The sequence below is a fragment of the Arcicella sp. genome (genome assembly GCF_964672035.1).
Genome location: NZ_CBABQS010000029.1, coordinates 1 through 49,545 on the forward strand (window position 1 = coordinate 1; position 49,545 = coordinate 49,545).

The 49,545-nt window shown below is 35.2% G+C and carries 39 protein-coding genes; 25 read left to right on the forward strand and 14 right to left on the reverse strand.

Annotated elements, in window-relative coordinates; genetic code table 11:
• On the reverse strand, positions 1-830 hold an 830-nt coding region (locus tag AC1W31_RS10035), incomplete at its 3' end, for a diacylglycerol/lipid kinase family protein (protein WP_481734301.1).
• A 171-nt stretch (positions 831-1,001) separates the two neighbouring features.
• Between AC1W31_RS10035 and AC1W31_RS10040 the strand changes: the two genes are divergently transcribed.
• Positions 1,002-1,430, forward strand: a complete 429-nt coding sequence (locus AC1W31_RS10040; RefSeq protein ID WP_481734302.1) for a YybH family protein — start codon at positions 1,002-1,004, stop codon at positions 1,428-1,430.
• 110 nt (positions 1,431-1,540) lie between these two features.
• On the opposite strand, the gene hisB is transcribed toward AC1W31_RS10040, so the two are convergent.
• Positions 1,541-2,662, reverse strand: a complete 1,122-nt coding sequence (gene hisB, locus AC1W31_RS10045; protein ID WP_481734303.1) for a bifunctional histidinol-phosphatase/imidazoleglycerol-phosphate dehydratase HisB — start codon at positions 2,660-2,662, stop codon at positions 1,541-1,543.
• 176 nt (positions 2,663-2,838) lie between these two features.
• Between hisB and AC1W31_RS10050 the strand changes: the two genes are divergently transcribed.
• Entirely contained in the window at positions 2,839-4,215 is a 1,377-nt protein-coding gene (locus AC1W31_RS10050) for an OmpA family protein (protein ID WP_481734304.1), read from the forward strand.
• Between the two features lie 76 nt (positions 4,216-4,291).
• On the opposite strand, the gene AC1W31_RS10055 is transcribed toward AC1W31_RS10050, so the two are convergent.
• Together AC1W31_RS10055 and AC1W31_RS10060 are read right to left on the reverse strand one after the other, a co-directional pair.
• Positions 4,292-4,474, reverse strand: a complete 183-nt coding sequence (locus tag AC1W31_RS10055) for a histone H1 (protein ID WP_481734305.1) — start codon at positions 4,472-4,474, stop codon at positions 4,292-4,294.
• A 151-nt stretch (positions 4,475-4,625) separates the two neighbouring features.
• Entirely contained in the window at positions 4,626-5,912 is a 1,287-nt protein-coding gene (locus AC1W31_RS10060) for an aminotransferase class I/II-fold pyridoxal phosphate-dependent enzyme (protein WP_481734306.1), read from the reverse strand.
• Between the two features lie 353 nt (positions 5,913-6,265).
• Between AC1W31_RS10060 and AC1W31_RS10065 the strand changes: the two genes are divergently transcribed.
• The 3 genes from AC1W31_RS10065 to AC1W31_RS10075 are packed head-to-tail and all read left to right on the forward strand — an operon-like array spanning position 6,266 to position 8,626.
• A complete protein-coding gene (locus AC1W31_RS10065) occupies positions 6,266-6,634 on the forward strand; it encodes a hypothetical protein (protein WP_481734307.1) in 369 nt (122 codons plus the stop codon).
• A 37-nt stretch (positions 6,635-6,671) separates the two neighbouring features.
• On the forward strand, positions 6,672-8,180 hold the full coding sequence (locus tag AC1W31_RS10070; RefSeq protein WP_481734308.1) for an acetyl-CoA carboxylase biotin carboxylase subunit: 1,509 nt from the start codon (positions 6,672-6,674) through the stop codon (positions 8,178-8,180).
• 26 nt (positions 8,181-8,206) lie between these two features.
• Positions 8,207-8,626 carry a hypothetical protein gene (locus AC1W31_RS10075; protein WP_481734309.1) on the forward strand — a complete coding sequence of 140 codons (420 nt, stop codon included), beginning with the start codon at positions 8,207-8,209 and terminating at the stop codon, positions 8,624-8,626.
• 178 nt (positions 8,627-8,804) lie between these two features.
• On the opposite strand, the gene mdh is transcribed toward AC1W31_RS10075, so the two are convergent.
• A complete protein-coding gene (mdh, locus tag AC1W31_RS10080; protein WP_481734310.1) occupies positions 8,805-9,743 on the reverse strand; it encodes a malate dehydrogenase in 939 nt (312 codons plus the stop codon).
• 233 nt (positions 9,744-9,976) lie between these two features.
• Between mdh and AC1W31_RS10085 the strand changes: the two genes are divergently transcribed.
• The 13 genes from AC1W31_RS10085 (at position 9,977) to AC1W31_RS10145 (ending at position 29,211) form a co-directional block, all read left to right on the forward strand.
• Positions 9,977-10,405 carry a YkvA family protein gene (locus AC1W31_RS10085; protein WP_481734311.1) on the forward strand — a complete coding sequence of 143 codons (429 nt, stop codon included), beginning with the start codon at positions 9,977-9,979 and terminating at the stop codon, positions 10,403-10,405.
• A 59-nt stretch (positions 10,406-10,464) separates the two neighbouring features.
• Positions 10,465-10,674, forward strand: a complete 210-nt coding sequence (locus AC1W31_RS10090; protein ID WP_481734312.1) for a Sec-independent protein translocase subunit TatA/TatB — start codon at positions 10,465-10,467, stop codon at positions 10,672-10,674.
• A 151-nt stretch (positions 10,675-10,825) separates the two neighbouring features.
• Positions 10,826-12,247 (forward strand): Asp-tRNA(Asn)/Glu-tRNA(Gln) amidotransferase subunit GatA, encoded by a 1,422-nt coding sequence (gene gatA / locus AC1W31_RS10095; protein WP_481734339.1) that lies wholly within the window; start codon positions 10,826-10,828, stop codon positions 12,245-12,247.
• 310 nt (positions 12,248-12,557) lie between these two features.
• A complete protein-coding gene (locus tag AC1W31_RS10100; RefSeq protein ID WP_481734313.1) occupies positions 12,558-14,108 on the forward strand; it encodes a lytic transglycosylase domain-containing protein in 1,551 nt (516 codons plus the stop codon).
• A gap of 168 nt (positions 14,109-14,276) precedes the next feature.
• Entirely contained in the window at positions 14,277-14,876 is a 600-nt protein-coding gene (gene ruvA / locus AC1W31_RS10105; RefSeq protein ID WP_481734314.1) for a Holliday junction branch migration protein RuvA, read from the forward strand.
• A 337-nt stretch (positions 14,877-15,213) separates the two neighbouring features.
• Positions 15,214-22,566, forward strand: a complete 7,353-nt coding sequence (gene sov, locus AC1W31_RS10110) for a T9SS outer membrane translocon Sov/SprA (protein ID WP_481734315.1) — start codon at positions 15,214-15,216, stop codon at positions 22,564-22,566.
• 169 nt (positions 22,567-22,735) lie between these two features.
• Positions 22,736-23,116 (forward strand): glycine cleavage system protein GcvH, encoded by a 381-nt coding sequence (gcvH, locus tag AC1W31_RS10115; RefSeq protein ID WP_481734316.1) that lies wholly within the window; start codon positions 22,736-22,738, stop codon positions 23,114-23,116.
• A 171-nt stretch (positions 23,117-23,287) separates the two neighbouring features.
• A complete protein-coding gene (locus AC1W31_RS10120; protein ID WP_481734317.1) occupies positions 23,288-24,556 on the forward strand; it encodes a dihydroorotase in 1,269 nt (422 codons plus the stop codon).
• A 56-nt stretch (positions 24,557-24,612) separates the two neighbouring features.
• The gene (locus tag AC1W31_RS10125) at positions 24,613-25,152 is read left to right on the forward strand and encodes a DUF4199 domain-containing protein (RefSeq protein WP_481734318.1); all 540 of its coding nucleotides are present in this window, start codon (positions 24,613-24,615) and stop codon (positions 25,150-25,152) included.
• 19 nt (positions 25,153-25,171) lie between these two features.
• The gene (locus tag AC1W31_RS10130; RefSeq protein ID WP_481734319.1) at positions 25,172-25,687 is read left to right on the forward strand and encodes a DUF4199 domain-containing protein; all 516 of its coding nucleotides are present in this window, start codon (positions 25,172-25,174) and stop codon (positions 25,685-25,687) included.
• A gap of 49 nt (positions 25,688-25,736) precedes the next feature.
• Positions 25,737-26,459 (forward strand): gliding motility-associated ABC transporter permease subunit GldF, encoded by a 723-nt coding sequence (gene gldF, locus AC1W31_RS10135; protein WP_481734320.1) that lies wholly within the window; start codon positions 25,737-25,739, stop codon positions 26,457-26,459.
• Positions 26,460-26,679: 220 nt separating this feature from the next.
• Positions 26,680-28,833 carry a WG repeat-containing protein gene (locus AC1W31_RS10140; RefSeq protein WP_481734321.1) on the forward strand — a complete coding sequence of 718 codons (2,154 nt, stop codon included), beginning with the start codon at positions 26,680-26,682 and terminating at the stop codon, positions 28,831-28,833.
• Between the two features lie 75 nt (positions 28,834-28,908).
• Positions 28,909-29,211, forward strand: a complete 303-nt coding sequence (locus AC1W31_RS10145) for a DUF4286 family protein (RefSeq protein WP_481734322.1) — start codon at positions 28,909-28,911, stop codon at positions 29,209-29,211.
• Positions 29,212-29,285: 74 nt separating this feature from the next.
• Here AC1W31_RS10145 and AC1W31_RS10150 read toward each other — a convergent pair whose 3' ends face one another.
• The 6 genes from AC1W31_RS10150 to dnaA form a co-directional block, all read right to left on the reverse strand.
• The gene (locus AC1W31_RS10150; RefSeq protein WP_481734323.1) at positions 29,286-30,734 is read right to left on the reverse strand and encodes a TlpA family protein disulfide reductase; all 1,449 of its coding nucleotides are present in this window, start codon (positions 30,732-30,734) and stop codon (positions 29,286-29,288) included.
• 79 nt (positions 30,735-30,813) lie between these two features.
• A complete protein-coding gene (locus AC1W31_RS10155) occupies positions 30,814-31,470 on the reverse strand; it encodes a GDSL-type esterase/lipase family protein (RefSeq protein ID WP_481734324.1) in 657 nt (218 codons plus the stop codon).
• A gap of 5 nt (positions 31,471-31,475) precedes the next feature.
• Positions 31,476-32,141 carry a uracil-DNA glycosylase gene (ung, locus tag AC1W31_RS10160; RefSeq protein WP_481734325.1) on the reverse strand — a complete coding sequence of 222 codons (666 nt, stop codon included), beginning with the start codon at positions 32,139-32,141 and terminating at the stop codon, positions 31,476-31,478.
• 66 nt (positions 32,142-32,207) lie between these two features.
• Complete coding sequence (locus AC1W31_RS10165; RefSeq protein ID WP_481734326.1) at positions 32,208-32,390, reverse strand: hypothetical protein; 183 nt, start codon at positions 32,388-32,390, stop codon at positions 32,208-32,210.
• A gap of 726 nt (positions 32,391-33,116) precedes the next feature.
• The gene (locus AC1W31_RS10170) at positions 33,117-33,344 is read right to left on the reverse strand and encodes a hypothetical protein (protein WP_481734327.1); all 228 of its coding nucleotides are present in this window, start codon (positions 33,342-33,344) and stop codon (positions 33,117-33,119) included.
• A gap of 224 nt (positions 33,345-33,568) precedes the next feature.
• Complete coding sequence (gene dnaA, locus AC1W31_RS10175; protein ID WP_481734328.1) at positions 33,569-35,011, reverse strand: chromosomal replication initiator protein DnaA; 1,443 nt, start codon at positions 35,009-35,011, stop codon at positions 33,569-33,571.
• Positions 35,012-35,329: 318 nt separating this feature from the next.
• Between dnaA and AC1W31_RS10180 the strand changes: the two genes are divergently transcribed.
• The 4 genes from AC1W31_RS10180 to AC1W31_RS10195 all read left to right on the forward strand — a co-directional run bounded on the left by AC1W31_RS10180 (position 35,330) and on the right by AC1W31_RS10195 (position 42,978).
• On the forward strand, positions 35,330-36,724 hold the full coding sequence (locus AC1W31_RS10180; protein WP_481734329.1) for a methylmalonyl-CoA mutase family protein: 1,395 nt from the start codon (positions 35,330-35,332) through the stop codon (positions 36,722-36,724).
• 3 nt (positions 36,725-36,727) lie between these two features.
• Positions 36,728-38,854 (forward strand): methylmalonyl-CoA mutase, encoded by a 2,127-nt coding sequence (gene scpA / locus AC1W31_RS10185; protein WP_481734330.1) that lies wholly within the window; start codon positions 36,728-36,730, stop codon positions 38,852-38,854.
• Between the two features lie 162 nt (positions 38,855-39,016).
• Positions 39,017-42,490, forward strand: coding sequence for a DUF7948 domain-containing protein (locus tag AC1W31_RS10190; RefSeq protein WP_481734331.1), 3,474 nt, complete (start codon positions 39,017-39,019; stop codon positions 42,488-42,490).
• A 44-nt stretch (positions 42,491-42,534) separates the two neighbouring features.
• Complete coding sequence (locus tag AC1W31_RS10195; RefSeq protein ID WP_481734332.1) at positions 42,535-42,978, forward strand: DUF4920 domain-containing protein; 444 nt, start codon at positions 42,535-42,537, stop codon at positions 42,976-42,978.
• 92 nt (positions 42,979-43,070) lie between these two features.
• On the opposite strand, the gene AC1W31_RS10200 is transcribed toward AC1W31_RS10195, so the two are convergent.
• Positions 43,071-43,841 (reverse strand): O-methyltransferase, encoded by a 771-nt coding sequence (locus AC1W31_RS10200; protein ID WP_481734333.1) that lies wholly within the window; start codon positions 43,839-43,841, stop codon positions 43,071-43,073.
• A gap of 152 nt (positions 43,842-43,993) precedes the next feature.
• Positions 43,994-44,380 carry a Co2+/Mg2+ efflux protein ApaG gene (gene apaG / locus AC1W31_RS10205; protein ID WP_481734334.1) on the reverse strand — a complete coding sequence of 129 codons (387 nt, stop codon included), beginning with the start codon at positions 44,378-44,380 and terminating at the stop codon, positions 43,994-43,996.
• Between the two features lie 305 nt (positions 44,381-44,685).
• On the opposite strand from apaG, the gene AC1W31_RS10210 reads away from it, so the two are divergent.
• Positions 44,686-46,308: an NADP-dependent glyceraldehyde-3-phosphate dehydrogenase gene (locus AC1W31_RS10210; RefSeq protein ID WP_481734335.1), complete on the forward strand. Its 1,623-nt coding sequence runs from the start codon at positions 44,686-44,688 to the stop codon at positions 46,306-46,308.
• A gap of 65 nt (positions 46,309-46,373) precedes the next feature.
• On the opposite strand, the gene AC1W31_RS10215 is transcribed toward AC1W31_RS10210, so the two are convergent.
• Positions 46,374-47,495 (reverse strand): hypothetical protein, encoded by a 1,122-nt coding sequence (locus AC1W31_RS10215; RefSeq protein ID WP_481734336.1) that lies wholly within the window; start codon positions 47,493-47,495, stop codon positions 46,374-46,376.
• Positions 47,496-47,572: 77 nt separating this feature from the next.
• On the opposite strand from AC1W31_RS10215, the gene recA reads away from it, so the two are divergent.
• Both recA and AC1W31_RS10225 read left to right on the forward strand, forming a co-directional pair.
• A complete protein-coding gene (gene recA, locus AC1W31_RS10220) occupies positions 47,573-48,649 on the forward strand; it encodes a recombinase RecA (RefSeq protein ID WP_481734337.1) in 1,077 nt (358 codons plus the stop codon).
• Between the two features lie 207 nt (positions 48,650-48,856).
• A partial coding sequence (locus tag AC1W31_RS10225) for a DUF3667 domain-containing protein (RefSeq protein ID WP_481734338.1) occupies positions 48,857-49,545 on the forward strand: 689 nt, incomplete at its 3' end.

Below are 49,545 nucleotides of genomic sequence, written 5' to 3' on the forward strand. Positions count from 1 at the left end.
ATTACTTTTAATGATTGTTTTTTGATAGTAACGTTGATTTCATTTGTATTCAATTGCAAAGGCTCGCCGTCGTAATGTATCAAAAATTCTTTCGCTGACTTTAATGAAAATTCTTCTGCCGATTGCATTTCAATATATCTTGAATTGGGCAAAGTTCCTCGAAAAAGTCGTACGCCAATAATGGGAGCTGCGCCAAAAGGAAATGGTTTCAACACAACCATCTCAATTAGTCCATCATCAATTTTTGATTTTGGTGAAATCAGGGCATTATTTCCGTATTGCGTGGCATTTGCGAATGTGATGGCAAAAGCAGTTTTATCTTCCTGATTATCAAAATGATAACTTTCTGGTTTGAAACTTCGGAATGATTTTAACGCTATTTTTGCGTAGGTTTTCAGCCCTCTGGATTGATGTTTCGCAAATTCATTGGCAACTTCCGCATCAAAACCCACACCAGCGGTACAGAAAAATGGAATTTCATTCAAAAAGCATACGTCAATATTAGAAAATGGTTGATTTATGGCAAATTGAATGGCTTTTTCTGTTTTCAACGGAATTTTTAAATGACGAGCCAAACCATTTCCAGAACCAATTGGGATGATTCCCAAAGCAGTTTCAGAACCAATTAACCCTTTTCCAACTTCATTTACCGTTCCATCCCCACCAATGGCAACCACTTTTTGAATACCTTCAGCAACTGCTTTTTGGGCAATTTCTGTGGCATGACCTACGTATTCGGTAAATATCAATTCACAATCAGGCAACTTTGAAATTAAAGCCTTAATTTTATTTTTCTTTGCGGGTGTAGTTGTTCCCGACTTTAAGTTCATCACAAACCAAACCATCAGCTAAAAAAGATAAATAGAAATACTAAGACTAAAATAAACGACAAGTACATAAGACCATCAACTAAATAATAATCTTTATATTTTTCAAAATAATCTTTCAATTTCATATATATTATTGTTAAAACGTAACTCAAATTTACGCAAAAATAACCCATGAAAAAACTCCTACTTTTATTATTCTCCTTTTGTTCTTTGGTTGTCAGCGCCCAAACCAGTAGTGATAAACAACAAATACTCAGTATTTTAGACCGGCAAACAAAGGCTTGGAATGACGGAAATGTTAATGATTTTATGTACGGATACTGGGAATCGGACTCACTGATGTACATTGGGAAGTCTGGAGTTACCTACGGATATAAATCCACGTTAGCGAGATACAAGAAAAATTATCCTGATAAATCAACGATGGGAACGTTGAAGTTTGATATCATTAAGGTTAATTTTATGGCTAAAGATGCCTGTTTTGTGGTGGGGAAATGGCATTTAACTCGCCCAGAAAAAGGCGATGTAAGAGGACATTATACATTGCTTTGGCGTAAAATGAAAGGTCAATGGGTGATTGTGGCTGACCATTCTTCGTAGTAAATAATGGTAATTTTCAATGCTCAATTTTTAAATAAAAAAGAACAGATGTAAGTTATCTGTTTGCTAATTAATTGAATATTAAACATAGAAAATTACCTTCTAAAATTTTATAATACTCCTTTTGTTGAAGGCAAAATATCTAAATCTTTTATCTCTCTTTTGGTTGCCATTTTTATTGCTTTGGCAAATGCTTTAAAAATAGCTTCAATTTTATGATGCTCATTATCAGCTTCTGCTTTAATATTTAAGTTACATTTGGCAGTATCTGTAAAAGATTTAAAGAAGTGGAAAAACATTTCTGTCGGCATTTCGCCAATTTTTTCACGACTGAATTTTGCATCCCAAACCATCCAATTTCTGCCCGAAAAATCAATCGCTGCGTGAACTAATGCTTCATCCATTGGGAGAATGTTAAATCCGTATCTGGCAATGCCTTTCTTGTCTCCGAGAGCCGTCAAATATGCCTCACCCAACGCCAGAGCCGTATCTTCGATGGTATGATGCTCATCAATATGCAAATCTCCCTCAACTTTTACAATCAAATCTGCCCCCGAATGTTTGGCTAATTGATCAAGCATGTGATCGAAAAAACCCAATCCCGTTTCAATTTTAGACTGTCCTTTTCCGTCTAAATTTAATTCTACCCAAATTTTGGTTTCCTTCGTAATTCTTTCAACTTTGGCTTTACGTTCAGGCAGACGGATAAACTGATAGATTTCATCCCAATTATTTGATATCAAAGCAGTTGCCGATTCTTGTTCCTGGTTCTCGAATGGTTTTTCGCCCAAATAAATGGCTTTTGAACCCAAATTTATCGCCAATTGTACATCGGTCAGTCTATCGCCCAATACAAACGAGTTTTTTAAATCATATTGCGTTTCATCAAAATATTTTTCCAACATTCCCGTTTTGGGTTTACGAGTTGGCGCATTTTCATGTTCAAAAGTACGGTCAATGTGAATGTCAGCAAAGTGAATGTTTTCACCTTCCAATATTTCCATCATCTTATTTTGAGGCAACCAAAATGTTTCTTCTGGAAATGAAACTGTGCCTAATCCATCTTGGTTTGTTACCATAACGAATTCAAAATTAGCTTCTTCAGCTATTTTGCGAAGATTAGAAATTGCTTTTGGAAGGAAGGAAAGTTTTTCAAGCGAATCAACTTGAAAATCAATGGGTGGCTCGACAATAATAGTACCGTCACGGTCAATAAATAATATTTTTTTCATATTTTATTAAATCTGTGTTTAAGCAGAAATATACCACAAAATTAGTATCTGGTTTGTAAAATATAACTTTTTAATCAGAAATTTAACCAGTGATTTTTTATTGAAACTATTTTATTGACCGATATTAAAGGAATTGATTGTAATTTTGTTTCAGAATCTGTTAAAAAAAATTGAACATGAATTTATTTGAAGAATTAAGAGAATTATTAGTAAGTGAAGTTGCAAGCAAGGCAGCAATACTAATAGGAGAGAAAGAAGATAAAGTAAAAATCGCTCTTGAAGGTTTAGTACCAACGTTTGTTGGAGGGTTGATGAAAAGAGCTTCTAATGAAGCTGGAGCAACCACGTTGATGAATGTGGTTAAAAAAGCAAGTGCCAATGGTAGTATTATTGAAAAATTAGATGACTTATTAAAAAATAAAGAAAGTTTTGCGGGGTTTGTCGAAAAAGGTAATAGTGTTGTAAGTATGCTTTTACCCGACAAAAAAAGCTCAATTGCTACCATGATTTCGCAGTTTGCGGGGGTCAGAAATTCATCCGCCACCGCTCTATTGTCGGTAGTTGCTCCTTTAGTGGTGGATAAATTGGGTAGCTTAGTTTCTTCTCAAGGATTAGACAAAACGGGTTTAGCGAATGTAATTTTAGACCAAAGAAGTATTCTTTTGGATGAAACACCTGAAAGTTTACAACCCAAAATGATCGATGTTTTGGGATTGGCAACTTTCATGAGTGAGGAGATAAAGCCTGTTCAATTTGCCACAGGAACAATTAAATCTAATACTACCCAAACAATTACGCCCAAGAAACCCGTTGAAAATAGACCCGTTACTTATTCTGATAAAGATTATGATAGCGAACAAAGTGCCAGCATGACCGTACCCAAATGGTTATTGCCTACAGTTCTAATTGCCGTTGCTCTGGGAGGAATTGGATATTTCGCTGCTACGTATGATTGGAGTAAGTTGAGTAGTAATTCAACGATTGAAACGGATACGTCTCAAACTGAGCAAGTAACAAATGCTCAAATTGATACCACTAACCTTCCACAAGATACGGCTACTGCAAAAGTAGATTCAACGGCTTTGCCTGCCACATCTACTACCAAAACGATGGGAGTTAATTTACCTAATGGTCAGAAATTAGATTTAGCGGAAGGAACTTTCAATTATAAATTTGCCAAGTATTTAACGGATTCATCGGCGAAAGTTAACCAATCTTTTACCTTTGATAACTTGAATTTTGAATCAAATACGCCAAATTTAGTAGTAGGTTCGGATAAAACCATTCAGGATTTAGCCAAAATTATGGCTGCTTATCCTCGTGTTCAAGTTAAACTTACGGCTTATACTGACAACACAGGAGATTCTCTTCAAAATAGAAGACTGTCTTTGAAACGTGCTTTTGTCGTAAAGAATTTATTGATGGCCAATGGCATTAAAGACTTAAGAATTGATTTCACTGGAAAAGGTTCTTCTAATCCCGTGGCAAGTAACGCTACTGAAGAAGGAAAAGCTAAAAACCGCAGAATTGAAGTAAAAGTTGTCAAAAAATAATGATGTATTTTCTTAATCCAACAAAAAAGGCTCAGATAAATTCTGAGCCTTTTTTACGGATAGTAAATCGAAAATTTTATTTCTCCTCACTATTTTTCATTTCTTGTACTTGAGTACGAATGTCCTGAGCAAGTGTCTTCAATTGTTGCATTCCGCCTCTTACACGAGTACCGGCTGCTTGATTTTTTTTGTCATAAAACTTGTCAAAATCTCCTTCTAATGACATAATTAAATCTTTCACTTCTGCAAATCTGTTCATAATGGAAACTTGGATTTAGGATGGATAAATAGTTGAAAAAAGCCTTAAAATACGCCGTAGCGTATCTTTCTGGTCGAAATATAGCTATTTTATTACATCTTCCAAATCCAAATTATAAAAAATCAACAAAAACTTTAAAAAAACATGGAAATTAGACTAATTCAAGCTGTTTTGTCTGTTCTTCGATGAATTTCTCGGCTATTTGACGATAAACACCACCTGTTAATTTATCCTGTACAATTTTGAAACAATTCATTGTATATTCAACGTCTTCAAGCGTGTGTGAGGCTGTTGGAATGATTCTCAACATGATTTGTCCCTTAGGTACAACTGGGTAAGTTACGATTGAACAAAACACGCCCATATTTTCTCTCAAATCCTGTACTAAACCAACTACGTGAGTCAATTCATAATCACCGTGCAAGAAAACTGGCGTTACTGGCGAAGTAGTTTCTCCAATATCAAAACCTCTTTCTCTTAAACCTTGTTGCAAGGCACGAACATTCTCCCACAATTTTTCACGAAACTCTGGATGCTTTTTGATTAACTCCAAACGTTTCATGCCGCCTACCACAAAAGGCATTGGTAAAGCCTTCGCATAAATCTGCGAACGCATATTATATTTCAAATACATGACAATATCTTTATCAGCGGCTATGAAAGCACCAATTGAAGCCATTGACTTGGCAAAGGTTGAGAAATACAAATCAATCCCATCCATACAGTTTAACATTTCAGGAACACCTGCCCCTGTGTCTCCCATGGTTCCAAATCCGTGGGCATCATCACAAAGAATACGGAAATTGAAATCTTCTTTCATTTTTACGATTTCATCCAATGAACCAACTTTTCCAGACATTCCAAAAACGCCTTCGGTAATGACTAAAATACCTCCACCCGTTTCAGCAACTTTTTTAGTAGCACGTTCCAAATTCTTACGCAACGAACCCATGTCGTTATGATTGTATTTGTAATAATCGCCCATTTTGGCTTTGTGCAAACGAATCCCGTCAATCAAACAAGCATGCGCTTCGGCATCATAAACGATAATGTCATTTCTATCGCACATACATTCGATAACGGACATAACGCCTTGGTATCCAAAATTCAAAAGAAACGAATCTTCCTTCCCTACGAATTCAGCTAATTGAGCCTCAAACTCTTCGTGTAATAAAGAATTACCCGACATCATTCTTGCTCCCATAGGTGCCGCCAATCCGTACTGTGCAGTTGCTTGTGCATCTGATTCACGAACTTCAGGATGGTTTGCCAAACCCAAATAATTGTTCAATGACCAGTTTAACATTTCTTTACCCATGAAGGTCATTCTTGGGCCTATTTCCCCCGTGAGCATTGGGAAGGTAAAATAGTGATGAGAATAGTGAGCATGGGCTCCGATGGGTCCAAGACCTTTACCAACTTTATCGAAAATATCCACTTTATTTTATGATTATGATTTTACAAAAATTTAGAATTTAAAACCTCAAAATTATCGGAGATAGGGATTTGAAATCTTAGTAATGTTATATACTTTGGGTTTTAATCCTGTATTTAACTTGAAATATTCACAAAGTTAAAATATTATTTCATTATATACAAAATGTCAGAGACTTTGTATTAAATCAAGTTTATTAACCCAATTGTTTTAAGTTTTATGGTAATATTTCAAGAACTTTTAAATATCGTTTTAAATTATGATTTAGGTTTGCTATATTGTTAATGAAATACCATTTAGAGTACGATTTTTGATTAATTTTTAAACTGTATCACAGCAAAGAATGCAATCTCGTTATGACAAATTTACACAGTGTTTCGTTCGCCGATGAAGAAGTTGATATCATTGACTTTTTGGTAGATAATAATGCCATGATTAAAGATTTTTCAAGAAGTCAATTAATTTGGTTTTTTGTGGAAGAAAATTTTCATGTTGTTCTATTTTTAACAGAAGGTGAAAGAACTCGATTTGAAAGGTATGTCGTTGAGCATTTTTCCGAAAATATGAATGACATGATTGCCCTTTGGAATAATTTTGATCAAAGAATTCAAGCCAGTCAAGAAGTAAGAATAATGAAACTGGCCAAAAATAAAGTGCATGATTTAATTGCGATGTCTGAAACTTTCAGGGCCTTATTTGGGCGGAGGGATTTTGAGGAGGAATAAACTAATGAAACAAAACAAAAGAATTATATAAAAACTTATGCAAAAGATTAACAAAATCCTCATCGCCAATCGTGGTGAAATTTCCTTGCGTGTAATGCGTACCGCTCGTGAAATGGGGATTCAAACCGTTGCCATATTTTCGGAGGCTGATAGAAATTCGCCCCATGTGCGTTTTGCCGATGAAGCCGTTTGTGTGGGACCTCCGCCTTCCAATCAATCGTACCTTTTGGGCGATAAAATTATTCAGATTTGTAAAGATTTAGACGTAGATGCCATTCATCCAGGTTACGGCTTTTTATCTGAAAATGCTAATTTTTCGAGAAAAGTATCGGAGGCAGGATTGATTTTTATTGGACCTTCGCCAGAGAGTATTGAGTTGATGGGGGACAAATTAACTTCCAAACATACCGTTGCCAAATATAATATTCCCATGGTGCCAGGCACGCCCGATGCCGTGACGGATAGAGTAGAAGCCAAGCAGAAATCTAAAGAAATTGGGTATCCCGTGTTGATTAAAGCCTCCGCCGGTGGTGGTGGAAAAGGGATGCGAGTAGTAGAAAACGAAGCAGATTTTGATGAACAGATGGACAGAGCCGTTTCTGAAGCAATTACGTCATTTGGCAATGGTGCGGTTTTCATTGAAAAATATATTACGGCACCAAAACACATTGAAATTCAAGTACTTGGCGATAAACACGGCAACGTTGTTCATCTTTTTGAAAGAGAATGTTCTATTCAAAGACGACACCAAAAAGTGGTAGAAGAAGCTCCTTCGGCCGTACTAACACCCGAAATTCGGGAAGCCATGGGGCAATGTGCTGTAATGGTGGCAAAGGCTTGTAATTATTACGGAGCAGGAACGGTTGAGTTTATTGTGGACGAAAATTTAGATTTCTTTTTCTTAGAAATGAACACTCGTCTGCAAGTAGAACATCCTGTTACTGAGCAAATTACGGGTGTAGATTTAGTAAAAGAAATGATTTGGATTGCCGAAGGGAAACCGCTTTCTTTCAAACAAGAAGATTTAAAAATTAATGGCCATGCCATGGAAATTCGGGTTTGTGCCGAAGATCCACGGAATAACTTCTTGCCTGATGTCGGAACACTTGATACCTACGTACGTCCGCAAGGCAATGGCGTTCGAGTAGATGATGGTTTTGAGCAAGGTATGGACATTCCGATCTATTATGACCCGATGATTGCCAAATTAATTACTTACGGAAAAGACCGAAATGAGGCAATTGATAAAATGATTCGGGCCATTGATGAATTTAAAATCTCGGGTATCGAAACAACTTTGCAATTCTGTAAATTCGTAATGAAACATGAGGCTTTTCTTTCGGGAAATTTCGATACCCGATTTATTGGACTTTATTTTACGCCTGAAAAATTGGATGAAATGGAAAATAAAGAGGAGGAAATAGTTGCGGCAGTTTTAGCAAGCTATTTACTAAACCATAAAAAAATGGTAAATTCGTCCGCATCAACGGTTGGCGTGGCTTTGCAGGAAAGTTCTTGGAAAGCAAATCGATTGAATTATAGATAGATATTTCTCAAATAAAAACAAAAACAATGGCTTTCAACGACCAACTAAATTCAGTAAAACATTCAACGATGGGTTTTTTTAGAAAATTATTTATCGGACTTCTGGTTATTGCCTTAATAGGAGTGGCTTTGGCATTTTTATCAACCCAAATGGCTTATTCTGAAGGAGATAGAGCGGGTGTTGTTTCTAAATTATCGAAGAAAGGATATGTCTTCAAAACCCATGAAGGAGAATTAAACGTTGGAGCGCAAGGACAAGTCGGTAATATGTCGAATAATTTATGGCAATTCACGATCGCAGGTGGTGATGAAAAATTATCGAAAGATATTGAGGATGCAATGACAACTGGAAAACGAGTAAAACTTCATTACGAACAACGTTACATGAAATTTTCTTGGATGGGTGATACAGAGTATTTTGTAACTAAGGTAGAAGCGGCACAATAGTTTATTTGTGATTTAGTGATTTGTGAGTTGTGATTTTTGTAGTACGAAACTCACAAATTACTCAATACACTATTTAATTAGTTATTTCAACTTCCCGAAAGTTTAAAACTTTCGGGAAGTTCCCCAATCAAAGATTTTAGGGTGAAAATTATTAAACAATGTACTCAATCACAAATACCTACAAAGATAAAGTCGAAAGAACACTATTCATGTTTCTAACCGCATCCGCAGATTTTGCAAAAAGTGCTTGCTCTTCTTCGTTCAATTTATAATCAATAATTTTTTCCCAACCAGTTCTTCCTAAAACAACTGGAACGCCCATACAAATATCAGATTGACCATATTCGCCTTCTAATAATACCGAACAAGGAATTACTCTTTTCTCATCACGGATAATTGATTCAACTACTGCCATTGTTGCTGCACCTGGAGCATACCAAGCAGAAGTTCCCAATAAACCAGTTAATGTTGCCCCACCAACCATTGTATCAGCCGCAACTTTTTTCAACGTATCAGCATCTGCATAATTAGTAACAGGTGTACCATTCCAAGTAGCTAAACGAGTCAAAGGAATCATCGTCGTATCTCCGTGTCCACCAATTACAGTTGCGTGTAAATCGTTTGGAGAAACATTCATCGCTAATGATAAATAACATTTAAAACGAGCTGAATCTAAAGCACCACCCATACCGATAATGCGGTTTTTAGGTAATCCAGAAGCTTTCAACGCTAAATAAGTCATTGTATCCATTGGATTAGAAACAATCACAAAAATAGCATCAGGAGAATATTTTAAGATATTTTCAACAACACTTTTCACGATACCAGCATTTACCCCGATAAGCTCTTCACGAGTCATACCTGGTTTACGTGGAAGACCAGAAGTAATCACAACTACGTCTGAATTTGCCGTTTTTGAATAATCATTTGTTACACCCGTAAAAGTGGTATCCCAACCTAAAATAGCAGCAGTTTGGAACATATCCAAGGCTTTTCCTTCGGCAAAACCTTCTCTAATATCAAGGATTACTACTTCGTCAGCTAATTCTTTTCTTACAATATTATCGGCAGTAGTAGCTCCAACAGCCCCTGCACCTACAACAGTTATTTTTGACATAATTGAAATTGAATTTATTTTTAATGAAATATGTTTATTCTTCGACACAAAAGTAAGTCATTTGTAAATTCAGAAAACATTTTTTTATGGATTTATAGAAAATAGATAAAGAAATATTGGTAAATTGAAATATCAAAGCCATTTGTTTAGTTATAAAATAAATCAGTTTTGTAAAATCTGTAAACCAGAATTCAACGTAAATTAAACTATACCCCCAAAAAGAATATCAAATAATGAAGAAAGAAGATTTAGTTGCTAAAATTTTAAAATCATTTTTTTTTAAAACAGCTACTCAAAAGGCTGGGAAATATGCGGGTGGAGGATTAGCCATTTTGGAGTTGCTTAAAGAAGCACTCACGAAGGCAAAAGAGGTAGCAGGTAATGAAAATAAGGGTGCTGGTCAAATATTATTAGAAAAAATTACCACATTAAGTAGAATGATAAAGGCTTATTTTAGTGGCGAGTATCGAATTATTCCTTGGAGTTCAATTCTGAAAATAATTGCCGTTTTAATTTACTTTATATCACCAATTGATGTCATTCCAGATTTTTTGCCAATTATCGGCTTGACGGATGACTTAGCTTTGACGATATGGCTTTTTAGCTCTTTAAAAGAAGATTTCGAAAATTTTGAAGCATGGGAACAAGGAAAATTCAAATAAAAAATACATAAATTATATAAATCAAGTCGTATCTTTACGCAAATTAAATACTCAAACAAATGGAACTTAATTCAATTTATCTAATATTCAACATGGGAGCTCCAGAACTAATTTTAGTCGGTTTAGCTATTTTGTTATTCTTCGGTGGTAAAAAATTACCTGAACTAATGAAAGGCTTAGGAAAGGGCATGAAGGAATTCAAAGATGCTCAAAAAGATGTTACTGATCAAATTTCAAAGAGTTTTGAAGACGAATCGACTACGAAATAGTTTTTGAAAAATCTTGATAAAGCATAGTTAAGGGGATAATATCGCCGTGACTATGCTTTTGTTTTATATGAACTTTTAAATTTGCCACCAAAACACAAAGAAAATCTTAACTTTGAGTCTTAGTGCCTTTGTGGCAAGATACTTTTATAACTTGATGAAATATACCACATTAAAATCCATACAAGCTGACCTTTACGCTGGAACAATCACCTGTCGTCAATTAGTAGAATTTTATCTAAAAAATATTAATGAAAAGAATGAAAAACTCAATGCATTTTTGTCAGTTTACGAAGATGAATCATTGTTGAAAGCAGATGAAATTGATTTAAAAATTAAAGCTAAAACGGCAGGAAAATTAGCAGGTATGGTGTTGGGAATCAAGGACTTATTGTGTTATAAAGACCATGTTTCACAAGCAGGAAGTAAAATTTTGGACGGATTTGAATCACAATTTAATGCCACTGCCGTTCAACGAGTTTTGGATGAAGATGTTATCATTATTGGGCGACAAAATTGTGATGAATTCGGCATGGGTTCAACCAACGAGAACTCAGTTTTTGGGCCTTGCTTGAATGAAATAGGTGAAAATCGTGTATCAGGCGGTTCTTCGGGCGGTTCAGCCGTGGCAGTTCAAGCGGATATGTGCTTTGCTTCTTTAGGAACTGATACGGGTGGTTCTGTGCGTATGCCCGCCGCATTTTGTGGTTTAGTTGGCTTAAAACCCACTTATTCACGAGTGTCACGTTGGGGATTGATTGCGTATGCTTCTTCATTTGACTGTATCGGTCCAATAACAAAAACCGTGGAAGATGCTGCTATTTTATTAGAAGTAATTGCTGGAAAAGATGAACAAGATAGTACCGTGTCAAATCTTCCCGTTGAAGAATATTCAGCTTTTAAAACTGAGACTAAAAAACTTAAAATTGGTTATTTGAAAGATGCTGTTGAAAGCGATGGATTGCAGGAAGAGGTAAAAGCGGCAACTTTAGCAAAATTGATAAACCTGAAAATTCAAGGTCACGAGGTTGAGGCAGTAGATTTTCCATTGATAAAATCCTTTTTGCCAACCTATTATATTCTCACAACGGCGGAGGCAAGTTCAAATCTTAATCGTTTTGATGGCGTAAAATTTGGCCATAGAAGTTCGGAAGCCACCGATTTAATGTCGCTCTATAAAAAAACTCGATTTGAAGGTTTTGGAAAAGAAACCAAGAAAAGAATCATGTTAGGAACGTTCGTTTTGAGTGCCAATTATTACGATGCCTATTACACGAAAGCTCAGAAAGTTAGGCGTTTAATCAAAGAATATACCGATAATTTATTAGAAACTTACGATTTTATTGTTTGTCCAACCACGCCAACGACGGCCTATAAATTGGGTGAAAAAACAGCTGACCCAATCCAAATGTATTTGGGCGATTTATTTACAGTTCAGGCAAATGTGGTTGGATTACCCGCTATTTCAATTCCAAATGGTGTTGATAAGGACGGATTACCCATTGGTTTTCAAATTATGGGTGGGGCATTTAAAGAAGCTGAATTATTAGCTTTTGCGAAGCGTATCGAAATATAACTTATTGTAAAGTCGTTTAATGCTAACTTTCCAAAATAACTCCTTCATGGATTTAAAACTTTGGGAAGTTAATATTAAAATAGAGGGTAATACTCAAATAAATAGGGATTTTTGCAAAATAAAAATATCTCTTTACTTCAAATAATAATATTCTCATTTACAAGTAACCTTATTCTTCTATCACTTTGCACTTCAAAATATACAGTTCAATATAATAAAGGTTAGATTTTTTGGTTATATTTTCATAATTTTGTTTATCCTTACAAGAATAATTAACCACTTATTCCACAGTTAATTAACTCCTTACTTTATGACAATCGCCACCATCAAGTCTTACGTTGTTAGCTCCCTGTTATTGACGGGCTTCGCTACCAATGCACAAGTGACAGGCAGTACAGATCCGCCTGTTTCAACTGATTCAACTGTTGTTACCACGCCAGCACCGATTGTTTTGGAACAAACATGGTTGATAGACCCTGCCATTGTTCAGCCTCGTTTGTTGGCTTTACAGAAGGAAATCCCCTTGACGTATAATGCCACAATCCATCAATTTGTGGAATATTTTGCCTACCGCAAACCATCATTTACTAAAACAATGTTGGAACGTAAAGGCGTGTATTTCCCGATTTATGAAAAATATTTGAAAAAATATGGCTTGCCAGATGAATTGAAATATTTATCTCTGATTGAATCTGGATTAAATCCAAAAGTAATTTCTCGTGCGGGTGCGGGTGGACTTTGGCAATTTATGCCTAAAACAGCTCGGGTAGATTTTGGTTTGAGAATTGATGAATATGTGGATGAGCGTTTCGACCCAGAGGCGGCTACCGATGCTGCTTGTAAGTATATGAAGCAATTATACAGAATTTTTGGTGATTGGCATTTGGTGTTAGCAGCTTACAATACTGGCCCGGGCAATGTGCGTCGTGCCATTCGTAGATGTAATGGTGGACAAACTTTTTGGGCTATCTATGACTGTCTGCCCCGTGAAACTCGTGGATATGTACCGCAATATATTGGTATGCTATACATGATTAACCACGCAGATTCGCACGATATTTTTCCAGAAAACATCGAAACAGCTATTGCGCACGATACAATCCATATAAATTCTTATTTAGATTTAGATAAGTTAGCAAGTTTGAGTTCTATTAGCTTAGAAGATATTCAGAAATTAAATCCGCAAATATTAACGCATATTTTGCCAGGTTATACTCGTAACTTTTCTTTACGTTTACCTAAAAATGACATTGCTTTCTTTAAAGCAAATCGCCAGGCAATTCTTGATTCTGCCACAAAAATTCCATCAGTATTTGTTGAAATACCTGCACAACCTACGGAGGTTTTGGCCAGTAATTCATCGGATGAAAAAGCGATCATTATCACCACACCTGTAATGGGAGTGGCGAGTTCAGAACCTAAAATGGTAGTGGAACAAGAGGTAATTGAAGATGATATTGAAGATGATATTGAAGATGTAGTAATCAACAAAAAACCTAAAAAACAATATTATACCGTTCGTAAAAAAGATAATTTAACGGAAATCGCTGATAAATTTGACGTTGAAATATTTGATATTAAAGTGTGGAATCATTTGCAAAAATCTACGATTCATCCGGGTCAAAAATTGGTTATTTTTAAAGAAAGAGCTGTAACAAGTCAAGTGAAATTTGCTCGTATTAATACTCCTGAAAAAGAATCCGTTAAAAAAGGTAAAATAAAATTCTATAACGTTCAAATTGGTGACACCTTATGGAATATTTCACAACGGTACGGAGGAATTTCCATTGATAAATTGAAGAAATTAAACGGTATAAAAGGAAACGTAGTGAAAGCTGGAATGAAAATTAGAGTTTCTTAATAAGGTGTTAGGAATTTGGGGTTAGGTATTTATCCGAATAATTTATTCTCTACTTCCATTTAAACTTATCAAAATCCGCATAGCATTTCAGTTATGCGGATTTTTTATTTATTTTTGAAAAAATGCTTTTTTATAAAGACTTAAATGTCGCTAAGAATTTAATAAATTATGATTGCTTATATTGACGGTAAATTAACTTACAAAGACCCCGCCTACGTAATTATTGACGTAAACGGTGTAGGTTACGAAATGAAAATATCCTTACAAACGTATGCCGCCCTTCAAGATGGTATTGAGCGTTGCAAACTATTCACTTATTTAAGTATCAAAGAAGATTCACACACCCTTTTTGGTTTTAAAGATATAGACGAGAAAATGCTATTCATGGATTTATTGAGTGTTTCGGGCATCGGACCAAGCACGGCATTGGTGATGCTTTCATCGTTATCATCGAGCGAAATTCGTCACGCTTTGATGCACGAAGATGTGAAGACTATTCAAAGTATCAAAGGTATTGGTGCCAAAACTGCCCAACGAGCTATTATTGAATTGAAAGATAAATTTCGTAAAGAAAATATGTTGGGAGGCGCTTCAACGGCAACCACTATTTTTGGCGTCTCTAATGCAAAAGTTAAAAATGAAGCATTAGCGGCTTTAGTTACGTTGGGAATTCCAAAAAATGTTGCAGAGAAGAGCTTAGAAGCAATTTTGAAGAAAGAAGGCGACGATGTTACGGTAGAACAATTGATAAAGTTAGCTTTGCGTTAAGGATAAGGTAATTGGGTAATCGAGGATTGGTTAATTGAGGATTTTAATAAAGCATCAATCCCGAATATCCAATCTTTTAAACCCAAATCCTTAATTGCCTAATCTCCAATTCCAAATTATCCAATTACTGAATTCTCAATCCCTAAATTTTCTAAGCCTTTTATAATATTGGCAGGGTTTTAGACGTTTCAAAATAGATAATCCTGTTAAATAATCCCTCTTAATTCTTGGATAATTATCAACCACAAAAGAACACAGGACACGTCACAAGAATTTAATTTTCTTTTTTTTCTTCAACTCGTGAACTATGTTTTATAAAATACTAAGCTAATCAACTGTGCAACATAAAAAGTTTTACATAATCTCTGGATTTCTTGTTTTTTCGGTTTTTGCATCGCTTGCGTGGGTATCACCTTTGCATGAAGTTGTATTTCGTTATAATATCCGTAAAAACCTCTTTCCATCTTCAAAAGCTGATACGATTAAAAAATCTGGACGCCGTCCTAAATTCAAACTGAAAGACCGTTACGCTAATAAGTTTTCTGAAAAAACATCTACTTCTCCTTTTATTATAAAAGACCCCAAAAATATCAATACGGAGTTTAAATTAGACTCGGCAGGCAAGATTTCAGTATACGAAAAAACGAAGAATTTATCGGGAAATGACAATTTTCGCCCCGCTGAACGGATGACGATTCAAGATTTTAATAATCGTCAAGAAGACCGATTTATGCGTGATTATTGGCGGAAATTTGCCGCTTCGCAAGATGGAAAAGACGAATCAAGTGGGAGAGGGCTTTTGCCAAAAATCGAACTTCCGCCCGCCATCGACCGTATTTTTGGAGGGACAAAAATTGACTTTAAACCCAATGGAAGCATTTTATTGGATATTGGATATATCACGCAGTTTAACGATATTCCAACAATTCCCGTTGAATTAAGACGTATCAGTAATTTGAATTTTAATGAACAAGCACAAATAAATTTTCAAGGAAAAATTGGCGATAAACTTAATTTAAATACCAATTTCGATACGAAAGCAAGTTTTAATTTTCAGAACCAATTAAAACTGAATTGGCGCACCAATGAAGAAGATATTTTACAAAATGTAGAAGTTGGAAATACTTCTTGGCAGTTAAATAGTCAATTGATTCCGGGCGTTCAGAATTTGTTTGGTATCAAAACTTTAATGCGTTTTGGCAATTTAGATATTACGGCGGTTGCGGCTCAACAACGTTCAAAACAAGACTGTATCACTTTGAGAGGAGGTTCGCAAGGAAAAAGTTTTGAGATTAAGGGAAGTTTATACGATGAAAATCGTCACTTTTTTCTTGCTCAATATTTTAGAGATAATTACGAGAAATCGTTAAAAAATCTTCCCATGATTACTTCGGGCGTAACTATTACACGTCTGGAAGTGTACGTAACGAACCGTACTCAAAGCACCGAAACGCTCAGAAATTTAGTAGCTTTTTCAGATTTGGGTGAAGGAAATCCTTACAATAAATCCAATCCAAATACGCAACCAAGGGGAGCTAAAAATGCAAATAGCCCAGTTGATAATTTAAACAATTTATTATTCCAAAATTTAAGAGCCGATTCATCAGTGCTTCGGAAAGCCAATGAAACTTCTTTCCGATTAGAATCTAAATTCAATTTAAAGAAAGGAACGGATTATGATTTGCTTCGTGGGGCAAAAAAACTATCGGATAGAGAATATCGTTTTCAGCCAGAATTGGGCTATATTTCATTAATTACTCCTTTAAGAAATGATGAAGTTTTAGCGGTTTCTTATGAATATACCAAAGATGGACAACGCCATCAAGTAGGTGAATTGACCGAGGATTATCAGAGTTTGGAAGATAATAAAGTACTATTTCTAAAATTATTGAAATCATCAACTATTCGGAATAATTTGGATCATCCGATGTGGAATTTGATGATGAAAAATATTTATTCCCTTAATGCTCAACAACTTACCAGACAAGGTTTTCAGTTAAGAGTAATTTATAAAGATGACCAAACGGGTATTGACAATCCAAATTTGCAAGAGGGTCAAAATTTGAAAGATATACCATTATTGAGAGTGATGGGACTTGATAAATTAAACGTAAACAATGACCCACAAGTAGATGGGAATTTTGATTACGTAGAAGGAATTACGGTGGACAGCAAAAACGGAAAAATTATATTTCCTGTGCTTGAACCATTTGGGAAATCATTGAGGGCTCAGTTTAATCTTGACGAAGTGGGTTTGATTGATAAATACGTTTTTGATAAACTTTATTCTTCTACCCAAACCGATGCGATTCAGTTAACAGGTAAAGATAAATTCTTCTTGAAAGGAAGTTTTCAATCGGGTGTTGGCGGTGATGTTTCTTTGCCTTTTGGGGTTGATGCAAAATCTGTGACGGTTACCGCTGGAGGTGTTCCGCTTTCGGCAGGGACGGATTATATTGTTGAACCTCAGTCGGGTAGAGTTCGTATTTTGAATTCGGGTGTTTCAAATTCTGGTCGTGAAATAAAGGTTTGTTACGAAAAACCCGATTTATTCAATAATCAAATTCGTACACTATTAGGAACGCATTTAGATTATAACATTGGTCAAAATTTGCATTTGGGAGCCACTATTCAACGCATGAGTGAAAGTCCTCCGGGCTATTTGCGTCGGGTACAAATGGGTAATGAACCTGTAAACAATACGATTTTTGGATTTGATGCGGCCATTCAACAAAAATCCAATTTTTTAACTCGCCTGGTTGATGCACTTCCCTTGATTTCAACCAAAGAAACTTCGGCCTTTGATTTCAGTGGGGAATTTGCTCAATTAGTTCCTGCGGTAAATAGTGCAGTGCAAAACAATTCTTTTATTGATGATTTTGAAGCTGCCCGAAATATTTTTAGTTTGAATAGTCAGGCAATTGCTTGGCGACCAGGTTCTACGCCGCAAATGTTTCCGCAGGGTACACCTCAGAATTTAGAAAAGCATTTCAAAAGAGCCAAAATTTCGGCTTACATTGCCGATTTTAGTTTGTACGGTGTAGGTAACGGAAATTTAGATGGTTTGGGCGTAAATCCTGAAGAATCTGGAAAATATGCTTACGAAAGAGCCGTTCAAAGTGGAAATCTTTTTCCGAATAAAATTAATACGGGCATTGCGGGCGTAACCAATATTCCGATTAATATTATGGATATTTCTTACTTTCCTTCTGAAAGAGGTATTTATAATTTCAATACAGATTTGAATGCGAATGGTACGCTTAAAAACCCTACCCAAAATTTTGGGGCCATTACTCGTGCCATTACTTCAGATACCGATTTTGACAATGCGAATATTGAAACCCTTGAATTTTGGCTAATGAATCCTTTGATTTCGGGCGATGCGGGTATTGTAAGAGCAACGGGCGACCTTAACGTGGATAGACCAAACAGTCAGCGGAGAAATGAAACGGGTGGAAAATTGGTCATTAATCTTGGTGATATTTCCGAAGATTTTGTGCCAGATGGGTTTTCAAATTTTGAAAATGGTATTCCTGCGGGTGAAAAAGTGAAAGAAGGAGTGGCAGGAAAAAGACAAAATATCGAAGAAACCATCTGGGGAATTGCGCCAACGCAACAATTTGTAACCAATGCTTTTACGACAGGAAGCGAACAAGCCAGAACGGCTCAAGATGTTGGTTTGGATGGTTTGGCAAACGTTACGACTTTAGAAAATGATACGTATGACGAAAAGCGTTTTTTTAAATCATACCTTGATAAAGTAAGTAGTATTATAACAGATGTCAAGGCAAAACAAGTATTTTTAGACGACCCAGCGGGAGATGACTATCACGGATATTTGAGTGAAAAATATAATAATGTTTCCAGTTTAATCCTTCGTTACAAAGATTATATGGGCTTGGAAAACAATTCGCCAACCTCAAATGCCACCACGACCAGCAGTACCAATTTAGGAAATACGCAAACCAATACCCAACAACCAGACCGTGAGGATTTGAATCAAGATAATACCGTTAATGATAATGAAGCTTATTATCAGTATGAAATTGATATTAAAACGGAAAAATTACGGGTTGGACAAAATTATATTGTGGATAAAATCGTAGAACCAAGCGGGGTAGAGTGGTATTTGTTCAGAATTCCTTTGAAATCGCCAACCAAAGCAGTGGGTGGAATTAATGGTTTAAAAAATATGCGTTTTATTCGTACTTTCTTGACTGGCTGGGAACAACCCGTTGTGTGTCGTTTTGCGGCTTTTCAATTGGCAGGTTTTCAATATCGTAAATTCACGGGAGATTTAACACCAAGAGGTTTGCAAAATGTTCCTGAACCTTACGATGCAAAATTTAAGGTAACGGCGGTAAATATTGAAGAAAATGGTGCGGTGCAAGGTGGCGCAAAAAGTGGACAATCGGTTGCTTACGTTGTGCCTCCAGGTTTTGAGCGTGACAGAGATATTACAACCATCAATAATGCTCCTTTGAATGAGCAATCTATGAGTTTGTGCGTTGAAAACCTTCGTGCGGGAGACTCAAGAGCCGCTTTCAAAAATACTTCATCGGATTTTATCAATTACAAAAACCTAAGAATGTTTATCAGTATGAACAGTCCAGACTTGAGTATTGATAAAAAAGTAAAAGCGTTTGTTCGTTTTGGAACCGATTTAACGGAAAACTATTATGAAATTGAAACGCAAGGATTAAGCAGAACTGAGTACGGTATTCAATCAGCTGAACAAGTTTGGAACACAGCCAATGAAATAGATATTCCTTTTGATGCCTTGAAAAGCGTGAAATTGAAAAGAGATCGAAATAATGGAAAAATAACCGAATCATATTCAGATTCGGTATTTTATAATGGTCGAAAATACATTATTTCGGTGGTTGGTCGGCCAGATTTGAGTACGGTATTAAATACCATGATTGGGGTTCGAAATCCAATATCTTCGGGAAGTCAAGATAGGACTTTTTGTATTTGGGTGGATGAACTTCGGGCCTCTGGTTTTGAACAAACTTCTGGACAAGCTGCCATTGGAAAATTGAATTTGAAACTAGCCGATTTTGCGAATATTACGATGAACGGCTCGTTCAAAAATTATGGTTTTGGTGGGGTTCAATCTAAGATTTCGGAACGTGCCAGAGAAACCACGATGGAATATGGAATTGCCGCAAATATCAACGTGGATAAACTTTTACCAGAAAAATGGGGCGTTAAAATTCCTTTGTACGTTACTTATGACCGTAAAAATATTGCGCCAAGATTTAATCCTCTCGACCCCGATGTGTCTTTGGATAGTTCTTTGGCAAATTTGAATGGGAGTGAAGCTGATAAAGAAAATTACAAAAGAAGTACCCAAGATAATACCGAAAGAAAAGGCATTAATTTAACGAACGTTCGGAAAATTAAAACGGGACAAAATACCGTTTCTCATCCTTGGGATGTTGAAAATTTTACGCTCACCTACGCTTATTCAGAATTGACTCGCAGAAATACTTTGATTGATGAATACAAACAAACGCAATACAAAGGAGGTTTGACGTATTCATTTACGGGAAATCCAAAAGCGATTGAACCTTTCAAGAAAATGAAATCAAATCATCCGCTATTGCGCTGGGTGAAGGATTTTAATATTACGCCATTACCCAATTCTGTAACTTTAAGGGCGGATATGGATAGAAATTTTATCAAAACGCAACTTCGAAATATTGACCCAACGGCAGTACAAGGAACTGGAACGCCCAAATTAACCACTAACGGCATTCCACCGCTTTTTGAAAAATATTGGCTATTTAATCGTGCTTATAATCTAAATTGGAATCTTACAAAAAGTATAGTAGTAGGTTACGTATCCACCGTTAATGCTATTATTGATGAACCTTTTGGAGGATTAGAATCCCAAGCCGACCGTGATTCAGTGGCTAAAAACCTTAGACGTTTTGGCCGAACCAAAGGTTTTGACCAACATGTGAACACCGTTTGGCGTTTGCCTTTGAATAAATCACCATTAACCGACTGGATGTCAGCAGATTACAGTCATCGTTTTGGTTATACTTATTTTGCTAACTCTTATGAAATTAAAGATGATGAGGGTTATTTATTCGGAAATATTATCAAAAATACTCGTAACCGTAGTATTAATGGAAAGGTAGATTTTGTGTCATTATATAATAGAATTCGGGCATTGAGATTAGCCAATCAGCCGAGAGTTGAACGAAAAAACGTGGCTCGAAATCCTGGTGATGATGAAGATATTATAAAACCACAACCCAATTTTGTGAGAAGTGTTACCCGTTTGTTAATGGCAATTCGAGGAATACAAGTGAATTATAGTATTGACGAATCAACTTCTTTAGCTGGATTTTTACCAACGCCTGGCATTTTGGGAATGAACAGCATTAATTCTGCTCCAGGACTGGATTTTATCACGGGTAGTCAAGACCCAAATATTCGATATCGAGCCTCTGAAAATGGATGGCTAACCAAAAGTAGTGTGTTGAATATTCCTTTTTTGCAAGTTAGAACGCAAAACCTAACTTACAGAACGGCCATTGAGCCTTTCAGAGATTTCAAAATTCAGTTGGAGGGGAGATGGAGCAGATCGGATAATTACCAAGAATTATATCGGCAAGATAGCGCACATACAGGTTTTAAAGATTTCAGTCCTGTCCGTTCTGGAAATTATAGCATGTCATTTTTATCGTTTTTAACGGCATTTGATAGTAATTCGCCCGATGATAATTCTGTGATTTTTAACCGATTTAGAGGTTACAGAACCATTATGTTGGATAGATTAAATGCAAAAAATAGAGCCGAAGGACTGGAAGGAAAATATGATTTGAATTCTCAAGATGTATTGATTCCAGCGTTTTTTGCGGCTTATAGTGGTGTAGCACCCGATAAAGTTGGCTTCTCGCCGTTTGTAAATATTCCACTTCCTAACTGGCGAGTAGATTATAATGGCTTGGCAAATATTGGCTGGTTTAAACGTAAATTTTCTAATATTTCTATCCAACACGCTTATTCATCTACGTATAGCGTCGGGAATTTTGTGTCTTCTTTGGGCTATAAAGATGTTTCATTGTTGACTTTAGATAATATGATGTACAACACAGCAACGTTAAGTAAAGGACAAATTGTTAGACAAGATGATATTACTTACAAAGATCAAATCGGAGATCAATATTTAGTGCCAATTTATGCGATGAGTGTGATAACTTTTCAAGAAAAATTCTCGCCTTTAATTGGGATTAATGCTACCACAAAAAGTAAAATTTCTCTACAAGTTAGTTACAATCAAGATAGAAACATTGGGCTAAATTTAGCGAATAGTTACGTGAATGAATTGAGCAATAAGGATTTAGTGTTAGGGGTTGGATTTACCAGAGCAAACGTATTAATTCCATTTAAAGTGGGAGGGAAAAAAGTGAGGCTCAAAAATGACTTGAAATTTGATGCTAAATTGACCATCAGAGATACCAGAACGATTCAACGAAAATTAGATGAAAGCCCCGTAGTTACGAATGGATTTACGCAATTTCAATTCCGCCCGCAAGCGAGTTATAAAGTTACGGAACGATTATTAGTAACTGCCTATTACGACAGGATGTTCAATAATCCATTAGTGTCAAATCAATATTATCGTTCAACTGATCAAGCAGGAATTCAGGTAAGATTTAGTTTATCAGAATAACAAATAGGGGCGTTATCCAACAAAAGTACGACGACCCTAAAATATTTTTTGCGTATAATTTAAAAAAGCTCAATGCTGAAAGCTCAAAACTCATAGCTTTTTGTTAAATTGCAACATAATCAACAATATTAGAAAAAATATAAAATTTAACAATTTACATAGCATAAAGATGAATTTTCCAGCAGAATTACGTTACACAAAAGAACACGAGTGGGTTAAGTTAGAAGGCGATATCGCAACAGTAGGCATCACAGATTTTGCGCAAAGTGAATTAGGTGACATTGTTTACGTAGAAATTGAAACAGTCGGACAAACCTTAGCACAAGACGAAATCTTTGGTTCGGTTGAAGCCGTGAAAACAGTTTCAGATTTGTTTTTACCAATCGCTGGTGAAGTTTTGGAAGTAAATCCTGCTTTAAATGACCAACCAGAATTAGTTAATACTGACCCTTTTGGAGAAGGTTGGATGATTAAAATGAAAGTTTCAAACATTGCAGACCTTGATTCATTGATGGACGTGGTTACTTACCAAGCTCATACAGGGCATTGATTTTAAAATATATTTTTATAAAGCCCTGACAATCAGGGCTTTTTTTTGATAAACGTATTGAAGTAATAATTAAAAATTAGATTATGGATTAATGAAATTGTGAATATTAGTGGATTTAATTTCGGTAATATTTCCTTCATAATTTATAAGTCATAATTCATACCTTAAAAAATGAAAACCCTTATTCGTTCCGCTAAAATAATTTGTAAAACCTCTAACTTTCACGGTCAGACAAAGGATATTTTTATTGAAAATGGAATTATTCGACAAATCGGTGAAGTGCTGATTGTGGATGCCGATGAGATTATTGAAGGCGAAGATTTACACGTTTCCGTTGGGTGGTTTGATATGCGTGTTCACGCTAAAGAGCCAGGATTTGAATACAAAGAAAGCCTCGAATCAATGGAACAAACGGCTTTGGCGGGGGGCTTTTCTGAAATCGCCTTATTGCCAAATACGCAACCAGTCGTACAAACTCGTGAGAGCGTAAACTACTTGAAACGCTCGGGCGAAAAAGTGAAATTTCATCCGATGGCAGCCGTTACGGTAAAATGCGAAGGGAAAGATTTTACTGAAATGATTGACTTGTACGAAGCCGGGGCGGTGGCTTTTACCGACGGCGAACATTCTATTCAAAATCCAGATATTTTCCTTAAAAGTTTACAGTACCTTACCCAATTTGGAGGTTTACTAATCAATCATCCTGAAGATACTAATTTGACTCATTTCGGACAAATGCACGATGGTTCAGTGAGTACGTTTTTAGGTATGAAAGGAATGCCGCAAATGGCAGAAGAAATTATGGTGATGCGAGACATGAAATTGCTCCAATACGTAATGGAAACGCCATTTATTGAAGGATTTACCGATAAAAGTATTTTGCATTTTTCTTGTATTTCATCTTTGGAAACGGTCAATTTAATAAGAATGGCAAAAGAAATGGAGTTGCCAATTTCTTGCGATGTTGCCGCCCACCAATTATGTTTTACGGAAAATAATGTAGTCGATTTTGATAGTAATTTCAAAGTAAATCCACCTTTCCGTACTCAAGAGGATGTAGAGGCACTTTGGGAAGGACTCGCCGATGGCACAATTGATGTAATTGTTTCTGACCATAATCCCCAAGATGAAGAATCTAAAAAGTTAGAATTTGACATGGCTGAGTTTGGTGTCATTGGCTTAGAAACAGTTTTTGCATCGGTAAATACGTATAACAAAGACCTTTCAATAGATGATATTATTGAGAAATTGACGGATAATCCACGCAAAATTTTAAGGTTGAAAAATCCAGAAATTGCTGAAGGGGTAAAAGTGAATTTAACCGTTTTTTCGCCTTCTGAAGAATGGATTTACGAAGAAAAAAACATTGTTTCAAAATCTAAAAACTCTCCTTTTATTGGTAAAACGATGAAAGGAAAAGTAATAAAAGTAATTATATAGAATAAGGAGTTTAGCAATCAACATTATTAAACTCCTCATTCCTAACCCAAAATAAAGTGTTCAATAAATCATTATTTAAAAATATTTTTCTTTACGGAGTATTCGCTGGATTATTAACGCTGACTTACTGCTTGGTTTTGGCTAATGTAGGCGGTGTACCTTTGGATGGCAAAAAAGCCCCTACCATTGTGCTAAGCATGATTTGTATGATTTTATCGGTCAAAGCATATCGTAAAAATAATACCGACCAAACGCTTCATTTTTGGGAAGGATTAGTAGTTACAAATTTGACAAATTTAATTGGGGCTTGTGTAAGCGCCCTTGGTTTATACTTTTGGTTGAGCGGTAGTGGAAGTTATGTGCTTTCTACTTATATTTCCGAAAGTATTAAAACGCTTCTCATACCATCCGTAAAAGATGGCTATATTAAAGAAATGGGCGGATTATCTTTTATGCAACTCATTGAAGGTTTTAGGAATTTATCTCCCAAAAATATTGCTTCGGATGAAATTACGGGTTTGAAAGGAAAGTTGCCGTTAGGTGCTTTAATCTCAATTATGATTTCATTGTATTATAGAAGAGGATATTTAAACTAACATTTTAAACTAAAAGTCTATGGAAAATCAAACAACTACCACTCGTACAGCCTTGAAATGGGGCGTAATTATTGGGATAATCAATATTTTATACAGTACTGCCATTATGGTTTCTGGGCAAATTGGTAATCAAACCATGGGATATGCCGTTTATTTAATCATCGGCGTTGGGATTTATCTTGCATTGAATGACTTTAAAAAAGAGAATTTTGGGTTTTTGTCGTATGGTCAAGGACTTGGATTGGGAACGATGATGACTGCAATTGTGGGCTTAATTTCAGGTTTTTATTCTTTTGCTTACATGAAATTCATTGATACTACTATTACAGACCAAATTTTGAAAAATGCCGAGCATGAAATGGAAAAGAAAGGATTACCCGACGACCAAATTGAGCAAGCGATGGAATATTCAAAAATGTTTATGAGTCCAGGCGTGATGTTTATTGTAGGCGTTTTTTTTACTGTCTTGTTGGGGTTTGTGCTTTCCTTAATTATTGCGGCAATTATGAAAAAAGATAAACCTGTTTTTGAATAATAATCCATTACCTTATTTAACCAGTAACAAATCACTCGTAAAAATACTCATGTATCAAATCTTCAAAAAAGAACTTAATTCATTCCTCGATTCACTCATTGGATACATCGTTATTGGTGTATTTCTAATAGCTACTGGACTTTTTACTTGGTTTTTTAAAGATAATATTCTTGATTTTGGCTATGCGGATATGAGTTTGTTTTTTCAAATTTCCCCCTTCATTTTTCTCTTTCTTATTCCTGCTATCACCATGCGGGCATTTTCGGAGGAAGTGAAATCTGGAACAATTGAGTTGCTTTTTACGAAGCCTTTATCTAAATGGCAAATTGTTTTTGGCAAATACTTGGCGAGCTGTTTCTTGATTTTTTTGTCATTAGTGCCCACTTTGTTATATTATTATTCGGTTTATCAACTGGGAAATCCCGTAGGAAATGTTGATTCAGCGGCAGTTTTTAGTTCGTATTTAGGCTTATTTCTTTTAGGATGCGTATTTGCGGCCATTGGCGTTTTGATGTCTGCATTTACCGACAATCAAGTCACAGCATTTGTTTTATCATTCGTGGTGTGTTTGATTCTTTTTTATGGAATTGGACAGTTAGCACAACTGCCATTAATGGGCGATTTGGGTTATATTTTCAATCAGTTTGGACTTGATTATCAGTACAATGCACTTGGAAAAGGTTTATTAGATTCAAGGAATATTATTTATTTTTTTACCGTAATTTTCATCACACTTTGGGCTACTAAACTCAAAATTTCTACTTTGAAGTAAGTAATAGGAAATAGTGAATAATTAATCTACAAAAATATTCATAGATAAATGGTTGATATTTAGGCAATTATAGGAAAAATTAGTGAATATTTTAATTAAAATTACCATATTTTAGTTAAAACATTATTAAGACTTGATATTCTTTAATAATAACGTTAATTTAGTGTTTATAATAATATAAAATTCTGGCCAAATTGTTATCCTATATTCACTGACTCAAATGAAAAATTTTTTCCTTTTCCTTTCTGCTTTTATCGTATCGAATAGCCTCATTGCACAACAAGCCAATTTGCTGGCATCCACTAAAAAAGATTCAACTGGCGTTTTTATTGGTGATATGCACGCCACCGAACAGGTTGAATCGCCCGGTATTGCCCGTAAATATGCCATCACTAATCTAAAAAAAGACCTTGATGCACTTGATACAGGCAACAAAAATAATATTCTGACGGATGCCGTCAATAATCCTGACCGTAATTTAAACAGCGAAACTTTTGCTACTTACCTTTCCCGTTTAGATAAAAAATACAAGGGTGATGTTCGTTCAATTGAAAATGATAACATCCGTGATATATTTCAAATCGAACAAAAAAGTGAAATCAAAAAAAGACATTCAAGTGTTATTTCTGCCCAATGTTTTAGCAATAAAAATGATGGAAGATTTATCAAAATGAAAGATTTGGACGGAGAAGAAATCATTGGTTTTCCATTGGAATCATTCAAAGGTAATTCGAGATATGGCGTGGTTGAAAATTATCATCAAGGTTTTTCTCGTATTAAAAAAGACCAAGTTTTTGGCTATCTAAACTATTGCGGTGACGAAATAATTCCGTGTCAATACGAAAAGGCCGAACCATTTAACGATGGAAAGGCTTTGGCTAAAAAATTTGACTGGTATTTCGTAGATGTTTATGGAAATGAAAGCGAAGCCCTTGAAAATATCGTTGAGGTAAAATCACTTCGACTTGGTATCAGTATTGCTAAATTTAAAAATGGCAAACAAGCCTTGATAGATAATGGATATGATATCAGCAAAAAAGCATTGTCTGATTATTTTGATGAAATTTCGGTATTTAATAATGAATTATTCAAAGTAAGAACTGGTAGAACTTTTGGCCTAATCAAAATTGACGGTTCAACAAAAATAGATGCCATTTATGATAACTTGAATGCTACAACTGAGCAAGGTAAATGGATGATTATTGAGCAAAATAAAAAAGTTGGTTTGATGGATACCGAAGGAAATATCAAAATTAAACCTTCGTATGAATCAATTATTAATTTGAATATTGACCCAAGTTTATCTGCGAATGCTAATTTGGGTATTGCCAAAGACGAAGCTGGCGTTAGATTAATTGACTTCAAAGAGTTAAGAACAAGTAAAACATATACTTATATTGGAGATTTCAATAAATATGGTTTAGCTCAAATTAAAGATGGGAAATACTATGGTTTTATCAATATGGAGTTAAAAGTGGTAGTTGAACCATCATATAGTGTTTTAGGAAATTTTAATCAATATGGTTTAGTTTCAGCTTGTAAGGCTGGAGGAAATGTTGGCACTAAATGTGGATTTATTAAATATGACGGAACCGAAATTATTCCAATCGTTTTTGATGAAATTGCTCAATTCAATAAATTTGGCTTAGTAGTAGTAAAGGAAAATGCAAAAAATTGTAGTTTGCCCGCTGGAAATTGTCGGGTAGATATGGTTTATGATAAGAATGGAAATATTGTAATTGGTAAAACAAACGAAGCCGCTCCGATTGGTATTAAATATATTACGACGGATACACTATTTAATTCAAGTTTTGTGGCCATTAAAACAATAAATCCCTTAAAAAATGGGGATGATATGCCCACAGAATATAATTTAGTGGAAAGAAATAGTTTGAAAAGAATTACTACGCAAAGTTACATTTCAATTAAAAAATACGATTCAAATTTGTTATTTCCTGTCCTAAAAGATGGCAAATGGGGTTTGATTGATACTACTGGAAAAGTAGTATCAAAACCAACTTACAAAGAAATTATGATTACGACCGAAGGACTTTATGGAGTGAAATACGACAATAATAAATACGGATTTATTGATAAAAAAGGAAAAGTACAGATTGCTTTTGATTATGATGAAGTAAGACCTTTCAATAATGGATTGTCAATTGTATCCCGAGGCCAAGGAAAATTAGGCGTTATCAACCGTTTTAATGCTAAAATTGCGCCTTGTTTTTTTACAGAAGTAAATATTCTTCCCGCCACAAAACAGTTTGAATTATTAGATGCCACTGGAAATAAATTTGTGCTAAACAGTAACGGTGATTGTGTTACAAACTGTAATAAATTTGACGAAATTAGAAAATTAGCCAATCAATAACGATTGCCTAAAATACATTCCAACGAAATCCACTACCTTTGTACGTAGTGGATTTTTTATTTTAAACTTTTTGCCATGATTATACATAACATAACATACAGCGTTGATAGAAACTTGGAACAAGACTTTTTGGAATGGTTAAAAGCCGTTCATATTCCAGAAGCTATGATGACAGGGAAGCCGAGGAGTAATAAAATTATGAGGTTGTTAACCGAAGTTGAAAATGCAGGAGCAACTTATTCTGTACAATACAGTTTTGAAAAAATGGAAGACTTTGAGGATTTTGAGAATGAATTTTTAGATGATTTGAATTATGAAGTCTATAAAAGATATAATGGTCATTATGTTTTCTTTCCAAGTTTATTAGAAGAAATCTAAAAGTTAATTGTTTGAATGTATCAGTTTTAAAGAAAAATAGCGGATTCTTCTTTAAAACTGATAACAAACTAAATTTATTTCTCTTCTACTAACTTCAAAATATCATTAAAAATTTCGGAGTCGCCTGGACGTTTAGCATCTGAATTGACAATTTCTCCCTTTTTATTCATCAGCATATATCTTGGAATGGATTGTAATTTGAAAAATTTGGCCGCATTCGAGTCCCAACCGCCCACAGAATGAATGTTAGTACCATTTTCTAACTTCATATCAATCAAGGCTTTTCTCCAGTTTTCTTCTACTTCATCAATAGAAATATACAGAAACACCACTTGCTTCTTTTGCTTTTCATTCAACTTTTCGTGCAACAATCTTGAATTTGGAAATTCCTTTCGACACGGGCCGCACCAGGAAGCCCAAAAGTCTAAATAAACCACTTTGCCTTTCAAATCGGCTAATGATAAGGTATCTCCTTTTGGTGTAAGGGCTTTAAACCATTTCTTGCCGTCTTCTTTTTTCTTGGCAACTTCTTCATCTTTCTTGGCCATCAATTCTCCACATTTCTCTTTAACTAAAGAAGCGTATTTTTCAGAATTTGGCGTAATATTCAACGCTGCAAAAGTATTCCGAATCGTTGAAGGCAAACATAAAAGGCATTGATTTTCAAGTATATAAGCTAAATAAAACTGATAAGCACTCGGTGGCAAATGTTCACGAGCAAAACGATGTTTATCTTCCATCGCCTTATTCGTATCCGCATATTTAACAAAACTATGTTCTTTTGAATTGAAATAAGTAACATAATAAATCAAAAAATTTCGATATGCCGTTGAAATCATGGCGGTTTCATCTTGAATCTTTTTATCCTCCAAACCTTCTAAGATAGGAGAGGGAAGCGAAATCACCAGCGATTGTCCCGTATTGGCATTTCCACGAACCACTGGATAAGCAAGTATATAATACCAATAATTCCAACGGATTTGATTTTCAAGATATTTCTTAAATTCTTCCGAAAATTTTGCCTGTTCTGCAAAAGATTTATAAAAATCAGATTGTGCCTTTTTTGAATCAAAAAGCCCCATTTCGAGTACGTCAATCGGTTTATCTATAATTTTAGCAAACATAATTTGGGAGCTAAAATCAGTTTTAAATTTTTGATAAAACTTCTCCAAAAAATCATTTTCTAACGCATGATTTCCTTTAAATACGATATTTTTATGCACGTCTTTGCCATCAAAACTAAGTTCGATTTTATCATCTTTACCGATAAATAAAATAATCTGCTGTTTTTGATAACGTAGTTCAACAATCGCACTTTTATCAACGTCTAAATCAAACTTAAAGGTCTTTTCAGCCGTAAAAATATGTTGTTGTGTTTGTGGTTTTATTCCTAAAAGAAGTGGGTCGTAGTTTAAAGTTAACGTATCTCCTTGTGCATTTTCAACCGTTCCAAAGATTGTTACATTCTGTGAAAATGAAATTGAGGATGTAAAAAGGGCGATTAGAAGAAGAAGATTTTTCATTATTTTTTGCTAAAACGTTTCAATTTTCCAATTTTAGAATTTATAAAGAGCATAATATTTTACTCAAAAATCATGCAAATTAAGATTTAAAACGCTTTTTTAAGAATTTTCGTGTGGCTTTTGTCCAAATATCGTAGCCTTTTTTATTCATGTGCAATTTATCTGAGACAAAAATATCGGGCATTAAATCCCCATTTTTTAAATAAAAATCTTTTTGAATATCTACGTAATAAAAACCTTTCAGTTTTTTGCAATAATCTTTAATCATTTTATTGGCTTCCAATTGTTTATCACGCAGATTGATGCGGGCAAGGCTTGGTCTGATTGAACAATATCCCACAATCGCATTTGGCAATTGACTTTTAATTTTTTCAGCAAAGATTTTAAAATCTTCAAAAACCGACATCGGGCTTTCTCCCGCCGCTAAATCATTATCACCTTCGTAAACTAAAATGACTTTAGGGTCATATTTAGTGACAATTCGTTCAAAATACAAATTCAAATCACTCATTTGAGAACCTCCAAAACCACGGTTAATGGTTGGATAATCCGCTAAATCTTTCTTAGAAGTAAGCCAAAGTCGGAAGGTTGAGCTTCCCGCTAAGAGTACTTGTTCAGTGGCAGGCATTGATAATGAATCTTGTTTTTCAAAAGATTTTATTTCAGCAAGATAGTTCTGAGCATGACTAAAATAACCCACTAATAAGCCGAGCGTGGTTAACAATAATTTTTTCATAATTTTTACCAATTAATGGGTTCTAAGCCTTTGCTAATTAAATAGTCATTAGCTTGTGAGAAATGTTTTGTACCAAACCAACCACCGTAATTGGCAGCCATTGGCGATGGATGTTTGGCTTTCAAAATTAAGTGTTTTGTGCCATTTATGACTGAGCCTTTATCCTGTGCATATTTTCCCCAAAGCATAAAAACGACATCTTCTTTCTGGTCTGAAATACATTTAATAACTGCATCCGTAAAAATTTCCCAACCTTTCTTTTGGTGTGATCCTGCCTCACCAGCACGAACCGTGAGGGTTGAATTTAATAACAAGACTCCTTGTTCAGCCCAGCGTTCAAGATTTCCAGATTTTGGAACTGGAATGCCTAAATCATCTCTGATTTCCTTGAAAATATTTTGCAAAGAAGGTGGACAAGACACGCCGTCATTTACTGAAAAAGATAAACCATTTGCCTGATTATAGCCATGGTAGGGATCCTGACCCAAAATTACCACTTTGGTATTTTCAAAAGAACACTTATCGAAAGCATTAAAAATGTATTTTCCAGGGGGATAAACATTAGTAGAAGAATATTCTGTTTTTACAAAATTTATTAATTGAGTGAAATATGGCTTTTCAAATTCTTGAGTAAGGTGGACTTTCCAAGAGGGATTAATTTTTACATCCATTGTTTTTGAATTTAAGGGTTTAGGTTATTATTTAAATAAATAGTTATGTTGCATTTAAACTACGTGTTAAAATACTTTTAGTTGATATTTACGACGAAGTGGATTAATCAAGAACTTCTTTTGAGCCGTAAAACTCTCGGAATTAATTTGATTAAAAATAACTTTAAGTTCTTGGAATTGTTCTGGGTTTTCCCATAAAAACTTTTCAGAATCTATATTCTTTTGTTCAAGATATTTTTCAAAAACCATCGTTTATGTCTATTTGAATTATATATTAATAAAATTGTGCCATCAAAATTTAACAAAAATAAACGCTTTTCAGTCAGCTTTAGTCATTATATGAAAATAAAAAAGTCGTCTGCAACGCTAACGACTTTTTTGTAACCCTAACCCATAAAAATCTATAAACTATTCTATGCTCTTTAAAAATTAATTATATTTTGAAGTTTCTAAATTCTTCTTGTGGTTTCAAAGTTTAGAAAATGTCACCAGCATAGCCAGCGAATTTTTTGATAACCCTAACCCATAAAAATCTAAAAATTAATTTTATGCTTCATAAAAATTACCCTATGTCTCTACATTTCCTGATATTATTTATATAATAGTTTATAAAGAGTCGACAACATGACCAAGACTTTTTGTAGCCCTAACCCATAAAAGTGCCTTAAAAATATTACTTTATTCTGTCTAAATAATCAGGAAATTTCATCGCAATGATTTGCTGAGATGGAACGGAGATGAGGAATAATCAAAAAGATTAATCGTTGACTATGAAATGATTAGCGTCATGAATTTCACAAATTGTTACAAAATCATTACATCTGGCGGAATGTTTTACTCACATTGGATAATTTGCAAATAGTATGCCAAGTTTTTGACTAAAAGAATAATTGCGTTCTCCATTAGTTCTTTTTTTCTTTTTCTCGAACTATTTCAACCTTGAAAGGCGGGTTATCGGACACATCCATGAGTAAATTAACCACATTTTTCAACTTTGCAAAAAAAACCTTTTGGTTTGTTGGTGGTGTCTGATTTATCTTCATTTCTAATGAATCGAATTTTTATCTTTCCTTTCGGATTATCAATGTTGAAATTAATTGTTTCTATTTGAATTGGTCGAACTGGGTCAATATTATTTTTTGCAAAAGATTTAGATTGAATAGCAAAACATAAAATAAGCAGAGGGATTGTTATTTTTTTCATAGAATAATGTTTGAAGTTTGAGGTACGAAGATAAAAAAAATCCGTAAGATTGAATCAAAAAATGAGACAACCTTACGGTTAAGTAAAGATTATAATTCAGATATTTTTAAAATGACAAAATCTAAACTGAGCAAATTCAATAAATTATTTCAGTAAAATTCCAAAGGTTTAAAACTGGTTACCAATATTCTTGAAGTATAGTGATTAGAAATTCTTTAAAACTGTTATGCTTTAACCCTTACTCGGTTGAAATATTTATACAATTTTTGCATTGTTTTTTCTACGTCTTTATCCGTTTCAAGCATATCGCTAATAGTTTGAACGGCGTGAATAACAGTACTGTGGTCACGTCCCCCAAAATGATAACCGATTGACTTCAAAGGCAAATTGGTGAACTCTTTCATGAGATACATCGCAACTTGACGTGGGAAAACCGTTTCTCGTTTACGGCTTTTGCTTTTCAAATCTGTCATATTTACGTCAAAATGATCAGTAACTGCATCTAAAATTGAATCAACTGTTACCTCCCTTTCTGAGTCCATCACAATATTTCTTAGGGTTGTACGAGCCAAATCCATATCAATTTCTTTACTATTGAATGAAGCATGAGCCATCAATGATACAATTACACCTTCCAACTCACGGACGTTTGTATCAATACTATGGGCTAAATATTCAATAACTTTATCTTCAATATAAATGCCGTCGGCCTGTAATTTCTTTTGAATAATGGCGATGCGTGTCTCAAAATCAGGCTGTTGTACATCGGCTGTTAGCCCCCATTTGAATCTTGAAAGTAATCTGTCTTGCATTCCAGCCAACTCACGAGGTGGTCTATCGGAAGACATAATTATTTGTTTACCAGATTGATGCAAATGATTGAATATATGGAAAAAAGATTCTTGCGTTTTTTCTTTACCTGCCAAAAACTGAACATCATCAATAATCAACACATCCACTTGCATATAAAAATTGGTAAATGCTTGGAGTGTGTTATTTTTGATGGCATTAATAAATTGATTACAAAACTTTTCGGAGGTTACATACAACACAAATTTATTGGTGTGCGTATGTTTGATATAATTGCCAATGGCTTGAATTAAATGCGTTTTTCCTAATCCTACGCTACCGTAAATCATCAAAGGGTTAAAAGAAGTAACGCCAGGACGTTGAGCAACTGCTAAGCCCGCCGAACGGCCCAAACGATTGCAATCACCTTCCACAAAATTATCAAATGTATAGTGTGGATTTAAGTATGAATCTAAATCTAATGAATCTAAATCTTTTAGTTGAAATGGACTTTCATAAACAGTTGCTTCGGGGCGTTTTTGTGCTTGTACAGGAACTGTCGGTTTTTGATTTGGAATACTGTAAGCAATTGGTGGATTTTTTTTATCGCCTTTGTCCACTATAATTGAATACTCTAACATTCCATTTCTTCCCATTGAATAATCAATTGCCTTTCGGAGAATATGGATATAGTTTTCCTCTAACCATTCGTAAAAAAATTGGCTTGGTACTTGAATAGAGAGTGTTTGGTTCGTTACTTTTAAGGGTACGATGGGTTCAAACCAAGTTTTAAAACTTTGTTCATTTATCTCTTTATGTATTACTTCAAGACACTTTTTCCAGATTTGTCTTGCATCTGGCTGGAGAGTAGGGTACATATTGTTTTCTAAAATGGCGGTACTGGGAAAGTAAGAAGTCTTAAACATCTGGTTATCAATTAATTGGCGACATAATGGAAAATTACCGATATTTACTTTTTAAAGGGAGACAAAAGTAGCGTTTTTTTTGGTCGTTTTAGACCAATTTTTGCCATTTTTTTTAAAAAAAGATAGTATAAAATTGAGGTTTAGAGTACTTCTTAGAATAATACAATAGTAAGGGCGTATATGTCAATATTTGGGGAATATTTGACAAAAAAAATCTAAAATCTAAATTTTTGCTAACTTTGAAAAATTAAATATTATTTTATTTTTTTTATGAAAAATCAACTCTTTCAAGAATTTATTTCCCATACCAACGAAGATTGGAAACAACAAGTAATTAAAGATTTAAAAGGAAAAGATTTTAGCGAAAACTTAACTTGGATTATTGATGAAAATATCAAAGTTAAATCGTATCATGATGGAGTAGAAGTGCATCAAATGCCCTTAAAATCCGTACAACAATCTCAAAATCAAGGCCTTATAAAAACTTGGAATTATCGGGAAATAATAAAATACAAATCTGAAAAAGAAACTAATGCACTGATTGTCAGCTTATTAGAGGCGGGGGCTGAATCGTTTTTGATTGAATTTAGTGGTGTGCTTGAAAAGGAATTTGAAGTTAAGAAATTGTTAAGAAATATCAAAATTTCTGCTACACCCTTTTTTTTTAAAGTCGAAAATAACCCTTTACGTTTAGTAAATGAGTTACAGATAGTAGCTCCTTATCATTGGAAAGGAGGAATCAACAACGATATACTTGGACGATACTTTACTTCTGGAAATTATGCCGTAAATGAGTGGGAAGAGATAAAGCAGATTCTTGGAAAAGTACAAAACTTTGCATCCTTCAAAATTCTTACAATTAATGGAAATGTCTTTCATAATTCTGGAGCAAATATAGCGCAGGAAGTAGCATTTACACTTGCTTCGGCCATTGAAACAATTGATAAAATATCTCAACAAAATATAGCATTACTATTAATTGTACAAAAAATAGAATTTTCAATTTCTATCGGAACAAATTATTTTGCGGAGATTGCTAAAATAAGAGCGTTGAAGTTTCTTTGGAATAAAATTTTAACCGAAGGCTACGGTTTGGATAGTCAAGATATTCCCCCAATCGCAATTCATTGTGTAACTTCTTCATTTTTTAATTCATCCAATAGTCCACATACAAATATGTTAAGGGCAACCACCGAATCAATGTCAGCCATCATTGGCGGTTGCGATTCCTTGAGCGTGAGAGCCTTTGATGAAACTTTCCAAGAATCGGATGAATTTAGTCGAAGAATTGCGAGGAATATTTCTACTATTTTAAAAGAAGAATCGTATTTTGATAAAGTAATTGACCCATCAGCAGGCAGTTATTTTATTGAGAATCTGACTTTTGAAATTGCCGAGAATTCTTTCAAACTTTTACAAGAAGTTGAAAATAAGGGTGGAATTGTTGATGCTTTCAAACAGAATTTTATACAAAATGAGATAAAACGTAATTTTGAAAGCCAGCTAAATGCGTTAAATACCAATGAAAAAATCATGGTTGGAGTGAATAAATTTAGGTTTGATGAAACAATCGGTAATAAAACTGAAAAACTTAATCAATCCAGTTCTAATTTAGGTTTTGATTTGTTGACAGATTTAAGATTATCCTCCACTTTTGAAAAATAAGCCATGAAACCTAATTTATTAAATATTAATCTTATTCAAGTATCTGATAATCAAATCGATAAATCAGAATCAAAGCCATGGCGATGTGCGGAGGGAATATACGTTAAATCATATTTTACAAAGGAAGATTTAGCGGATGCCGAACATTTGAATTTTGCAGCGGGTTTGCCTCCTTATCTTAGAGGGCCTTATTCAACAATGTATTTGCAAAATCCTTGGACAATTCGTCAATACGCTGGGTTTTCGACGGCAGAAGAGTCCAATACTTTTTATCGTAAAAACTTAGCGGGTGGTCAAAAAGGACTTTCCGTTGCCTTTGATTTGGCCACGCATCGTGGGTACGATTCCGACCATGTGCGAGTTCAAGGTGATGTAGGAAAGGCGGGTGTTGCCATTGATTCAGTGGAGGATATGAAAATCCTTTTCGACCAAATTCCATTGGATGAAATGTCCGTTTCGATGACCATGAATGGTGCAGTTTTGCCCATTATGGCATTTTATATTGTGGCGGCAGAAGAACAAGGCGTCTCTCCAGAAAAATTATCAGGTACGATTCAGAACGATATTTTGAAAGAATTTATGGTTCGGAATACGTACATCTATCCGCCGTTGGCTTCCATGAGAATTATTGCGGATATTTTTGAATATACGGCTAAAAATATGCCCAAATTCAATTCGATTTCAATTTCGGGTTATCACATGCAAGAGGCAGGGGCAACGGCAGATTTGGAATTGGCTTACACGCTTGCCGATGGACTCGAATACCTCCGTACGGGCGTAAATGCGGGCTTGGATATTGATAAATTTGCGCCAAGATTGTCGTTCTTTTGGGCCATTGGCATGAACCATTTTATGGAAATCGCAAAAATGCGGGCGGGACGGATGTTATGGGCAAAAATTGTTAAAAAATTTAATCCTAAAAATGATAAGTCGCTGATGCTCAGAACGCATTGTCAGACTTCGGGATGGTCGCTGACTGAACAAGACCCATTTAATAATGTAGCCCGAACCACGATTGAAGCCATGGCGGCGGCTTTGGGGCATACGCAAAGTTTGCACACCAATTCATTGGATGAAGCCATGGCTTTACCAACCGATTTCTCCGCTCGAATTGCTCGAAATACCCAATTATATTTGCAAAATGAAACGCAAATCACAAAGGTAATTGACCCGTGGGCAGGTTCTTATTACGTTGAATATTTAACGATGGAACTCGCCAAAAAAGCGTGGGCTCTGATAGAAGAAGTCGAAGAATTGGGTGGCATGGCCAAAGCGATTGAAACGGGTTTGCCCAAAATGAGAATTGAGGAAGCAGCCGCCCGAAAACAAGCAAGAATTGACTCGGGCAAGGACGTAATTGTGGGCGTAAATAAATATAAAATCTCAGAAGCCACGGTTTTGGAAGTTAGAGATGTTGATAATCAAGCAGTTAGGGTTTCTCAGATTGAAAGATTGGATAAAATTAAAGCGGAAAGAGATAATAATTTGGTAAATTTAATTTTAGAAAAACTCACAAAATCAGCCGAAACGGGTGAGGGGAATTTATTAGCTTTAGCCATTGAAGCGGCAAGATTAAGGGCAACTTTGGGAGAAATATCATCCGCTTTAGAAAAAATTTATGGCAGACATAAAGCCGTAATTCGTTCAATATCAGGGGTTTATTCAGCAGAAGTGACAGACGACGAGAATTTTAGAGTTGCCAGAGAAATGGCAGATGAGTTTGCGAAACAGGAAGGTCGCAGACCAAGAATTATGGTGGCAAAAATGGGGCAGGATGGTCACGACCGAGGCGCAAAAGTTATCGCTACCAGTTTTGCTGATTTGGGTTTTGATGTGGACATTACGCCATTATTTCAAACGCCCGAAGAAGTAGCCAAACAAGCGGTTGAAAACGATGTTCACGTGGTGGGTGCATCCAGTTTGGCGGCAGGCCATAAAACGCTCGTTCCGCAATTAATTGAAGAGCTCAAAAAGCAAGGTCGTGAAGATATTATGGTGATTGCGGGAGGCGTGATTCCTGCCCAAGATTATCAGTATTTGTACGATGCCGGGGTTTCGGGCGTTTTTGGTCCTGGAACGGTAATTTCAATTGCGGCGCAGAAGATTTTGAAGGATTTGATGCAGAGTTAAAATAAATAAAATTGATTGAATTATTTGTGGTGATATAAATTTTGGATAACCTGAATTTATATCACCATTTTTGTTTCAATTTCAACGAAACTTATGAAATAATAATCGATATTTTAAGTTATTTATAAAATGATTATGTCATCCAAATTTTAAAACAACCGTATGAAAAAACTGCTACTATTATTAATTATCCTGTTAAGTTTCAAGGCGTTATCGAATGTTCCAGCCATTAAATTTATTGAAAATAAAGGGCAATGGGATAAAGAAATTAAGTTTATTGCTCATATTCCGGGAGGATTTTTGCAAATTCGTCAAGAAGGTTTGCATTATATTTTTGTGGATAATAATGCCCTTTACCAAATGAAACATAGCAAACAAACGAATGAAATAAAGCCGCTGAAAGTGCATGGATTAGATGTTATTTTTGAAGATTCAAATCCTGATTTTACCGTTAATGCGAACAATGTAGTTTCGGAAACGCAAAATTATTTTTATGGAAATGACCCCACCAAATGGGGTATAGACGTAAAATCTTACCCTGAAATTTGGCTAAAAAACATTTATAAAGGCATTGATTTGCGCTTATATTCTACCGAAAATGCCTTGAAATATGAGTTTATTGTCGCTCCCAATGTTTCGACTGAACAAATTAAAATGCGTTATGAAGGAGCGGATGAAATTTTGCTTGAAAATGGTAATCTCAATATCAAAACTTCGCTGGCAAATATTATTGAAATGAAACCTTATTCATTCTCGGAAACCCTTGTGAATGCCAGTTCGAGGCAAGGTTTTTCGGAAGTAAAAAGTGGTTTTAAAATTAATAAAAACATTGTAAGTTTCTCTTTTCCAAATGATTACGATCATAATAAACCCCTCACGATTGACCCCAAATTGATTTTCTCGACTTATTCTGGCTCAACAGCGGACAACTGGGGACATACCGCTACCTACGACGCTGAAGGAAATTTATATGCGGGCGGTTCAACGCTTTCGTCGTCTTCTGGTTCATTTCCTGCCACAACGGGAGCGTATCAATTGAAAAATGGCGGATATTGGGATGTAGCAATTCTTAAATTTAATCAGGATGGTTCTAAGTTGTTGTATGCCACGTATTTAGGCGGATTAAATGCTGATATTCCGCACAGTTTAATCGTCAATTCTAAAGGTGAATTATTGATTTTTGGTAGTACCGCTTCTTCCGATTTTCCGACTACAACCAACGCATTCGACCAAACCTTTAATGGAGGAAATGCCATCATTCCAACATCTGGTCAACGTTTCACGCAAGGAAGTGATATTTTTGTTGCAAAATTGAGTTCAGATGGTTCTAAGCTGTTGGCTTCCACTTACTTAGGTGGTTCTGGAACGGATGGGATTAATCGCTCGGTTTTGAATTATGGCGATGAATTTAGAGGTGAAATTGTGGTTGATGAACAAGATAATGTTTATATCGCCTCGGTGACAGATTCGCCGAATTTTCCGATAGTAGGCGGAATTCCAAACATAATTAGAAGCGGTTCAAGTGATGCCATTATTTGTAATTTTAATCCCGATTTGTCCAAAATATTATGGAGTGCAATCTTGGGTGGAAATGGCTACGATGCTGCTTTTTCACTGAAAGTTAGTAAATCTGGGAGTATTTATATTTGTGGAGCAACGGAAAGTTCCAATTTGCCATTTTCGCAAACTTTGCAAACAAAAATCAGTGGTGGAACGGATGCCTTTGTGATGAAATTTACGAGAGATATTACTAAAAGTTTTTTGCCGACTGCTTACAATGGAACGTATTTAGGCACGCCAAATTTAGATTTAGCGCAGTTGATGGATATTGACCAAGATGAAAATGTATATATTTATGGGCTTACTTTTGGCGTATATCCCATCCAAAATGCCGCTTATTCAAATCCTAAAAGTGGTCAATTCATTCATTCCATTGACAAAACATTAACGACTACAAATTTTTCAACCACGATTGGAACGGGTAAAGGTTCGCCCGATATTGTGCCAACTGCCTTTTTAGTTAATCAATGCGGCAATATTTATATTTCAGGATGGGGTGGAAAAGTCAATGATAATGTTTTTAATTCTGCTCCTGTCAGTACCAAGGGAATGCCTGTGACATCTGATGCTTTTCGGAGTACAACGGACGGCAATAATTTCTACTTTGCATTGCTCGAAAAAGATTCTAAATCACTACTTTACGCAACTTTTTTTGGGAGTGATAATAGTTCGCCAAATGCGGCTGGCGACCACGTGGACGGCGGAACTTGTCGGTTTGATAAACAGGGCTTTATATATCATTCAGCTTGTTCATGTAATCGAGTAGGTAGCCAAAACGTTTTTACGACAACGCCAAATGCTTGGTCGAGAACTAATCCATCAGAAAATTGTAATAATGCAGCCTTTAAATTTGATATTGATAATTTGAAAGTGCAATTTGATACCTCAGACGGAACGAAAAAATCAGCGAGTATTTCATCGGACACTTTAGTGGGTTGTTTGCCCTTCAAGGTTAATTTTCAAGATACCAGTGAAGGAGCCAAAATAATTAGTTGGAATATTGGTGGTGAAAAAAACTCTACGGTAGGCACTGAAGAATTTACGTTTACAAAAGCGGGAATTTATACCGTTACGCTCAAAGGCGTTAATTTGCTTTCTTGTAAACGGGAAGAAACCGTTAAAAAAATCATCAAAGTTCTTCCCGCCGATTTTAAAGTGAGCCCTGAAACGGTAAGTGGTTGCGACAATAAAACAGCACAATTATTGGCAGAAGGCGGAACAAAATACTCGTGGTCGCCCGCTGGAGGATTAAATGCGACAAATATTCCAAATCCCATCGTAACCATTACAAAATCAACTACTTATTCGGTTGAAATTGTGAATCAATACGGTTGTAAAACGACTAAAACCGTCACCGTAAAATTGGATGAAACTCCTACCAAAGTAACAAATGACACCTCCGTTTGTCGAAATAAAACCATTGAATTATTTGTTTCGGGTGGTACAAAATACCTTTGGAAAGGTAACATTGCTTTAAGTGATTCTATTTCTGCAAAACCAACCGTAACAATCTCAAAACCAGCTACTTTTACGGTAAATGTTTTCGATGAAAAAACAGGTTGTAAAGCCCAAAGAACCGTTAATATTGAGATTGATGAAAGTTTTAAACCAGATTTTGAGTTTAAATTTTTGGAAGATTGTGGTAAACCTACTTTTGTAACTTTGCAAAATAATACGAAAAATGCCAAGAAATATGTTTGGCTCACGGGGAGGGGTGATAGTTTAACGAGCCAAAATCCAGAACCTTTTACGTATAAAGAAGCGGGGATTTATACCATCACGCTCAAATCGTACAAAGGCGATTGTTTATTAACACAAACCAAAACATTGGAAGTTGAAAATCCTGCGACTCCGCCAAACGTAATTACGCCAAATGGGGACGGGAAAAATGATTTTTTTGTGATAGGGGTAAAATTGCAAAGTATTGAAATTCAAAACCGTTGGGGGCAGTCGATGTTAAAAACTGTTGATTATAAAAACGATTGGGGAAAAGATATTCCCGTGGGTACTTATTATTATTTCTTGAAAACTTTAAAAGGGGCAGAATGTAAGGGCTGGATTGAGGTAATTAATTGAGAATTTATTAAATTTGTTTATCATTAAAAGACAACAAACTGATTATGAGAAAATTAGCACTTGGATTATTGTTCTTAGGAGCATCATTTATCACCAAAGCACAGAGCGTTTATGGTGAGCCACTTACTGAATCAGGAGCAATTCCTGCGACAGAATTGGCAACAAAATTAGAAAACAAAGAAGAAATGCCTGCTAAAGTAACGGGCGTGGTAGAATCTGTCTGTAAAGCTGCAGGGTGTTGGATGAAGGTGAAAACCGCCGATGGTCAAACCATGCGTGTAACTTTCAAAGATTATGGTTTTTTTGTTCCGAAAGATATTACGGGAAAAACGGTTGTTTTTGATGGTGTTGCAAAAATCAAAACAACTTCGGTTGCCATGTTGAAACATTATGCCGAAGATGGTGGTAAAAGCAAAGAAGATATTGCCAAAATTACCCAACCTGAAAAAGCAATTGGTTTTGTGGCAAATGGCGTGATTGTAAAATAATTTAAGGGGGAAGGGAGACAGAAAAAAGGAGGGAATCAGATTAATCGTTTTCCATTTCAATTTCCTTTCCTCCTTTATTTCTTCTGTTCCTTTCAGAACCTGAGCACAAATTCCTGCTTTGGTTGATTTTTTCTGAAAAATATTAAGCCTACATAAAATAAATCAATTGAAATCATTACGTCTGGATGATTCTTAATAACCTGCCATGCCTGGTGCATTTCATCTGACCAATGAATATCGTCGAAAACAAAAATACTCTCCTCCGTTACCTTTTCTAAACATTGTTCAAAATATCTAACGGTTGGCTCAAAACGATGATTGGCATCGAAAAATGCAAAGTCTAATTGCTCTATTTGCCTTAATTTTTGCGGTAAAGTTTCGTCTATATTTCCAACAATTATTTCAATATTATGACAATTTAATTCTTCTAAATTCTTATTGGCAATTGCTGCAGTGGCGGGACATCCTTCAAAAGTGAAAATCTTTGAAGATTCGTAAGCCTTTGATTCATAAATAGTTGTTATGCCTAAAGACGTTCCTAAATCAAGAATTATGGAGGGTTTAAAATGCTGTATTAATCGAAAAAGGAGCTTGCCAAATTTTGGATTTTTCTCGGCACTTTTGGCAATTTGACGAATTTCTCTTTGATTAGTCTTATATATTCTCGAACCCGCACCAAAGTCGGTAATTGCAATTAAAGTACGATTTTTAAGGAGTTTTTTGCGTAAATTTTCTATTTCTTCAAAGATCAAAAACTTAGTTTTTACTTGAATTATTTTCGTGTAAAGTTCAAAAACAAAGGGGGAATGAATGGAATGTTCGTTTTTGGAGGCAAATAAAAATTGGAAATAATATTTTATCATTAGTGACGATGTTTAATTTTCGGCTTTTTATCTTTGGAATACAAATTGTTTGTTCTGTTTTTCAAAACCTTGACAGTTGAATATATACAGAGGCAATGAAACCTAATTTATCGAAGTGGTTTGACGAACATCTAACATCGATAAACGAAGAATTAATTCATTCTAAAAGGAGCAATTAAATTAAAATCTGGAATAATTACGTTGAAATTTTTACCGTCGTAAATACGTTCCATTTTGTAAGTTCCTGCCATTTTTCCCATCGAAGTATTAAGATTGCAACCCGAAGAATATTCATAGCTTTGTCCAGGTTCGAGGGTTGGTTGTTGCCCGACGACACCTTCACCCTCTACTTCACGAACCTGGCCGTTGGCATCATAAATATACCAATGACGACGTAAAAGTTTCACCGTAAAATCACTTTCATTCTGAATTCTTACGTGATAAGAAAATACAAAATGAGCTTGAAATGGATTTGAGTATTCAGGTTGAAACTCCGTCTGAATACTTATTTTTACGCCGTTAGTGATGGATGAAACCATGTTGTTATTTAGTAAAATAAATTTAATAGTATAATTATCGAAATTACATGATTAGGATTATATTATCAATTTCTTTTCAGAATTTTAAAATTATATTAAAAATATTTAACGAATTCAACTTTATTTTAAACATTTAAGAATTTAATTTGCTTTCGTCTATAGTGAGTCAGGCAATTCATAAATATAACATTACGAATAAAAAGTAAAATTTTTCAAATATTTTCCTGCAATATTTCCTAATAAAAATGCTTTTAAATGAACTTTGCCCTGAAATCAAAACCTCATATATTTAAATTCAACAAAAAATGAATGTAACTGAATTAGAAAAATTATTTCCAACCGAAGATCAAATTCCTGCGGATTATAATTTAACAGAACCCATTGAACAAAGAGAATATTTAGTCAATGGTGAAATGAGAGCTTGGGGAGGAAAAACGCAAGATGTTTGGTCGCCTGTGTATGTGAAAACTGCCAATGGATTAGAACAAAAGCGTATTGGTTCATACCCAATCACTGACCCTGCTGATGCCATGGAAGTTTTGGATGCTGCCGTGAAAGCTTTCAATAATGGTCGTGGAGAATGGCCAATGATGTCAGTTGCACAAAGAATTGATGCGGTCGAGAAATTTACCCAAAAAATGATTGCTAAACGTGACGAAGTTGTAAAACTTTTGATGTGGGAAATTGGTAAATCTTTGGGAGATTCTCAAAAAGAATTTGACCGTACCGTTCAATATATTTATGATACGATTGGCGCTTTAAAAGATATTGACCGTACATCTTCAAGATTTATGATTGAAGAGGGAATTATCGGACAAGTTCGTCGCTCGCCTTTGGGTGTTGTGCTTTGCATGGGACCTTTTAATTATCCCTTGAATGAAACTTTCACGACTTTAATTCCTGCGTTGATTATGGGTAATGTGGTGTGTTTCAAACCCCCAAAACACGGTACACTTTTGCATTATCCTTTATTGGAGGCTTTCCGTACTTCTTTCCCAGCGGGTGTTATCAATACGGTTTATGGTCGTGGCAATTCAGTAATTCCACAAATGATGGAGTCTGGAAAAATTGATGTTTTAACGTTGATTGGTTCGTCAAAAGTGGCTGATCAATTGAAAAAACTTCACCCTAAAGTAAACCGTTTGCGAGCTATTTTAGGTCTTGATGCCAAAAATGCGGCAATTGTAACGCAAAGTGCTGATTTAGAATTAGCGGTGAAGGAATGTATGTTAGGTTCATTGTCTTTCAATGGACAAAGATGTACGGCTTTGAAAGTAATGTGGGTTCATGAATCTTTGGTTGACAAGTTTAATGCACGCATGGCAGAAGAAATTGGGAAGTTGAAGTTGGGTATGATGTGGGAAAAAGGCGTAAATATTACACCACTTCCAGAGCCAAACAAACCTGCTTATTTGAAATCATTAATTGATGATGCCAAAGCTCATGGAGCAACTGTAATCAATGAAAATGGTGGAACTACTTTCAATTCATTCGTTTTTCCAGCATTGCTTTATCCAGTAAATAAAGAAATGAAAATTTGGGAAGAAGAGCAATTTGGACCCGTTGTACCAGTTGTACCTTTCTCACACATTAAAGAGCCAATCGAATATTTAATTGAATCGTCTCACGGACAACAAGTTTCAATTTTCAGTAAAGACGTTCACCAAATTTCAGATTTGATGGATGTGGCGGTTAATCAGGTTTCGAGAGTAAATATCAATTCACAATGTCAACGTGGGCCAGATACATTCCCATTCACTGGTCGTAAAGATTCTGCGGAAGGAACACTTTCGGTAACGGCTGCTTTACGTTCGTTCTCAATCAGAACGGTAGTTGCCACCAAAGATACCGCTGAAAATAAAGCAATTGTGAATCAAATTGTTGAAAATCAGGAGTCTAATTTCCTTTCTACGAGATTTATTTTGTAGAATTTGTTTCATACTTCCCGAAAGATCTAACCCACAGTGGAGATGTTTCGGGAAGTTATATCCTATTATTTTTTCCCTAATCCAAACCGCTGCCGATAACTCAAAAATAAACTTTCTGTGTGTTCAAAACCCTTATTATTAAAATCAAAATAAGGTTCAAATCGGAAGGTTAAATATAAATTATCCATTATTTTCCAATCTTTCATCGCTCTGATTATAAGAATATTACGATATTTTTCAACAACTTTTCCGTAATCAAAAGTTCTGCCCACAGATTGATATAAATCTCCTCCCGCATCCGATAAATAGCCTGTAGAATTCCAATAACTTAGCATTACATTCACTACTTTCGTTTCAGCAGTTAAGTTGATATATGCCCCCGAACCATCTGGAAAAAAAGGATGATAATTCGCATTTTGACGATAGCCCACAAAATAATTCTGTAATCTTATTTTCTGAAAGAATCCACTCATTCGCCATTCAGCTTCAAGGCCGATGGCGGTATTAATATTGGTGATGACTTGACCCGTATCTTTGGTGGTTTGTCCTCCCCGGTGTTGAAAAGTTAATTGTATAGGAATCGAAAAACTGAAATTTGCCCGAGTATATAATTTCTTATTCCAAGAAAAACCCGCAAAGATTTCTTCCTTAAAATCCGAACCATTATAAATCATCTTTTGCCAGTCAATCCATGAGTCAAAAAAAGTGTTTTTCTTCCGTTTTGTGTACTGCAATCCCGTCTCTTGACGGTTCAAAATTACCCTTTCAAAATTGAGCAAAGGTTCGATTAATCGATGGTTTAAATGACCTTCTAAATTGCCAAATAAAAACTGGGATGAGTCTTGCTGAATTCTTACTGTAAATATGGGCTGGATGCTTGTAAAGGCAGTATTTCCAAAATCTTTTCGGGCAAAAATACCCCCTTCAATTTGCACATTTGGGGCGGGTTGGTAGATCATTTTTGGCGATAAAGTATTACCAAAAAGAGTATATCCATCGGCAACTTTTAGGAAGTACTCGTTGTTCTTTAAGAAGGAGAAACTCTCAAAGTGAAAGAATAATTGTTTTGATTTTGTGGAATCCAGATGTTGGAAAGTTTCCAAAGTAGTGTTGTTCAATTGTGCCTCCATTCTGAAGGGCATCAACAACATACCAATAAGTAATATTTCTAATTTTCGATTTAACATTTAACGGCAAAATACTTTTATTTGTTGAAATTCTTGTAAATTCACTCTTAATATTTTTAGAAACTTTAAAATTAAATATGGCAAAGCAACAAGCGGAGGCAGTTAATCCTGCTAATGAAAAATTAAAAGCATTACAAACAACGTTGGAAAAACTGGATAAAGCTTACGGAAAAGGAACTGTAATGCGTTTATCTGATACAAAAGTAATGGATGTTCCCGTCATTTCTACTGGTTCTTTGGGACTTGATTTAGCATTAGGTGTGGGTGGTGTTCCTCGTGGACGTGTGGTTGAAGTTTATGGGCCAGAATCGTCCGGTAAAACAACTTTGACGATGCACATGATTGCGGAAGCACAAAAAGCGGGTGGTTTAGCGGCATTCATTGATGCAGAACACGCTTTTGATAAGGCTTATGCGGAGAAATTGGGCATTGATACAAGTCAACTACTTATCTCTCAACCAGATAATGGCGAGCAAGCCTTAGAGATTGCAGAACAATTAATCTCATCTGGAGCGATTGATATTATTGTGATCGACTCAGTAGCAGCACTCGTTCCAAAAGCGGAATTAGAAGGCGATATGGGTGATTCTAAAATGGGTTTACAGGCTCGTTTGATGTCACAGGCACTTCGTAAACTAACGGGGGTTATTAACAGAACTGGATGTTGTTGTGTTTTTATCAACCAGTTGCGTGATAAAATCGGTGTAATGTTTGGTTCGCCCGAAACAACCACGGGTGGAAATGCCTTGAAATTCTACGCTTCTGTTCGTTTGGACATTCGTAGAATTGGTCAAATCAAAGATGGTGACCAAGTGGTTGGAAACCGTACCCGTGTGAAGGTAGTAAAAAATAAAGTTGCTCCTCCGTTCAGAGTCGTTGAATTTGATATTATGTATGGCGAAGGTATTTCAAAAGCTGGCGAAGTCTTAGATTTAGCGGTTGATATGGAAATCGTGAAAAAAGCTGGTTCATGGTTTAGCTTTGGCACAGAGCGTCTGGGACAAGGTCGTGATGCCGTAAAAGATATGTTGAAAGACAATCAAGAATTATTAGATATTTTGGAAAAACGTATCAAAGACAAAATTAAAGTCGATGAAAATGCGCTTTTGGATACAACTGAACCAAATATTGAAGATGATGGTTCGCCAGAATAAGCTCGATTTGGGATTTTAGATTTTAGATTTCGGATTTATTTTAAGGCGAATATTAAAATTTAGAATTTTTATTTCATTATCAAACAAAAAGGAGAAAATCGAAAGGTTTTCTCCTTTTTTGTTAGTATTTTTCAAGTGATAATATATTTAAAACCAATACTTAACCACTTTTCTTAAGTCGTATATCAAAAATCCTAAATCTAAATAATGTCTATCCACAAAAAACGTCGTAAAGTTGAAATTTGTCATAATTGCCACACTATTCTCAGTTTGGAACACAACTTTTGTCCTCATTGCGGGCAAGAAAATCATGATTTAAAAGTACCAATTGGGCATTTAGCTTTTGAAGTTTTTGAAGGATTTACCCATTTTGATACTAAGTTTTATAATACAATTAAGGCAATTTTCCTTTCGCCAGGCAAAATTACAAAAGACTTCTTGGAAGGTAGGAGAGGGCGATATGTTCCTCCAATCAGGCTTTATTTTCTAATTTCCTTTCTTTTCTTTTTGGGTTTAGGAAGTATGGTGGAATTGGCGGTCAAGGAAGGAAATAATTTTTTTACGGATAACTTTATTAAAACTGATAAAACCGAAAAGGCAAATAAAAAACTTCAAAAAGCGGTAGATGATAACCACAAAAAAGTCTTGGCTATTCAGAATTCCAAAGACACTTCGGGGTTATTTGAGGCCAAACAGAAGGAAAAACAAGCTGCATTAGCCCTGAGAGTCTATAAAAAAATCGAGAAAAAATCTGATTATCTGGTCAGTTTTAACTCAATTTCGATAGATGAAATTTTGGATGAAATGAATATTGAGCGGGGAGATACTTTAAGAGAATTAATTGAAAATTTGCCCGAACAAAAACAGCGTCAGCGTTTAATTGACATACAAAAACA

Coding starts and splice junctions, on each gene's coding strand:
- AC1W31_RS10130 (WP_481734319.1), top strand. CDS start 25,172: ATGGAAAATCAAACAACTACCACTCGTACAGCCTTGAAATGGGGCGTA.
- AC1W31_RS10090 (WP_481734312.1), top strand. CDS start 10,465: ATGGAACTTAATTCAATTTATCTAATATTCAACATGGGAGCTCCAGAA.
- hisB (WP_481734303.1), bottom strand. CDS start 2,662: ATGAAAAAAATATTATTTATTGACCGTGACGGTACTATTATTGTCGAG.
- dnaA (WP_481734328.1), bottom strand. CDS start 35,011: ATGTACCCTACTCTCCAGCCAGATGCAAGACAAATCTGGAAAAAGTGT.
- AC1W31_RS10070 (WP_481734308.1), top strand. CDS start 6,672: ATGCAAAAGATTAACAAAATCCTCATCGCCAATCGTGGTGAAATTTCC.
- AC1W31_RS10100 (WP_481734313.1), top strand. CDS start 12,558: ATGACAATCGCCACCATCAAGTCTTACGTTGTTAGCTCCCTGTTATTG.
- AC1W31_RS10065 (WP_481734307.1), top strand. CDS start 6,266: ATGACAAATTTACACAGTGTTTCGTTCGCCGATGAAGAAGTTGATATC.
- gcvH (WP_481734316.1), top strand. CDS start 22,736: ATGAATTTTCCAGCAGAATTACGTTACACAAAAGAACACGAGTGGGTT.
- AC1W31_RS10085 (WP_481734311.1), top strand. CDS start 9,977: ATGAAGAAAGAAGATTTAGTTGCTAAAATTTTAAAATCATTTTTTTTT.
- AC1W31_RS10150 (WP_481734323.1), bottom strand. CDS start 30,734: ATGAAAAATCTTCTTCTTCTAATCGCCCTTTTTACATCCTCAATTTCA.
- AC1W31_RS10120 (WP_481734317.1), top strand. CDS start 23,288: ATGAAAACCCTTATTCGTTCCGCTAAAATAATTTGTAAAACCTCTAAC.
- AC1W31_RS10210 (WP_481734335.1), top strand. CDS start 44,686: ATGAATGTAACTGAATTAGAAAAATTATTTCCAACCGAAGATCAAATT.
- recA (WP_481734337.1), top strand. CDS start 47,573: ATGGCAAAGCAACAAGCGGAGGCAGTTAATCCTGCTAATGAAAAATTA.
- AC1W31_RS10180 (WP_481734329.1), top strand. CDS start 35,330: ATGAAAAATCAACTCTTTCAAGAATTTATTTCCCATACCAACGAAGAT.
- AC1W31_RS10155 (WP_481734324.1), bottom strand. CDS start 31,470: ATGAAAAAATTATTGTTAACCACGCTCGGCTTATTAGTGGGTTATTTT.
- ung (WP_481734325.1), bottom strand. CDS start 32,141: ATGGATGTAAAAATTAATCCCTCTTGGAAAGTCCACCTTACTCAAGAA.
- AC1W31_RS10215 (WP_481734336.1), bottom strand. CDS start 47,495: ATGTTAAATCGAAAATTAGAAATATTACTTATTGGTATGTTGTTGATG.
- AC1W31_RS10145 (WP_481734322.1), top strand. CDS start 28,909: ATGATTATACATAACATAACATACAGCGTTGATAGAAACTTGGAACAA.
- scpA (WP_481734330.1), top strand. CDS start 36,728: ATGAAACCTAATTTATTAAATATTAATCTTATTCAAGTATCTGATAAT.
- AC1W31_RS10050 (WP_481734304.1), top strand. CDS start 2,839: ATGAATTTATTTGAAGAATTAAGAGAATTATTAGTAAGTGAAGTTGCA.
- apaG (WP_481734334.1), bottom strand. CDS start 44,380: ATGGTTTCATCCATCACTAACGGCGTAAAAATAAGTATTCAGACGGAG.
- mdh (WP_481734310.1), bottom strand. CDS start 9,743: ATGTCAAAAATAACTGTTGTAGGTGCAGGGGCTGTTGGAGCTACTACT.
- AC1W31_RS10165 (WP_481734326.1), bottom strand. CDS start 32,390: ATGGTTTTTGAAAAATATCTTGAACAAAAGAATATAGATTCTGAAAAG.
- AC1W31_RS10195 (WP_481734332.1), top strand. CDS start 42,535: ATGAGAAAATTAGCACTTGGATTATTGTTCTTAGGAGCATCATTTATC.
- AC1W31_RS10055 (WP_481734305.1), bottom strand. CDS start 4,474: ATGAACAGATTTGCAGAAGTGAAAGATTTAATTATGTCATTAGAAGGA.
- AC1W31_RS10040 (WP_481734302.1), top strand. CDS start 1,002: ATGAAAAAACTCCTACTTTTATTATTCTCCTTTTGTTCTTTGGTTGTC.
- ruvA (WP_481734314.1), top strand. CDS start 14,277: ATGATTGCTTATATTGACGGTAAATTAACTTACAAAGACCCCGCCTAC.
- AC1W31_RS10075 (WP_481734309.1), top strand. CDS start 8,207: ATGGCTTTCAACGACCAACTAAATTCAGTAAAACATTCAACGATGGGT.
- AC1W31_RS10140 (WP_481734321.1), top strand. CDS start 26,680: ATGAAAAATTTTTTCCTTTTCCTTTCTGCTTTTATCGTATCGAATAGC.
- AC1W31_RS10170 (WP_481734327.1), bottom strand. CDS start 33,344: ATGAAAAAAATAACAATCCCTCTGCTTATTTTATGTTTTGCTATTCAA.
- gldF (WP_481734320.1), top strand. CDS start 25,737: ATGTATCAAATCTTCAAAAAAGAACTTAATTCATTCCTCGATTCACTC.
- AC1W31_RS10190 (WP_481734331.1), top strand. CDS start 39,017: ATGAAAAAACTGCTACTATTATTAATTATCCTGTTAAGTTTCAAGGCG.
- AC1W31_RS10200 (WP_481734333.1), bottom strand. CDS start 43,841: ATGATAAAATATTATTTCCAATTTTTATTTGCCTCCAAAAACGAACAT.